The 43,335-nt window shown below is 63.8% G+C and carries 39 protein-coding genes and 1 pseudogene (1 of these 40 only partly in view); 17 read left to right on the top strand and 23 right to left on the bottom strand.

Going from position 1 to position 43,335, the window contains the following annotated elements:
• Positions 1–467: 467 nt before the first annotated feature.
• Positions 468–1,547, bottom strand: coding sequence for a glycosyltransferase family 4 protein (locus B0G57_RS26500; RefSeq protein WP_018441698.1), 1,080 nt, complete (start codon positions 1,545–1,547; stop codon positions 468–470).
• A gap of 182 nt (positions 1,548–1,729) precedes the next feature.
• Here B0G57_RS26500 and B0G57_RS26495 point away from each other — a divergent pair, with 182 nt between their 5' ends.
• Complete coding sequence (locus B0G57_RS26495) at positions 1,730–2,056, top strand: YciI-like protein (RefSeq protein ID WP_018441697.1); 327 nt, start codon at positions 1,730–1,732, stop codon at positions 2,054–2,056.
• A 68-nt stretch (positions 2,057–2,124) separates the two neighbouring features.
• On the opposite strand, the gene B0G57_RS26490 is transcribed toward B0G57_RS26495, so the two are convergent.
• Positions 2,125–2,670, bottom strand: coding sequence for a cupin domain-containing protein (locus B0G57_RS26490; RefSeq protein WP_018441696.1), 546 nt, complete (start codon positions 2,668–2,670; stop codon positions 2,125–2,127).
• A gap of 65 nt (positions 2,671–2,735) precedes the next feature.
• Here B0G57_RS26490 and B0G57_RS26485 point away from each other — a divergent pair, with 65 nt between their 5' ends.
• Positions 2,736–3,323 (top strand): AAA family ATPase, encoded by a 588-nt coding sequence (locus B0G57_RS26485; RefSeq protein WP_018441695.1) that lies wholly within the window; start codon positions 2,736–2,738, stop codon positions 3,321–3,323.
• A 23-nt stretch (positions 3,324–3,346) separates the two neighbouring features.
• Here B0G57_RS26485 and B0G57_RS26480 read toward each other — a convergent pair whose 3' ends face one another.
• The gene (locus B0G57_RS26480; protein WP_018441694.1) at positions 3,347–4,450 is read right to left on the bottom strand and encodes a saccharopine dehydrogenase family protein; all 1,104 of its coding nucleotides are present in this window, start codon (positions 4,448–4,450) and stop codon (positions 3,347–3,349) included.
• Between the two features lie 221 nt (positions 4,451–4,671).
• On the bottom strand, positions 4,672–5,136 hold the full coding sequence (locus B0G57_RS26475) for an Lrp/AsnC family transcriptional regulator (RefSeq protein ID WP_018441693.1): 465 nt from the start codon (positions 5,134–5,136) through the stop codon (positions 4,672–4,674).
• A gap of 179 nt (positions 5,137–5,315) precedes the next feature.
• Here B0G57_RS26475 and B0G57_RS26470 point away from each other — a divergent pair, with 179 nt between their 5' ends.
• Together B0G57_RS26470 and B0G57_RS26465 are read left to right on the top strand one after the other, a co-directional pair.
• On the top strand, positions 5,316–5,780 hold the full coding sequence (locus B0G57_RS26470; RefSeq protein WP_018441692.1) for a Spy/CpxP family protein refolding chaperone: 465 nt from the start codon (positions 5,316–5,318) through the stop codon (positions 5,778–5,780).
• Positions 5,777–6,211 (top strand): PGDYG domain-containing protein, encoded by a 435-nt coding sequence (locus tag B0G57_RS26465; RefSeq protein ID WP_018441691.1) that lies wholly within the window; start codon positions 5,777–5,779, stop codon positions 6,209–6,211. The genes B0G57_RS26470 and B0G57_RS26465 overlap by 4 nt, the downstream gene beginning before the upstream one ends.
• A 79-nt stretch (positions 6,212–6,290) precedes the next feature.
• On the opposite strand, the gene B0G57_RS26460 is transcribed toward B0G57_RS26465, so the two are convergent.
• From B0G57_RS26460 to B0G57_RS26430, 7 genes are all read right to left on the bottom strand, one after another.
• Positions 6,291–6,656, bottom strand: coding sequence for a DUF3022 domain-containing protein (locus B0G57_RS26460; RefSeq protein ID WP_018441690.1), 366 nt, complete (start codon positions 6,654–6,656; stop codon positions 6,291–6,293).
• A 140-nt stretch (positions 6,657–6,796) separates the two neighbouring features.
• Positions 6,797–7,870: a LacI family DNA-binding transcriptional regulator gene (locus B0G57_RS26455; RefSeq protein WP_018441689.1), complete on the bottom strand. Its 1,074-nt coding sequence runs from the start codon at positions 7,868–7,870 to the stop codon at positions 6,797–6,799.
• 328 nt (positions 7,871–8,198) lie between these two features.
• On the bottom strand, positions 8,199–9,188 hold the full coding sequence (locus B0G57_RS26450; protein WP_020566304.1) for a 2-hydroxyacid dehydrogenase: 990 nt from the start codon (positions 9,186–9,188) through the stop codon (positions 8,199–8,201).
• A gap of 4 nt (positions 9,189–9,192) precedes the next feature.
• The gene (locus B0G57_RS26445; RefSeq protein ID WP_223258743.1) at positions 9,193–10,440 is read right to left on the bottom strand and encodes an MFS transporter; all 1,248 of its coding nucleotides are present in this window, start codon (positions 10,438–10,440) and stop codon (positions 9,193–9,195) included.
• A 237-nt stretch (positions 10,441–10,677) separates the two neighbouring features.
• A complete protein-coding gene (locus B0G57_RS26440; RefSeq protein WP_018441686.1) occupies positions 10,678–11,658 on the bottom strand; it encodes a sugar kinase in 981 nt (326 codons plus the stop codon).
• Positions 11,659–11,818: 160 nt separating this feature from the next.
• The gene (locus tag B0G57_RS26435; protein ID WP_018441685.1) at positions 11,819–12,583 is read right to left on the bottom strand and encodes a sugar phosphate isomerase/epimerase family protein; all 765 of its coding nucleotides are present in this window, start codon (positions 12,581–12,583) and stop codon (positions 11,819–11,821) included.
• Between the two features lie 195 nt (positions 12,584–12,778).
• Positions 12,779–13,756: a LysR substrate-binding domain-containing protein gene (locus B0G57_RS26430; protein ID WP_018441684.1), complete on the bottom strand. Its 978-nt coding sequence runs from the start codon at positions 13,754–13,756 to the stop codon at positions 12,779–12,781.
• 125 nt (positions 13,757–13,881) lie between these two features.
• Here B0G57_RS26430 and B0G57_RS26425 point away from each other — a divergent pair, with 125 nt between their 5' ends.
• The 6 genes from B0G57_RS26425 to B0G57_RS26400 all read left to right on the top strand — a co-directional run bounded on the left by B0G57_RS26425 (position 13,882) and on the right by B0G57_RS26400 (position 19,640).
• Positions 13,882–14,955, top strand: coding sequence for a YeiH family protein (locus B0G57_RS26425; RefSeq protein WP_026229849.1), 1,074 nt, complete (start codon positions 13,882–13,884; stop codon positions 14,953–14,955).
• 20 nt (positions 14,956–14,975) lie between these two features.
• Positions 14,976–15,716: a glutathione S-transferase gene (locus tag B0G57_RS26420; protein WP_018441682.1), complete on the top strand. Its 741-nt coding sequence runs from the start codon at positions 14,976–14,978 to the stop codon at positions 15,714–15,716.
• 50 nt (positions 15,717–15,766) lie between these two features.
• On the top strand, positions 15,767–17,500 hold the full coding sequence (locus tag B0G57_RS26415) for a ClcB-like voltage-gated chloride channel protein (protein WP_020566303.1): 1,734 nt from the start codon (positions 15,767–15,769) through the stop codon (positions 17,498–17,500).
• Positions 17,501–17,663: 163 nt separating this feature from the next.
• On the top strand, positions 17,664–19,001 hold the full coding sequence (locus B0G57_RS26410; RefSeq protein ID WP_018441680.1) for a C45 family autoproteolytic acyltransferase/hydolase: 1,338 nt from the start codon (positions 17,664–17,666) through the stop codon (positions 18,999–19,001).
• 98 nt (positions 19,002–19,099) lie between these two features.
• Positions 19,100–19,363, top strand: coding sequence for a hypothetical protein (locus B0G57_RS26405; protein WP_083925672.1), 264 nt, complete (start codon positions 19,100–19,102; stop codon positions 19,361–19,363).
• Positions 19,364–19,412: 49 nt separating this feature from the next.
• Positions 19,413–19,640 (top strand): DUF2795 domain-containing protein, encoded by a 228-nt coding sequence (locus B0G57_RS26400; protein ID WP_018441678.1) that lies wholly within the window; start codon positions 19,413–19,415, stop codon positions 19,638–19,640.
• Positions 19,641–19,745: 105 nt separating this feature from the next.
• Here B0G57_RS26400 and B0G57_RS26395 read toward each other — a convergent pair whose 3' ends face one another.
• Positions 19,746–20,354, bottom strand: a complete 609-nt coding sequence (locus B0G57_RS26395) for a TetR/AcrR family transcriptional regulator (RefSeq protein ID WP_026229848.1) — start codon at positions 20,352–20,354, stop codon at positions 19,746–19,748.
• 290 nt (positions 20,355–20,644) lie between these two features.
• Here B0G57_RS26395 and B0G57_RS26390 point away from each other — a divergent pair, with 290 nt between their 5' ends.
• From B0G57_RS26390 to B0G57_RS26380, 3 genes are read left to right on the top strand one after another with little or no spacing between them, the layout of a single operon-like run.
• Positions 20,645–21,727, top strand: coding sequence for an efflux RND transporter periplasmic adaptor subunit (locus B0G57_RS26390; protein ID WP_018441675.1), 1,083 nt, complete (start codon positions 20,645–20,647; stop codon positions 21,725–21,727).
• Complete coding sequence (locus tag B0G57_RS26385) at positions 21,724–24,936, top strand: efflux RND transporter permease subunit (protein ID WP_018441674.1); 3,213 nt, start codon at positions 21,724–21,726, stop codon at positions 24,934–24,936. The genes B0G57_RS26390 and B0G57_RS26385 overlap by 4 nt, the downstream gene beginning before the upstream one ends.
• Positions 24,937–24,938: 2 nt before the next feature.
• Entirely contained in the window at positions 24,939–26,387 is a 1,449-nt protein-coding gene (locus tag B0G57_RS26380; RefSeq protein WP_018441673.1) for an efflux transporter outer membrane subunit, read from the top strand.
• 1,162 nt (positions 26,388–27,549) lie between these two features.
• Here the strand turns inward: B0G57_RS26380 and B0G57_RS26375 are convergent.
• The 5 genes and pseudogenes from B0G57_RS26375 to B0G57_RS26355 form a co-directional block, all read right to left on the bottom strand.
• A pseudogene (locus tag B0G57_RS26375) lies at positions 27,550–27,660 on the bottom strand (putrescine ABC transporter permease PotI); the annotation flags it as partial.
• 471 nt (positions 27,661–28,131) lie between these two features.
• Positions 28,132–28,950, bottom strand: coding sequence for an ABC transporter permease subunit (locus tag B0G57_RS26370; RefSeq protein WP_026229847.1), 819 nt, complete (start codon positions 28,948–28,950; stop codon positions 28,132–28,134).
• Positions 28,950–29,879, bottom strand: a complete 930-nt coding sequence (locus tag B0G57_RS26365; protein WP_018441670.1) for an ABC transporter permease subunit — start codon at positions 29,877–29,879, stop codon at positions 28,950–28,952. The genes B0G57_RS26370 and B0G57_RS26365 overlap by 1 nt, the downstream gene beginning before the upstream one ends.
• Entirely contained in the window at positions 29,876–31,039 is a 1,164-nt protein-coding gene (locus B0G57_RS26360; protein WP_018441669.1) for an ABC transporter ATP-binding protein, read from the bottom strand. Before B0G57_RS26360 ends, B0G57_RS26365 begins: the two co-directional genes overlap by 4 nt.
• Positions 31,040–31,160: 121 nt before the next feature.
• Entirely contained in the window at positions 31,161–32,255 is a 1,095-nt protein-coding gene (locus B0G57_RS26355) for a polyamine ABC transporter substrate-binding protein (protein WP_026229846.1), read from the bottom strand.
• 441 nt (positions 32,256–32,696) lie between these two features.
• On the opposite strand from B0G57_RS26355, the gene B0G57_RS26350 reads away from it, so the two are divergent.
• Positions 32,697–32,900 (top strand): DUF1289 domain-containing protein, encoded by a 204-nt coding sequence (locus B0G57_RS26350; RefSeq protein WP_026229845.1) that lies wholly within the window; start codon positions 32,697–32,699, stop codon positions 32,898–32,900.
• A 131-nt stretch (positions 32,901–33,031) separates the two neighbouring features.
• On the opposite strand, the gene B0G57_RS26345 is transcribed toward B0G57_RS26350, so the two are convergent.
• From B0G57_RS26345 to B0G57_RS26335, 3 genes are all read right to left on the bottom strand, one after another.
• Positions 33,032–34,474: an aldehyde dehydrogenase family protein gene (locus B0G57_RS26345; RefSeq protein WP_018441666.1), complete on the bottom strand. Its 1,443-nt coding sequence runs from the start codon at positions 34,472–34,474 to the stop codon at positions 33,032–33,034.
• Between the two features lie 64 nt (positions 34,475–34,538).
• Positions 34,539–36,131: an ABC-F family ATPase gene (locus tag B0G57_RS26340; RefSeq protein WP_026229844.1), complete on the bottom strand. Its 1,593-nt coding sequence runs from the start codon at positions 36,129–36,131 to the stop codon at positions 34,539–34,541.
• A 63-nt stretch (positions 36,132–36,194) separates the two neighbouring features.
• On the bottom strand, positions 36,195–38,576 hold the full coding sequence (locus B0G57_RS26335; protein WP_018441664.1) for an AsmA family protein: 2,382 nt from the start codon (positions 38,574–38,576) through the stop codon (positions 36,195–36,197).
• 110 nt (positions 38,577–38,686) lie between these two features.
• Here B0G57_RS26335 and B0G57_RS26330 point away from each other — a divergent pair, with 110 nt between their 5' ends.
• Both B0G57_RS26330 and B0G57_RS26325 read left to right on the top strand, forming a co-directional pair.
• Entirely contained in the window at positions 38,687–39,418 is a 732-nt protein-coding gene (locus tag B0G57_RS26330) for an ABC transporter ATP-binding protein (protein ID WP_051090067.1), read from the top strand.
• Positions 39,415–40,224: an ABC transporter permease gene (locus tag B0G57_RS26325; protein WP_018441662.1), complete on the top strand. Its 810-nt coding sequence runs from the start codon at positions 39,415–39,417 to the stop codon at positions 40,222–40,224. Before B0G57_RS26330 ends, B0G57_RS26325 begins: the two co-directional genes overlap by 4 nt.
• Positions 40,225–40,278: 54 nt before the next feature.
• Here B0G57_RS26325 and B0G57_RS26320 read toward each other — a convergent pair whose 3' ends face one another.
• Positions 40,279–40,851, bottom strand: a complete 573-nt coding sequence (locus tag B0G57_RS26320) for a DUF6013 family protein (RefSeq protein WP_018441661.1) — start codon at positions 40,849–40,851, stop codon at positions 40,279–40,281.
• A gap of 276 nt (positions 40,852–41,127) precedes the next feature.
• Between B0G57_RS26320 and serB the strand changes: the two genes are divergently transcribed.
• A complete protein-coding gene (gene serB / locus B0G57_RS26315) occupies positions 41,128–41,967 on the top strand; it encodes a phosphoserine phosphatase SerB (protein WP_018441660.1) in 840 nt (279 codons plus the stop codon).
• A 22-nt stretch (positions 41,968–41,989) separates the two neighbouring features.
• On the opposite strand, the gene B0G57_RS26310 is transcribed toward serB, so the two are convergent.
• Positions 41,990–43,180 carry a cystathionine beta-lyase gene (locus tag B0G57_RS26310; protein ID WP_020566301.1) on the bottom strand — a complete coding sequence of 397 codons (1,191 nt, stop codon included), beginning with the start codon at positions 43,178–43,180 and terminating at the stop codon, positions 41,990–41,992.
• Positions 43,177–43,335 carry the 3' portion of a beta-ketothiolase BktB gene (bktB, locus tag B0G57_RS26305; protein ID WP_018441658.1) on the bottom strand. 1,032 nt of this gene lie beyond the right edge of the window, so 159 of the gene's 1,191 nt are visible here — the last part of the coding sequence; its start codon lies off the right edge, out of view; the stop codon is at positions 43,177–43,179. The genes B0G57_RS26310 and bktB overlap by 4 nt, the downstream gene beginning before the upstream one ends.

Below are 43,335 nucleotides of genomic sequence, written 5' to 3'. Positions count from 1 at the left end.
CACGTCAGCGTCTCGCGCGCGAGCTTCGCCCAGAATCCCTCGTAATCGCGCTCCGCTTGCGCGACGAGCGCGCGGTAGGCGTCCATGCCAGGAATGGCGGCGTTGGCAACCGTCTCGGCGGACGGTTCGAAGACGCGGCCTTCCCGCAAAACCGACTCGATGGTGCTCACTTGTGTCTCCTCCAGTATTTCACGATGCACGTTGCCGAATAGGGCTCGCCCCGACTACCCACCATTGCCTTTGCTCCGCGTTAGTCTGCGGCAACGGCTGCGAGCGCTGGTGCGACGGCATATGCGCCAAACTACCGCGCCTCTCTTACCCAGAACTTACTAGCGTGCGATGTGCGGGCAATCCCCGATAATCCCCGCTGTCGCATCGCGCGCCCCCCTCATGGCCGCTGCTCGACGGCGGCGCACGGCAGCCGCGGCGTTCAGCCACATGTGCCGAGGAATAGAGATCACTGCCCGTCATCGATGACGGCGCCGCGGCAGCTCGCGAATCTGATCGTTCGCGGCGCGCGGCGCCAGCAATCGTTCGTAGACCGAAAGATAGTCCGCGGCCATGCGCGCGGATGTGAAGCGAGATTCGAACCGCTCGCGGCAACGAACACGGCTCAATTCGTCGATCCGATCGATCGCCCGCACGGCGCCATCGACATCGTCGACAATGAAACCCGTCACGCCGTCCTCGACGATCTCAGGTATCGCGCCGCACCGGAATGCGATCGTCGGCGTTCCGGAGGCCATCGCCTCGATGATCACCATTCCGAACGGCTCGGGCCACTGCACGGGAAACAACAAGGCGCGCGCATTGGCGAGGAGTTCGATCCGTTGCGTCCCGCCCACCTCACCGAGGTAATCGACGAAATGCTCGCTTGCTTCGAGCAGCGGCAAGATCTGCTCGCGGAAGTAGCCTGTTTCTCCCGGATGAACCTTAGTGGCCATCTTCAACGGTAAGCGCGCGCGACGCGCTATTTCGATCGCGAGGTCCGGCCGTTTTTGCGGCATCAGCCGCCCGAGAAACAACAAGTAGTCGTCCGGCGATTCGTTGAGTGCGAGCGCATCAGGCCTGAGCCCGTGATGAATCGTCGCCTGCCAGTTCGCCTCCGGCACGGGCCGGCGCTGATCGTCCGAAATGGAGATGAGCGGCGCTTCCGAAAACTCTCGAAAAAGCGGACCGTGATCGACGGGCAGCAACTGACCATGCATCGTCGTGACGTGCGCGCAGTTGAGCCGGCGCGCGAGCGGAAAATGCAACGGGTCGCCATGAAAATGGATCACGTCGAAACGCGCCGCGCGTTGCGCCACTGCTTCGAGTTCGCGCACGTGATGCGTCAGCGTATCCCAGACGTTGGCGTCGCGCCAAAGACCTCGAGGACAGAGTGGAACCAGCTCGGCAGAGGTCGATGAATCGGCCGTCGCGAAAAGCGTGACGTGATGTCCGAGCCGAACGAGCTGCTCCGTCAGATAGTGGATGACGCGCTCGGTCGCGCCGTAGGCGTGCGGCGGGATCGCTTCGTATAACGGGGCGACTTGTGCAATGCGCATCTTCTGTCTCCTGCTCGCTCGGCGGAGCGCTGTCCATGCGGGGCTGCGCTCGCATGCCTCCCTCATCGGAAGCACGGTCTATGCCCGCCGCTCAGCGACACGTCACTATCTTCCTAGACGCTGGCCTGCCCGCTGCTAATATCGCAATTGGGTTCCCATTGGCACATTCCGGAGCAACTGACATGCACTACCTGTTGTTTTATGAAACAGCACCCGACTATCTCGAGCGTCGCTCTCAGTTTCGCGCTCAGCATCTGGCCCACGGGTGGCTAGCCGCCGATCGCGGTGAATTGCTGCTGGGCGGAGCGCTCGCGGACCCTGTCGACGGCGCGATCCTTCTCTTTCAATGCGACGATCCGGCGATCGTCGAAGACTTCGCCCGCAACGATCCGTACGTCGCGGCGGGCATCGTAACCAGTTGGAAGGTCAGGCCGTGGACCACCGTCGTTGGCGAGCGCGCGGCCACGCCGATCAGGCAGACCACGGGAGGGATGGAGGCACAGGAGTAGAAGCCTCGACGGCCGATCGCGTGTTGCCGTTGAGGGGCGTCCGCCCCCCGACCGGAACACGAATCGTCTTACGACGTCGACGTGGTCGGCCCTCGCGGCGCAAGGCGACTCAGCAACGTCGCATGCGCTGGGTAGCGCGTAATGAGCGCCGGGATATCGGCGAGCTCGAACGCGGAAAACTCGAAGCCCGGCGCGACGGTACAGCCGACGAGGGCGAATGGTTCGTCGCCCGCCGGCGCGGCGGCGCATTCGGCCGCAAACCAATAGCCGGCAGGCACGACCACCTGAAATTGAGCTTCCGCATACGCGAGCGCATCGCCTAGCCGACAGGTCGACAATTGGCCGGCCTCGTCGAGCATATGAATATCGAGCGGGCCACCCCCATAGAAGTGCCAGACCTCGTCCGCATCGATCCGATGCCAAGCCGAATAGGCGCCATCGCAAAGCAGGTAGTAGATGGCGGTCGACGCAGCGCGCGCAGCCGCAGCCGTGAGACCATCGCCGGGCGCCAGACGCGCGACGCGAGCCGAATCGCGATGCGTCTCGCGGTAATAACCGCCTTCCGGATGCGGTATCAAGCCGAGACGCTCGACGAGTTCGTTGGCTCTGGGCATATGCGGTATCCTGGGATCGACTTTGAATCGTTCGAAGTTTAGCGAAGCTCCAGGGACAACGGTTCGTGACGCACCTCGTTTTTTTCTGCGGCCATGCCGGCACGGGCAAGACGACGGTCGGCAAGCGCCTGATCGGCCCCCTCATGCGGGCGACAGGCGAAGCGTTTTGTCTGCTCGACAAGGACACGCTCTACGGCCACTACAGCGCAGCCGCGATGGGGGCGCTGACCGGAGACCCGAACGATCGCGACAGTCCGCTCTATCTGCAGCATTTGCGCGAGCCCGAGTACCGCGGCCTCATCGATACCGCACGGGAGAATCTGCAGCTCGGCATCAGCGTCGTCATCGTCGGCCCGCTTTCTCGCGAAGTGCGCGATCGCCGGCTCTTCGACCGAGCATGGCTCGGCGTGGCCGACGACGTCGTCATCCGCATCGTCTGGGTGTACACGTCGGAAGAGACGGCGCACGCGCGCATCGTTGCGCGCGACAACCCGAACGATGCGTACAAGCTCGCGCATTGGGACGAATATCGGCAGCGGCGTTTCGTACCAACGGGCGCCGCGCGCGAGGGGCTGTTGATGTTCGACAATACCGCGCCGACCGCGGACGACTTCGACGCCCTGCTGCGGGCCATCGTGAGCGATCCGTTGTGAGCGCGGTGGCTATCGGATGAAGTTCAGACCATCGTGGCCGCTTGCGCGTCGAGCACCGCCCCTTCGTAAAGCTGACCGAATCGATTCGCGAGAAAATCGCGGAGCGATACCTGCTCCTGCCGCACAAAGCCGCTTTGCGGCAACCTGCCCTCGCGAAACAGATCGAGCACGGCGCACATGGCGCCCGCCGTCGTGATTTGAATCGCGCTCATCGGCATGCCGCAAACGGTCTTGGCAAACACCTTGCGCGTAAAGACGTCCTGCACGAGGAGACCGTCGCGCATCCCGGTCACGGTCACGAAAATCAACACCACGTCCTGCGTCGTCGACGGCACGGCGCGGCGCAGGATCGACTTCAATGTGTCGCGGTCGCTCGCGAGACGCAGATCCTCGAGCAGGAATTGCATCAGATCGCGATGGCCCGGATAACGGACGGACTTGTAATCGAGCGTCTCGACGCGCTCCGCCAACGTTTCGCATAGCGTTCCGAGGCCGCCAGACGTATTGAATGCTTCGTACTCGATGCCGTCGAGCGAGAAATGCTCGAGCCCCTCGAGCGGCTGAACCCATAGCCTGTGCGAATCACGAATCGCCTCGCAAGGTTGGCAGTACTCGTTGATGAGCCCGTCGACGCTCCAAGTCAGGTTGTACTTCAAGGCGTTCGTCGGAAATGCCGGCAGCGCGCCGACGCGCATCTTCACTTCGCGCACGTGCGAAAAGCGATTCGCGAGCTCGTGAGCCGCGATGCCGATGAAGCCCGGCGCGAGGCCGCATTGCGGCATGAACGCGCGCGAGGCGCCCTCGGCCAGGCTACGGATGGCCTGCGTCGCCCGCACGTCCTCCGTCAGATCGAAGTAGTGCACACCCGCGCCGCTCGCGGCCGCTGCCACGTTGACGGCGAGGTAATATGGCAAGGCGTTGACGAGCGCGTCGAAGCCTTTCAACGCTGCCTTGACCGCGTTCGCGTCGGCCGAGTCGACCCGCTCCGTCGCGATGCCCTGACTCGCAAGCTTTTCGAGCGCATGCGCATCGCGGTCGAAGGCGACGACCTCGTAGTCGCCCGTATCACGCAGCATATGGGCGATGGTATGGCCGATCAGCCCGGCTCCAGCGACGGCTACTTTCATGCGGTTCTCCTTTTTTTCCGTTGTCAGAGTCGGTTGATGCGCCTTCTCCTCGCGATGAAGATGGAGACAAAGATGGGAAATAAGGCGCGCGCCGACGTCGAAAACAGTCTAGAGAGGCACCGAAACGGAAAAAAGGTAGAGATCGACGTTAAGACGCGCGGGTTTCGTCGAAATGACGAGAAGAAGTGTCGTTTCGTCAAAACGACACCGACTTGGCCGCTTCACCCGGCAATCGTGCCGCGATCGATCTTGCGCGCGAGGATGATCGAGGTGGTGGTTCGCTCGACGCCCTCCAGGCCGCCGATCTGGTCCAGCAGCTCGTTGAGCCGCTCGGGAGAATCGGCACGCAGCCAGGCAACATAGTCGAACTCGCCGCTTACTGCGCAAAGCAGTTGAACCTCAGGCATCTTGCCGAGCCGTTTTTGTACGTCGGGACCGTATTTCGGGGCGAGGATGATGCCGACGTACGCATTGATACTCGCATCGAGGACGTCCTGGCCGAGACGCACGCCATAACCGGCGATCACCTGGTTTCGTTCGAGGCGCTCAAGACGCGCCAGCACCGTCGTGCGAGCGACGCCGAGCCGGCGCGCGAGATTGGCGACGCTTTCGCGCGCATTGGCTTGCAGTAGCGCGATGAGGTTACGGTCGAGTTCGTCCAGTTGATCGAGGCGCGGCGGTCTCATGAGCAAAAAAGAATACGGTCAGGTTTCATTTGTAAGCGCGTATCTCAATGCTAACGGGTCGTCACGCATTGGTGGTACAAATAGTGCCGGCACGCCTCGCGCGTCCCGGAGCAGGACTCGCCTGGTCGAGCCCGGCGCCCGCGCCCGGCTTTCTTCCACACGACAGGAGTTCTTTGAAGATGAAAAAAACACTCGTCATTCTGGCATGCGCATTTGCGGCGAACGGCGTCTTCGCGCAGGCTTCGGCTCCGGCCGCGGCACCGACGCCCGCCTCTCCTGCCGCGAAACACGAAGCGCGGATCGAGGACCGAATCAGCTATCTGCACAAGCAGCTCAAGATCACGCCTGCGCAGGAAGATCAATGGAAGACGTTCGCCGACGCGATGCGCGACGACGGCGAAACGATGGGTCAGCTCTACGAGCAGCGCATCAAGAACGCGTCCACGCAGTCGGCCATCGACAATATGCAGGACTACGCGAATCTGACCCAGGCGCACGCCGACGGCATCAAGAAGATTCTTGCCGCATTCCAGCCGCTCTACAACAGTTTCACGCCGGAGCAAAAGAAGCTCGCTGACGACACATTCCGCGAGCGGATGGGCCCGCGCGAGCACCGTGGCGCCCACGCGAAATCGCAAAAATGATCGAACTGAAAGACGTCGACCTGCGCACTGACCCGGCGGCGGCCCGCTACGTCAAAGACGAGACTGTGGCGGTCGAATTTGCGATAAACCACGGCGAATTGATGAGCCTCGAAGGCCCGAATCGCTACTCGCCGGGCGATGCGCTCGTGACCGGCACGGGCGGCGCCCGATGGGTCGTCGCGCGCGATCGTTTCGACGCGAAGTACGTGCCGGCCGTCACGAGTCTGCCGCATGGCGAGGCCGGCCCCTATCGCAATCGGCCCAACGTCGTGCTCGCCAAGCGCATGGACGGGCCGTTTTCGATTGCGCGTTCCGCGATGGGCGACGTGCTTCACGGCGAGGCCGGCGACTGGCTCATGCAGTATGCGCCCGGCGACTACGGTGTCGTCCAGGCGCGGCGATTCGCAGCTGTCTATCGCCCGGCGGACTGAGCGTCGAATTGCTCTACGGTGGCAGCGAAGCGGACCGCGCGAACGGCGCCGCTTGCTGCGCTTTTGCCAAGCCGGGCTCTCAGGCGAACTCGTCGGCGAGGTCGACGTCGATCTCGCGCGGCACCGCGTCACCGTTCGCATATTGCTCTTCCAGCGAACCGAGCGCGGCCTCCACATACGCACGCAGCACCGCGAAGCTGCGGCCCCGTACCCTGGGCGGCTGCGCCAGATAGCGGGCAAACGCGGACCGGGCGAAGCGCACGGTCAATGTGATGCGGCGCGCAGTGGCGCCGAAGCGCATCGCCACCCACTGCACCGCGAGTTCCGGGGAACCGTCGTCCGCCGCGCGTTGCACGAATAGTGTCTGTTCTGGAAAGAGATCGCTGATGACGCGCGCGAGCGCTTCCAAATCGGCGTCGGCGAATTCATATCGGTACGGCTCCATCGTCGTCTTCTCTTCTCTTCTCTTCTCTTCTCTTCTCTTTCCGGCCGGCCCGCCTGCCGCTAAGCGTGCGGCAGGCCAGCCGACATCAGGCCCCTGACCGATCGATGCCGTGATACCGGATAGCGCTTACGCTTGCTGCGCTATGCGGCGCTCGTCGACGCCCGAGCCACGAGTTCGCCAGGCAGGCACGCTTCGCTGAGCGGCGCATTCGCACCCTCGATGCGCTCGTGCAGAAACTCGACGGCCCGGTAGCCAATCGCATACGTCGGTTGACGGATCGCCGTGATGCCGATCAACTCGGCCCATTCGGGATCGTCGATTGCCATCAAGGCAACGCGCGCCTGCCAGTTCGCACCCAATCGCGCATGCAAATGCAGCGCGAGCGACAGCGCGACGGGGCCGTTCGCCGCGAAGCATGCGACACGTCTCGCGCCTGCCGCCCGTTTCGCGTCCAGATAGGCGTCGAGATCGGCGTACGCGCGCGCAAGCGCGTCGGCGTCCGCAAGATCGAGCACGACCGTCCGGCCTTCGAGCGGCGGCGCCGCTTGCGCCCTTGACCGGCGCGCATCGTCGAGTGCGTGACGGAATGCCATTTCGCGCAGACGCCGCGAGCTGACCTGCTCGAACGGCTGGACGACGAAGAGAATATCTTCGAAGCCCCTTTCGATCAGATGCCGCATCCCGAGCTGCACGGCAGCGGTATTGTCGAGCCCGACCATGTCGGCCTCGAGCCCGTCGACCTTGCGATCGACGAGGACAGCCGGCGTGCCGCCCTCGCCGAGCCGCCGCAGCGCCTCCTCCTCCACGCCGAGCGCGTTGACGATCACGCCCTCGACGCGGTACGTCGTCATGAGCTGCAGATAGCGGCGCTCCATCTCGAGCTCGTTCGCCGCATTGCAAACGAGCGGCATGAGCCCGAGCGCGTGGCACGCCGCTTCGACGCCGCGCAGCACTTCGACCGTGTACGGATTCGTCAGGTCGGCGACGAGCATGCCGACGAGCCGGTTGCGTCCGCGCTTCAAGCCGCGCGCCATTTGGTTCGGCCGATAGTCGAGGCGCTGGATGGCCGCCTCGATTCGCGCGCGCAGGTCCGACGACAACACATTCGTCTCGCCGTTCAGATAGCGCGACACGCTCGTCTTGCCGGTACCCGCCTCACGGGCGACGTCGCTGATGGTGGCGCGACGCGGCGCGCCCGGTTGTCCGATATTCATGACCGAGCCCCCCGTTTCACGATGTCTCCAGGTTTTCTGCATGCTTTGCGAAATGCTTGAGCCAACGCAAATCTCCTCGTGGGAAAAGTCGAAAGTGAGCCCAAGACAAGCAGGAGCAATTGAAAAAAGCGCGCCCGCGGCGCGCTTCCCAACTTGTACGGTGGCGCGATGATAGCGCAGCGTCGCTCGCCGCACCACTCGTGCAAGCCTTCTAACACCTATCTGAACTGACAGGGAGCCCGGTGGCGCGCATGAGTTGCGCCTCCGAATCGCGGCATCGAGCGCGGCTGATTGTACCGGCGCGAACGGAGGCCGAAACGCAAGTTCGTCAGGACTTCAGGACGTCTGGGTTCGCTACGTTGCGCGAAAGCCGGTTTGCGAGCGCATCGACGAGGTTTTCAGCCGCGCAGCGCGCCATCGCATGCCGCGTTTCGTGCGTGGCCGAGCCGATGTGCGGCAGCGCCACGACGTTCTTCATTCGCAGCAACGGCGAATCGACGGGCAATGGCTCCTCCTCGAAGACGTCGAGGCCGGCGCCGGCGATCGTGCCGTCGGACAGCGCCGCGATGATGGCCGCCTCGTCGACGGTCGCTCCGCGTGACGCGTTGATGAGAATTGCGCTCCTTTTCATCGAGCGCAGCTCGCGGGCGCCGATCAGATGACGCGTCTCGTCGGTGAGCGGCACCTGCAGGCAGACGAAGTCCGACTCACCGAGCAAGCGCGCGAGCTCGACACGACGCGCGCCGTATGCGCGCTCGGCCGCCTCGTTCCGGCTGCGATTCGTGTAGAGCACGCGCATGTTGAAGCCGAGCGCGGCCCGCCGCGCGAGGGCGCCGCCGATGCGGCCAAGGCCGACGATGCCGAGGGTCTTGCCCTGCACCTCGACGCCATATTGCGCCTCGCCGATGCTGCCCTTCCAATGCCCCGCCTTCACCCAGTCGGCCAACTCGACGACGCGCCGGGCCGTCGCGAGAATCAGCGCGAACACCGTGTCGGCCGTCGATTCGGTCAATACGTCGGGCGTGTGCGTGAGCACGATGCCGCGCCTCGTCAAGTCCGGCACGTCGAAATTGTCGATGCCGACTGAAACCGTCGACAGCACACGCAACCGCTTCGCGGACTCGAGCATGGAAGGCGGGATCTTCACGCTCGCGCCGATCGCACCATCGGCCTGCGTGAGCGATTCGGCGAGCGCGGCGACAAACGCCTCGCGCGAATCGAACTGCTCCGGATAGACGGTATCGACGTGCGTGTGCTCGCGCAGATAGGCGAGCACGTCTGCGGGCAGCGATTTATAGACGACGATTCGAGGTTGCATGGATTCACTTTCCAGGTGCGTGAGCATGCGCGGCGAGCGCTTGCGGACGATCGGGTTGCGCCTTCACCGCAAGCGTCAACAAGACGGCGCCCAGGAGCGCGGCGCTCATAAAGGCATAGGAGGCGGCAGGCGAGCCGGTCGCGCCGTTGAGGTAGCCGACCACGTAGGAACCGACGAACGATCCCAGCGCGCCCATGCTGTTGATGAGCGCCATTGCGCCACCCGCCACGTTCCTCGGCAACAGCTCCGGCACGATCGCGAAGAACGGTCCATACGGCGCGTACATCGCGGCGCCCGCCACGACCAGCAGCGCATAGGATAGCCAGAAGTGCGTCGTGCCCAGCATGAACGACGCCGCAAAGGCCACCGCGCCAATGAGCAGAAACGGCCAGACGAACACCTTGCGCGCGCGGAGCTTGTCTGACGCCCACGACGCGCCGAGCATCGCGATCGTCGCGCAGAGGTACGGCAGCGCGGAGAGCCACCCTGTCGCTACCATGCCGAGCGTCGAGCCGTGCTTGAGGATGGACGGCAGCCAGAGAACGAAGCCATATACGCCAATGCTCCAGCAGAAATACTGCGCGCAGAGCTTGACCACGGCCGGCGAGCGAAATGCTTCCGCGTAGTTGCGCACCGGCTTGATGGTGGCCTGCTCGGCCGCGAGCGCGGCTTCGAGATCGCGCTTTTCGTCAGCGGCGAGCCAGTTCGCATCGTGCGGCTTATCCTTGACGAGACTCCACCAGCAGAAGGCCCAGACGACGGCCGGCAACCCTTCGGCGATGAACATCTCGCGCCACCCGAAAGCGTGCACGAGGTAGCCCGAGACGACGGACATCCAGAGCACGGTCACAGGATTGCCGAGTATCAGGAACGTATTGGCGCGCGATCGCTCGGCCTTAGTGAACCAATTGCTGAGCAGGATCAACATCGACGGGAAGACCGCCGCCTCCACGACGCCGAGCAGGAAGCGGATCGCGATGAGCGAAGGAATGTTGGAAACGACGCCCGTCAGCGCGGCGCAAGCGCCCCATAGCAAAAGGCTGACGAAGACCAGCTTGCGTACGCTGCGGCGCTCCGCGTAGACGGCGCCGGGAATCTGAAAGAAAAAGTAGCCGAGAAAGAAAAGCGCGCCGATCAGCGAAGAAAGCGCGGCGCTGATGCCGAGATCGTGGCTGATGCCGGCGGCCGAGGCGAAGCCGAAGTTCGCCCGGTCCAGGTAAGCGAGGCTGTACGTGATGAAGACGACCGGCATGATCGCCCACCAGCGGCGCGGCGCAAGTGTCGCTGTCGCCGGCGCAAGGTTGCCGGTGGAAGTATCGGAGTGATGCGGATGCGCTCGAGATTGGGGATGGTTCATGCCTGTCTCCTGTTTGGGAACGGCGGCGCGGGCTCGCCTTGCCGGGCAGCCGGCCGTTCTCGTCGTTTAGCGGCCGTTCGTGGCGGCCGCCGAATGATTTCGTGCAGTTCATCAATGAGCCGCCTTCAATCCTCAGGCGGGCGTGGCTGTCTGCTCGATGCGGTCGAGCTCGGCCCGCGTCGGAAAACCCTCCGAATCGCCGATGACCTGCACCGCCAGCGCACCGATGCGATTGCCGCGAACGACGGCGTCGGCCAGCCCGCGGCCCTCGAGCAGCGCGCTGACGACACCGACGGCAAATCCATCGCCCGCGCCGACCGTATCGACCACCTGCGCCACCGGTTGCGCGGCCACGTAGCCCGAGCCGTCGGCCGTGCGGAAGTAGGCTCCGCGCGCGCCCAGCTTGACCACCACGCCGCGGGCCCCCGCATCGAGGTAGAAGCGGGCGATCTCTTCCGGGGTGTCGAATCCCGTCAGAATCGCGCCCTCCCCGATGCCCGGCAGAACCCAATCGGCCAACGCGGCCAGGCTGTTCAGCGAAGCCACCATGGCCTCGCGCGACGGCCATAGCGTCGGCCGCAGATTCGGATCGAACGAAATCGTCTTGCCTGCGGCGCGCATTTCGCGCGCCAGGTGAAAGGCGAGGTCGTGCGACGAAGCGGAAATCGCCGGCGCGACGCCAGTCAGATGCAGATGGCGCGCGGCGAGCGCGTAGTCGGCCGAGTAGTCGTCGATCGACAGATGGCTCGCGGCCGAGCCTCTTCGAAAGTATTCGATGCTCGGGTCCAGCCCGCCGATCTCTTTCGACTTGAGCTGAAAGCCCGTCGGGTACCGCTCGTCGACCGTTACGCGCTGCGCGTCGATATGCTCCTTCGCAAGCGTGTCGAGCACATAGCGGCCGAAAGAATCGTTCCCCACGCGGCTCATCCAGCCGACCTTGAAGCAGAGACGCGCGAGCCCGATCGCTACGTTCAGGTCCGCGCCGGCAATGCGTTTCGTGAACCGGTTCACCTGCGCGAGCGGCCCCGGATCGTCGGCGACGAAAAGCGTCATCGCTTCGCCGTAGGTCAGGACGTCCAGTCCAACAGCATGAGGGTCGTTGGGTTGTTTCATCGTAAAACTAGCCTCGGTTTTAAACCCCGCCCTTCAGGGCGTCCGAGCCGGCACCCCGGCTGAATGCCTGGGTTTCGGCGACTCTTTGCGAGGGGTGCAAGCCCCTTCCAAAAGTGTTCAGCCAAACCGGCCTGAAGACTGTTCCGGACAGTTGCTCGCGTCATGCAGCGGTAAGCCAGGCGACGCGCCGCTTCGCGTCGTCGGCAAGATCGCTCTGATCGAGCGGAAATTCGATGCCGCGCGGGACGTCGCGCGGCAGCACGGCAAAGAGCGCGGCGATGAACGGATCGTCCGCGGACGGCGCCGTGGCGAAGCGGCGCATGCCGCTGCCGGCAACGCCCTTGCAATGGATATACTCGACGCGCGGCGCGAGCACGCGAGCCGCCGCGAGAGGCAGCTCGCCCGTCCAATGCCAGTTGCCGATATCGAACGTCATTCCGACAGCCTGTCCCGCCCCCTCCTGATCCAGCGCGGCGAAGAAAGCGACGAACCTCGCCAGCGATCCGTCCGCGGCACGCTGCCCATTCTCGACGACGATGCGCGCGCGACCGCCCGCCGTCGCTCGGCTGATGTTCACCGCATCAGCATAGCTCGCGAACGCGCCGAGCTGCATCTTGACGAAGCGGGCGCCGAGCGCATCGGCCTCGGCCTGAGCCGACGTGAGCGCGTCGGCGTCGAATACGCCGCGTTCGTCGTAAAGCGTGGCCGGCGTCGAATAAACGGTCCAAAGCCCGAGTTCCCCGATCTCGGCACCGAGCCGCGCGAGCGCGTCGAGCGACGCGTCGCTTTCGCCGGCAATCAGTTCGCGGCGTACTTCGAAGCCGGCTGCGCCGGCATCGGCCGCAACCTTCAGCCATGTGCGATGGCCCGAACGGCGAACGGCCTCGATGCCGAACGCACTGGCGACTATGACGATGTCGGCCATTTCAAAAATTCTCCACTTCTCCGGTTGGCGCCAGTCGTTGGAACGACAATCAGTTGGAACCGGTTCCAAATCAATCTGCAAAAAACCGAGCGACGATGCTCGGTGCAGTGGATGATGCCTCCGGAGGGCCGATTGTCGCCATAGTGGAAAGCCCTAGCGTCATCGTAAAACCAGCTTCGGTTCGAAACCCGCCCTTCAGGGTGTCGAGCCAGGCCCCCGGCTTGAAGGCCGGTTCTGCGCAGTCGCTCGCCCATTCGCTGTCTTTCCTGTCTCGGCCATCTGAGCCAGACAAAGTTCGAGAAAGGACGCCGCCGCGCGCGACGGCGCGCCCTCGTGCGGTACGAGAATCGAGAAGCGCCGGGTAAGCGGCCGAGGCGCGAGCGACAACCGCAGCAGCGCGCTGTCCTCGTGCCGCATCGTCATTTCGGAGACGAACCCGACGCCCATGCCGGCGCGCACGGCCTCCTTGACCCCTTCGACGCCCGCCACGGCAAGTGCCACATGCATTGCGACGCCGGCCTCCTCGAACGCTTGCTCGACGTCCTGCCGCACGCCGGAGCCCTCCTCGCGCAGCACAATGGGATAGGCGCCGACCTCGGCGATCGTGGCGCTCTTGCTCTTGCCCTGACCGTCGGCATGGATCGCAAGCGGGTGACCGCTGCGGACGATGGCGACGATTTCGTCTTCGTGCCACGCATGAACGCCCGTGCCGTGCGGCAAGTCCGCTCCGACGGGCCCCTCGATCATCCCAATGTCGAGACTGTCGAGCGAGCCGACGATTTCGCTCGTGTTGCCGCTGAACGTCTCGACCGAGACGTTTGGGAAACGCTGCTGGAATGCCGCGATGAGGTAAGGCAACAGGTAGCTCGCGGGCGTCGTGCTCGCGCCGACTCGCAGCGTGCCATGTGCAAAACCGCGCAGCGCGTCCCGGTAGGCCAGCGCCTGCCTGTGCGTATCGCGCAGGCGCAGCGCGTATTCGGCAAGTTGTCGGCCGCTTGGCGTCAGCCGTATTCCACGGCCGTCGCGCCGATAAAGCGGCTCGCCGAATTCGTCTTGCAGCAGCCGCAACTGGCCGGAGACGGCCGGTTGCGACAAATGTAGCGCCGTTGCGGCCCGGCTGATGTTCAGGTGCTCGGCTACCGCGGCGAAAGTTATAAGCTGATCGGCTGTCATAGGCTTCGAACTATCGGCTATACCAATATCTTACTTCGCAAATGACGATTTTTCATAACGATATGAGCGATTTAGGATAAGGACCATCGCAGTCCTGGAAACACGCTTTCGCTTTGAGGCCACCCATGTCCACACCATCGATGCACCCGGCCGCGCATGCGCACAGCGCAGCCGCCGCGCACGGCCCGCTCAACGGCATACTTTTCGTCGCCCTTTTCGCCGCGGCGGTCACGCGGCTTGCCGCCATGCCGGTCATCGCCGGCCTCGGCGTGAGCCCGCTCATCGTCGGGATCGTCGCGGGTGCGGTGTACGGCAATACGCTGCGCGCGGGCATGCCCGCCCACTGGGCCGCCGGCGTCAACTTCTCGGCGCGGCGGCTCCTGCGCATCGCCGTCGCGTTCTTCGGCTTGCGCGTGAGCCTGCAGGAGATCGCCCAGGTCGGTCTCCCGGGGCTGACCGTCTCGCTGCTCGTCGTCGTCAGCACGCTCGCGATCGGCATCTGGGTCGGCACCAAGCTGCTCAAGCTCGATCGCGACACGGCCATTCTCACGGCCGCCGGCAGCGCGATTTGCGGGGCCGCGGCCGTGCTCGCGTTCGAATCGACGCTGAACTCGAAGCCCGAAAAGAGTGCCGTCGCGGTGGGGAGCGTCGTCCTGTTCGGCACGCTGTCGATGTTCGTCTACCCGCTCGCGTATCGCGCGGGCTGGCTCCACCTTGACACCGCCGGCATCGGGCTCTTTTTCGGCGGTACGATTCACGAAGTCGCCCAAGTCGTGGGCGCGGCGAGCAACGTGAGCTCGGAGGCGACGCACGTCGCGACGATCGTCAAGATGACGCGCGTGATGCTGCTCGTGCCGGTCCTGCTCGTGCTCGGCGTGTGGCTCGCGCGGACGGCGGCCCGTGGCACGGGGAATGCGCGGGCGCCCCGCAAGGTAACCGTTCCCTGGTTCGCGCTCGGGTTTCTCGCCTGCGTCATCGCGAACTCGCTGCATGTGCTGCCGAGCGCCGCGACGCAGGCCGTCAACGCGCTCGATACGTTCGCGTTGACGATGGCGATGACGGCGCTCGGCATCGAGACGCAGCTCTCGCAAGTGCGCAAGGCCGGCCCGCGCGCGCTGGCGACAGGGTTCATTCTTTACGTCTGGCTCGCGGTAGGCGGCCTTGCGATCACGTGGGGGGTCGAGCGCGTGCTGGGCTGACCAATCGAGGAGGGCAAGCGATGGCGTACGAGTTGTACTACTGGGATGGGCTGCAAGGCCGAGGCGAGTTCGTGCGGCTCGCGCTCGAAGAAGCGCGCGCCCCGTATGTCGAGGTGGCCCGCGGGCGTCCCGAGGATGGGCTTGGCGAGGGTGCGATGCTGGCGCTGATGGACAGCAAGGACGAGCCCCACCCCCCCTTTGCGCCGCCGTTCCTGAGAGATGGCGACCTCATCATCCCGCAGAGCGCGAATATTCTCTTTTACCTCGGAGAGAAGCTCGGACTCGCCCCGCGAGACGACCTGCGCTACGTGGTGCACGGCCTGCAGTTGACCATCGCCGATGTGGTGACGGAAGTGCACGACACGCATCATCCGATCGGCAGCGGGCTTTACTACGAGGACCAAAAGGAAGCGGCCAAAGCGCGCGCGACCGACTTCATCGATCACCGCATGCCGAAGTTCATGGGCTATTTCGAGCGCGTGCTGAAGCAGAACCCGAAGGGCGACGCCCACCTGGTCGGCGATTCGCTGACCTATGCCGACCTCTCGATGTTCCAGCTCATCGAAGGTCTCCATTACGCGTTTCCGCGCGCGACGAAGCGCTTCCGCCAGCGTTACCGCAGGCTTGCGGCGCTGCGCGACGCCGTGGCCGCGCGGCCGAACATCGCCGCCTACCTCGCGTCGGAGCGGCGCATCCCGCTCAACGAAACGGGGATATTCCGGCACTATCCGGAGCTCGATCGTAGCCCGGGGTCGGACTGAGCGCGGCTCGATGCTATTCTTGCGCTCGACCGATCTCAGCCAAGGCCGCCGTGCTCTCATTCCTGCTTCGCCTGCGTACCCGCGCCCAAGCGTTGTTCAGCCTCTCCGAGGCGCACACGATGCTGCTTTGGGCCGTCGTCACAGGCGTGCTGGGCGCGTTCGCGACGGCCGCGTTCCGCCGCTGCATCGACTTCTTTCAATGGGTTTTCACCGGCCGATCGGGTAGCTTCGTCGAGATGGCGCGCGCGCTGCCGTGGACCACGCGCATCTTTCTGCCGGCCATCGGCGGCCTCATCGCCGGGTGCTTCCTCCTCTTGGCCGCGCGCCACGCCGATAAGCGCGCGAACACCGACTACATGGAAGCGATCGCGATTGGCGACGGCGTGGTTCCCATCTGGCAAAGCCTCTGGCGCAGCGTCTCCTCGCTCTTCACGATCGGCTTCGGCGGCTCGATCGGCCGTGAGGGCCCGATGGTCCAGCTTGCCGCGCTTGCCGGCTCAGCCATCGGCCGACTCGTGCATTTCGACCCTGATCGGTTGCGCCTGCTCGTCGCCTGCGGCGCCGCGGCCGGCATCACATCGGCCTACAGCGCGCCGATCGCCGGTGCGTTCTTCGTCACCGAAATCGTGCTCGGCTCTATCGCGATGGAGAGCTTCGGCCCCGTCGTCGTGGCGTCCGTCGTCGCCAATATCACGATGCGCGAATTCGCCGGCTACAAGCCGCCGTACGAGATGCCCGAGTTTCCGGCGATCGCGGGAGTGGAAGTGCTCCTCTTCGTCGCGCTGGGATTCCTGTGCGGCGCCGCGGCGCCGCAGTTCCTGCGTCTGATCGACTTTTCGCGGGCGAGCTTCAGGCGTCTGCCCGTTCCGTTGCCGGTGCGGCTCGCCGCGGGCGGCCTCATCGTCGGCATCATCTCGGTCTGGGTACCGGACGTCTGGGGCAACGGCTACAGCGTCGTCAACTCGATACTCCATTCGCCGTGGACCTGGGTGTCGCTCGTCGCCGTCTTGATCTGCAAGATCGTCGCGACGGCCGCCACGGTCGGCTCGGGTGCCGTCGGCGGGGTGTTCACGCCGACGCTGTTCGTCGGAGCGACGCTCGGCTCCCTCTTCGGGCTTGCCGCGCATTCGATCTGGCCGCACGGCACCTCGGGTGCCTTCGCCTATGCGATGGTCGGCATGGGCGCGTTCCTCGCCGGCGCGACGCAGGCGCCGCTCATGGCAATCCTGATGATCTTCGAGATGACGCTCAGTTATCAGGTCGTGTTGCCGCTGATGCTCTCATGCGTGGTCGCGTACTTCGTGGCGCGCGCCATGGGCAAAACGTCGATGTACGAGATCACGCTGCGGCGGCACGCCGACGAGGAAGAGCGCATGCGACTGCGTGCGACTCAGATGCGCGAGCTGATCAGGCCGGCCGAGACGATCGTCCCGCTGACGGCGAGCGTGCAGGAAATGACGCGGATCTTCCTCGAGTACCCGGTAAAGTACCTGTATGTGACCGACGACGACGGCTGCTTTCGCGGCGTGGTGGCGCTCAAGGACATCACGTCGGACCTGCTGGAAAAGCGCGACACGTCGTCTTGCACGGCGGCCGACTATCTGCAGCCCGAGTTCGCGATTCTTACGCCGGACATGCCGATCAGCGTGGCCTTGCAGCACTTCCTCGCATTCCGGGGCGAACGCTTGCCCGTCGTCGCCAGCATCGATGCGCCGAAACTGATGGGCGCCGTCTACAAGACCGCCCTGCTCGACGCCTACCGTCGGATGAATCCGACGCCGTAGTCGCGGCGCCGAGATTGGCAAGTCCCACTCCTTCCTCACCCCATCGGATGCGAAAGCGCGGCGTTTTTTCTACAATGAAGTAACGACCGCAAAAATGCGCAGGTTCCGCGCAAAACGAAGCCTGACGAGCGCTTAGCGGCCGATTCGTCGATTCGGAGCGAAGATGAGCGAACCGTCCCTCGATGCCGTGCGGCGCGACCATGCCGGCTGGATTTTCGTCCACATCGAAGGTGAGCCGTACGACCGCGGCGAGCAACACGGGCAACTGCTCGCAACCGAGATCCAGAATGCCATTCGGACTGCGAAATATCTCGCGCGCTGGGATACGGGCGAGGACTTCGAGACGTTCACGGCGGCGGCGCTCGAGCAGTTCGGGCCGCGGCTCGACACCGAGTTCAGAGACGAGATCCAGGGCATCGCGGCGGGCGCGAAGCTGCCGTTCGCCGAGGTGCTCGCCTGGAACGGCTACATGGACTTGCTGCAAAGCTGGTGGCCGACGAAAGTCGCGGCGCGCGAGCCTCGACTCGGCATGAAGCCATGGCGCGGGCGCCGCGGCCATCATTGCAGCGCGTTCATCGCGACGGGCAGCGCCACGCGCGACGGCGGCATCGTCATGGCGCACAACTCATGGGACCGCTATGCGGCAGGCGACGCGTTCAACGTCGTCTTCGACATCGTTCCGGATTCGGGCCATCGAATCATCATGCAGGGTCTGCCCGGGTGCATCTCGAGCCTGACCGACTTCTGGATCACGTCGGCCGGTCTCATGGTCACGGAGACGACGATCTCGAATTTCGCCGGCTACAACCCGGCCGGGGCGCCGGAGTTCTATCGCTCGCGGCGCGCCACGCAGTACGCGAATTCGATCGGCGAATGGTGCGAGATGTTTGCCGTGGCGAACAACGGCGGCTATGCGAACAGCTGGCTCCTCGGCGATCTGAAGACGGGCGAAATCGCGCGTTACGAGCTCGGCCTTCACTATTCGGGATTCGAGAGCACGAAAGACGGGTTTTACAGCGGCTACAACACCGCAACGGACCTGAAAATCCGCAACCAGGAGTGCATCGGAGAAGGAGAGGACTACACCGACGTCCGCAAGAACGGCGCGCGGAGGCTGCGCTTCATGCAGCTCGCCGACCAGCACCATGGCAAGATCGACATCGAACTCGCAAAGCAGATGATCGCCGATCACCACGATGTCTATCTCGACCGCGGCGACAACCCATGCTCGCGCACCATCTGCGGGCATCTGGAGCTCGACGATGCGCGCTTCGGCGGCTCCGACCAAGGGCCGTTCAACCCCTGGGGCGCCAACGACGGTAAGGTCGTCGACAGCAAGATGGCGCGCGAGCTCGCCTTCTGGGCGCGGTGGGGACATCCTTGCGGCAGGCCGTTCGACGCGCAGGCGTTTATGAAGCGCCATCCGCAATGGAACTGGCTCAACGGATACATGCGCGACCGGCCATCCTGGCCGTGGACGCGCTTCGAAGTGCTGCGTTAAGGGGGCTCACAACTGTCCTTGGCACGAGGCATGCTGCTTGTTGGCCGACCGCTGACAGAGTCAATCAGCGACATGCCGTATCGAGAAGGAGGTCGAGCATGAAAGTCTCGACAGTGACGAGTATGGCCTTGCTTTCGGCATCGTGCTTCGCGGCACCGATACAAACCACGGCGCTCGACAGTCTCACCGCGCGCGCCGCAATCGCGGCGGCGCGCGCAGATGCCGCGCCCGTCGCTCCGCCCGCGCCCGACGTCGCCGCGGACGCCAACTTCGCGAAACAACACTGGGCGCGCATCAAACTCCCGAAATCCCACAGTCTGGCCAGCCACTTCGCGCCGCACGAGCGACAGTCACGGACTTGAAGTTCGAAGCGCGCAACGGAATTGAACGGTCGACGGAGAAAAGATACCCATGACGACATCGGCAATCCCCGAAGAACCCATCGATTTGCAGATCGCGGACGTGCTGCATGCCGTCCGATATCCGGCCAACAAGGATGAGATCGTCGAAGTGGCGCGCGCTGCCGGCGCGAGCAACGAGCTCATTTCGATTTTCGATGGACTGCCCGAACAGGATTACGCGAACGTCGATTCGGTCACGCGGCTGATCGGCAGCAATTATGGGCCGGGGGTGTTCTAGTCGTGCACGCACTAGCTCTCTGACTCCGCTCGAGCCCGTTCATTCCGGCAGCGAGCCGCATCGCATCACATTGCTCTCGGCGAAACCGCCCCGCCGGCGTTTCAGTCAGGTCAACAGCAAGCGAGCGAAGAACCCCGCAAGCACCGTTTTACTGACTTCGTCGGTCACCGTCTGCGGATCGGTCATCCGAAAGAATTGCATGCCTTCACAGAGGCTCACGAGCCCGAGTGCCAGTGTCTCCGGCGGCAGCGGCAGGGGCGTGCCGGCGCGCTCCGAGAACGATTTGATGTAGGCCGCGACCCACTCGAGTTTTTCATTTCTGAAAGCATTGAACCGCACTCGGAATCGCGCGTCGCGGCTCGCCAACAGCTTTGCCTCGACCCAGAGCGGGAAGAAATCGTCTTCGAGTGGCAGCTGGCTGTAGTACTCGACGGCGCGCGCTTCCATCTGCTGGCGCGTGCCGCCCTCTTCCATGATCGACTGAAAGCTTGCCTGCAGGTCGTCGCGCTCGCGCCGCAAGAGCTCGATCAGCAGTTCCGATTTGCTGTCGAAGTTCGAGTAGAACGCACCGCGCGTGTAGCCGGCGGTCTCGGCGATGTCCTCCACGCTCGTGGCGACGAACCCCTTCTTCATGAACATCGCACGCGCGGCCTCGAGCAGACGCTCGCGCGTCTGGTCCCGGCTCTCTTCGCGTGTCAGGCGTTTTCGCTTCATGTCGAAAATTTTAGCATCGCGGCGCGCTGACATTCATCTTTGCACTCAAATACAACTATGTATTAGAATGCACCCGTAAATATGAGACGACGACTCCGCTATGTTGGTCGCGTACGAGCGGTGCGCCGCGTCTCGCGGTGTCCTCGGCGCCGTTTCCTACCTCCCTACGATCGTCACTTCACAAGGCAGGCATCGTGAGTCGTGTCAGAACCCATCCGTCGAATGCGCCGCGCAGGCGCGCTTGCGTCGCTGCTTCGGCGAGCGAACGCAAGCGGCTTAGAGCCGGCACCATGCTCGCCGTCTGCGCGGCTTTGACGTTGAGCGCCTGTCATCCGCGCGAAGCCGCCGCGCCGGCGCCGAAACCCGTCGTCGCGCTCGCCGTGCACCCCGACGGCCGCCCGCCCGCCGCGTCGCTGCCGTGCCAGATCGAGGCGCGCTATAGCAACGTGCTTTCATTCCGCGTCGCGGGCAAGATCGTCGATCGGCTCGTGCGGCTCGGCGATAGCGTGAAGGCAGGCCAGGTCGTTGCGCGGCTCGATGCAGCCGACGCTCGCAAGAACGTCGCAAGCGCACAGGCACAACTCGATGCCGCCGAACACCGCCTCGTCTACGCAAAGCAGCAGCTCGACCGCGACCGCGCGCAGGCGCAGGAAAACCTGATCGCGCCGACGCAGTGGGAGCAAACTCAGGACGCCTACGCATCGGCGCTTGCGCAGCGCGATTCGGCGCGGGCGCAACTCGCCCTGGCCGCCGACCAGCTCGCCTACACGACGCTGACGGCGGATCATGCCGGCGTCGTCACCGAGGAAAACGCAGACACCGGCCAGAACGTCACGGCAGGTCAAGCCGTCTATAACCTCGCTTGGAGCGGCGATGTCGACGCCGTTTGCGACGCACCGGAACGCATCCTTTCGGCGCTGGCGGTCGGCCGCCCCGCCAAGGTCGCACTGCCCGCGCTACCGGGAAAGACGTTCCCCGCGCGCGTACGCGAGGTATCGCCCTTAGCCGACCCGCAAAGCCGCACCTATCGGGTCAAACTCACGTTGCAGGCGGCCGATGCCGCCCTGCGTCTCGGGATGACGGCCGTCGTTGCGTTCGATTCCGTCGATGAAGCGTCAGAACACGTCTTCACATTGCCGGCGACGGCGCTCTTCCACGACGGACAGCGGCCGGCCGTGTGGGTCGTGGGCGCAGGCGCCGACAGGCTGGAGCTGCGCCCCGTCACCGTTGTGCGCTACGACGAGCGCACGATCTCGATCTCGGGCGGCTTGCACGACGGCGAACGCGTGGTGCTTCAAGGCGTGCACACGGTCAGTGCCGGCGAGCACGTGCGCGCGGTCGCGCCGCTTCATCCCGAGGACATCGGATCATGAGCGCGGCGGAGCACGGCCACGCGCACGATGAGAATGCCGGGCGGCGCGGCGCCTCGTTGAAGCCGGCCGCTCAAAGCGAGGACCGTTTCAACCTTTCCGCATGGGCGCTGCGACATCAGGCACTCGTCGTCTTTCTGATCGCGCTCGCCACATTGGCCGGCATCCTCGCTTACACGCGGCTAGGCCAATCCGAGGATCCACCCTTCACATTCCGCGTGATGGTGGTCCGCACTCTGTGGCCCGGCGCGACGGCGCGACAAGTCCAGGAGCAGATCACCGACCGGATCGGCCGAAAGCTGCAGGAAACGCCGCATATCGACTTCCTGCGCAGCTACTCGCGGCCCGGCGAATCGATGATCTTCTTCAACATGAAAGATTCGGCGCCCGTAGCCGATGTGCAGGAGACGTGGTATCAGGTGCGAAAAAAGGTCGGCGATATCGCTTCGGCGCTGCCACCGGGCACGATCGGGCCGTTTTTCAACGACGAATTCGGCGATGTCTACACCAATATCTACACGCTCGAAGGCGATGGCTTTTCGCCCGCTCAGCTTCACGACTACGCCGATCAGTTGCGCACGGTGCTGTTGCGCGTGCCCGGCGTCGCCAAGGTCGACTATTTCGGCGATCCCGACCAGCACGTCTACATCGAAATCTCGAACGCAGAGCTGACGCGGCTTTCCATATCGCCAACCGAGCTGGCTCAGGCGATCAACGCGCAAAACGCCGTCGCCTCGGCCGGCACCGTGACGACAGCCGACGATCGCGTGTTCGTCCGGCCGAGCGGTCAGTTCGGCGACGTGCGCGCGCTCGCCGACATGCTGATCAGCATCAACCATCGGACGTTCCGGCTCGGCGATATCGCGACGATCAAGCGCGGCTACGATGACCCGCTCGTGACGCAAATGCGTGCCGATGGCCAGGCCGTGCTCGGCATCGGCGTGACGATGCAGCCGGGCGGCGACGTAATCCGGCTCGGCCGGGCGCTCGACGCGCAGTGTGTGGAGCTGCGCGCGCATCTGCCGGCCGGTCTCAAGCTGACCGAGGTGTCGAGCATGCCGCACGCCGTCGCGCACTCGGTCGACGACTTTCTCGAAGCCGTCGGCGAAGCGGTCGCAATCGTGCTCGTCGTGAGCCTCATCTCGCTCGGGGTGCGGACGGGGATGGTCGTCGTCATCTCGATTCCGATCGTGCTCGCCGTCACTGCGCTTTGCATGTACCTGTTTGGCATCGGGTTGCACAAGGTATCGCTCGGCACGCTCGTGCTCGCGCTCGGGCTACTCGTCGACGATGCGATCATCGCCGTCGAGATGATGGCAGTGAAGCTCGAACAGGGCTGGAAACGCACCCGCGCCGCCGCTTTCGCCTATACGAGCACGGCGTTTCCGATGCTGACCGGCACGCTCGTGACCGTCTCCGGCTTCCTGCCGATTGCGCTCGCGAAATCGAGCACCGGAGAGTACACGCGCTCGATCTTCGAGGTATCGGCGATCGCGTTGATCGCTTCGTGGTTCGCCGCCGTCGTGCTGATCCCGCTGCTCGGCTATCACTTGTTGCCCGAGCACAAGCACGCGAAGCAGCGCGCTACGGGCTCGACACAACCGCACCAGCACGATGCGGAACACGAGGTGGACATTTACGACACTCGGTTTTATCGGCGGTTGTCGACGTGGATCTCCTGGTGCGTCGAGCGTCGATGGATCGTGCTCGCCATCACGGCCGCGCTCTTCATCGTGGCCTTGGCGGGCTTCGCGCTCGTGCCCCAGCAGTTCTTCCCGAGCTCCGACCGGCCCGAGTTGCTCATCGACGTGCGACTGCCCGAGGGCGCCTCTTTCGACGCGACGTTGCGCGAAGCCAAGCGCCTCGAAAAGACGCTCGACGGCCGGCCCGAAATCGACCATTTCGTCGACTTCGTCGGCACCGGCGCGCCTCGCTTCTATTTGCCGCTCGACCAGCAGTTGCAGCAACCCAACTTTGCGCAGTTTGTCGTCACGGCAAAAACCGTCGAAGACCGCGACAAGCTGGCGCGCTGGCTCGATACCACCCTGGAGAACGATTTCCCGACCGTGCGGACACGGCTGTCGCGGCTCGAAAACGGCCCGCCCGTCGGTTTTCCGGTCCAGTTTCGGGTAAGCGGTGACGATATCGGCACCGTGCGCGCGATCGCCGAGAAGGTTGCGGCGACGATGCGCGCCGATACGCGCACGCGCAACGTTCAGTTCGATTGGGACGAGCCGGCCGAGCGCTCGCTATCGTTCGAGATCGATCAGGTGAACGCGCGCCAGCTCGGCGTGACCTCCCAAGATGTCGCAAGCTTCATCGCAATGACGCTGTCGGGGTACACGGTCACGCAATATCGCGAGCGTGACAAACTGATCAATGTCGATCTGCGCGCGCCCGAACGCGAGCGCGCCGACCCGGCGCGTCTCATGAACCTGGCAATGCCAACTCCGAACGGGCCGGTGCCGCTCGGCGCGCTCGGGCATCTGCGCAACGGTCTCGAGTACGGCGTGGTCTGGGAGCGCGACCGTCAGCCGACGATTACCGTGCAGGCCGACGTACGGGGCAACGCGCAAGGCATCGACGTGACGCACGACCTCGATCGCACGCTCGCTTCAGAGCGAGCGCAACTGCCGCTCGGCTATCGGATCGAAGTCGGCGGCTCCGTCGAAGAAAGCGCAAAGGGGCAGACGTCGATCAACGCGCAAATGCCGCTCATGCTGATCGCGGTCTTCACGCTGCTGATGATCCAACTGCAAAGCTTCTCGCGGGTGCTGATGGTCGTGCTGACCGCGCCGCTCGGGCTGATCGGCGTCGTCGCTACGCTTTTGCTCTTCGGCAAGCCGTTCGGCTTCGTCGCGATGCTCGGCGTGATCTCCATGTTCGGCATCATCATGCGCAACTCGGTGATTCTCGTCGATCAGATCGAGCAGGACATCGCGGCGGGCCAGAAGCGCTTCAGCGCAATCGTCGGTGCGACGGCCCGGCGTTTTCGGCCGATCACGCTGACAGCCGCCGCCGCGGTGCTCGCGCTGATTCCGCTCTTGCGCTCGAACTTCTTCGGTCCGATGGCCACTGCCCTGATGGGCGGCATCACGAGCGCCACCGTGCTGACACTTTTCTATCTGCCGGCGCTCTATGCAGCTTCCTTCAAGGTACGGCGCGACGAGCGCGATGCGCTGCCGGCTGAGCCAGAGCACGCGGAGAATTGATCATGAGGCTCGTGCACTCTACGTTCACCCTTACGGCCAGCGCGGCATTCGTTGTCGCCGCCTGTTCGTTCGGCCCGAGCGGCGATCCGCCGGCCATGCCCTCGCCCGCGCACTATGGCGCTGGGCCTCAACCGGCGCGGACAGCCACGGCGGGAGGTGTCGCGCAACAGTTCGACATCGGCGCCGAGCCCGTGCCGCAATGGTGGCGCCTTTATCGCTCGGAGGCCCTCGATGCGCTCGTTGAGGAGGGTTTGCGCTCGAGCCCGACGTTGGCCGCAACCGAGAAGTCGCTGGCCGCAGCGCATGAGCAATTGCGAGCGCAGATCGGCTCGTCGCTGCTGCCCACGATCGACGCCGCCGGACAAGCCACGCGCGAGCGCTACCTCGGCATACCCGCGGCGGGCCCCAACACGGTGACCTACGACGTATTCGTCGGTCAGATCGAGGCGCACTACACGTTCGACCTGTTCGGTGCCGTGCGCTACGCCAATGCGGCGCTCGGCGCGCGTATCGACCAACAGGCGTTCCAACTCGAGGCGGCACGGCGAGCGCTGGCCGCCAATATCGTCGGCGCGGTGATCAATGCGGCGACGCTCAACCGACAGATCGCGATTACCGAGCGACTGGTTGCGCTGGCGAACGAAACCGCCAATGAGGACGAGCGACGCTACACACTAGGCGCCGCGGCCCACGCGCAGGCACTGGCGTCCCGGCAAAACGCGTATGCCATCGCGGCAACGCTCGCCGGCTTGCGGCAGCAGCGTGCGACGGCCGTCCATGCCCTTGCGGTGCTGATCGGACGCACGCCCGACGCGGCTCCTGCGGTTCCCGACTTGGCAAGCCTGGCGCTTCCGGAGCACTTGCCCGTCGTCATCCCTTCCGAACTCTTGCGCACGCGCCCTGACATTCGCGCAGCGGAGGCCCTTGTGAAGGAGACTGCCGCGGAGGTGGGCGCAGCTACGGCGCAGCTGTTCCCGAGTCTTTCGCTGACGGCCTCGATGGGCCAGGCCGGGTTCAACTGGCCGGCTGCCGTTTCCGGGGCGGGCGCAATATGGAGCCTCGGCGCGGGGCTCTCACAGCCCATTTTTCATGGTGGCGCGTTGCGAGCGCAACGGCGAGCTGCAATCGATAGCTACGACGCTGCAGCGTCAGAGTACAAGGCAACGGTCCTGTCGGCATTCGAGAATGTCGCTGATACCCTAGCAGCGCTCGAACACAACGCCGACGCGCTCGCGTCCTTGGACGCGGCGGCACGAACCGCTCGCACAGCGTCCTACGAGGCGGCGGCACGCCGGCGGGTAGGCGCTTTGCCACCATCTGCGGTGCGGTCCAGCGAACAGGCTTACCTGAGCGCCCAACTCGACACAGTCCGCGCTAGGGGTGTCCAATTCGCCAATACGGCGGCGCTTTTTCAGGCCATGGGAGGGATGCCGGCCCAAAAAAATCCCTGACTGGGAATATCGCAAAGCCAGCGATTAGGAAGCCCGCCGGCCCTGCCGCGACATTTGTGCGGGCTTGTTGTCACTGCACGGAAGTCGTCCTGCTATCGCAGCAGCATATCGCCAAAAGAATCGTTTCGTTTTCTCAAAAATTGGAAAATCTGCGCACAAAGCGTGAAATTTTAACGACTTGCGTATTGGATGACCGCCTATAATGGTCTAAATGAGCACCTTGCTAACGCTGCCGCTTCTGGACAGGTAGAACCATGACGCACACATTTCGTCGCAAAAGCATCGCTGCAGTCCGAAGGGGTATTGATGGAGCCGGCGTAGTCGGAGATACCGCAAGCCTTTTGCTGCAATTGAGGGAGCTCGAGTACCTCAACCTCCATTACCCGCCTCGTTTGGCCAGTTTTCCTCTGCAGCGCTTAGGCAACGAAGAGGTAGGGCCCGCTTCTCCCGTAGCAGACCGTCGGAGGCCTGAGGCTGATAGTTCGGAATCCGCAACTCCAGCTAAACGGCCTAAGAGAGGCTTGTCCGCTCCCCGACAGCCTCGCGTTCGCAATGTCCATAAAGAGTCAAGTGGATACTCGGATAATGAAGAACCCGAGTACGTATACAGAGCACTTAGACCCGACGGATCCGATCGTTTAATCTCAGATCTTGTCAGATATAATGAAATAAGAACTGGATTGTACGCGCGCAACCCTGGTGTAAGAGCCAACCCCGCAGCTCATGTTAGGAATGGAAGCAAACCAAACTTTCAGACCGACTGGGTTTCAACGTCTCGAAGCAAAAAGGTGGCCGCTTGGCTTCTCCGCGAGAAGTCGGATGATTCCGCCGGCTTGCTAGTGAAGATTTCGAAGCCGACAGGACAGGAAAACTTTGACCTTACAACCCCCGAAGGCCGGATGGAAGTATTTCGCGAGAAACAGGGACAGCCGGCCGTAAACTTTGCAAAGGGATCGCAGGAAGTGATTATTAGGGACCGCATTCCTCCAGAAAATATTGTTGAAGTTTGGGGAGCATGGGGGCTCTCACCAGCGCGGTATAAAGAAGTGCCTGACAGGCGCACCCGTTATGAAAGAATTAGAGCACGGGCAAAAAAGGAAGACGACCCGATCCCCTTTCTCCTGGCAAAGTTATGGGACAAGGAATTAATCCGCCACGCGCCGACGCGCGGCGGCGTCGTCGACCCTGGCCCGGAAAGAAACGCGGACAGCAAGAGACCGTCGATCGACAGCGTGAACGATAGCAGCCACCCTGCCGTCAGAGCGTGACGGATTTCTAATATTTGGGAAGTCGGTCGATTATGATCGATAAACCGCGATTTTGCACAATAGACATCCTCCATGCAAGGTCTATACTCGCATGAGGCTTTCTTGCTTTATTCCAAAGCCGCATTTTCTGTTCACCGGCATCGGCTCAATTCCAATGCGTGTTCGCGTGTACGATTTTGCATCTGGGTGAGCGAAAGAACTGGCCTCGCGCTTCAACGTAGCCCTTGCAATCGACCTCATTTGCCGCCGCAGACGAATATGATGCGTAGTCTTAAAAGAGCGCCAAGCAAGAGAAGACATCATGGTATGGCGTCGAGGACGGCGTTTGACGAGACGTCCACCACGGCGACATATCAGCCGGCGCAGCGGTACGCCTTCAACGAAACACCATAATCCCCAAATGCCACGAAAGCGTAACCCGGATGACGAGTTGACCCCAGAGGTCGAATATCGCAATCTGATTCCTTCGGTCGGCCTCAAGCCACGCCCGCCAACCTCCTCTTCTCCGCCCTAAGCATGAAGTAGTTGATCACGACGACACCGACCGTCACAACGGCGATGAAAAGCGTCGCGAGCGCATTCATCTCGGGATTGAGCCCGAGCCTCACGCGCGAGAAAACCACGAGCGGCAGCGTCGTCGACCCTGGCCCGGAAAGAAACGCGGAGAGCACAAGATCGTCGATCGACAGCGTGAACGACAGCAGCCACCCCGCCATCAGCGCTTGAGAGATGAGCGGCAACGTGATCGCAAAGAAGACCTTCAACGGCGTCGCCCCGAGATCGAGCGCCGCTTCTTCGAGCGACGGATTCAGATCGCGCACGCGCGACTGAACGATGATGGCCACGTACGACATGCAAAGCATGACGTGCCCGATCCAGATCGTCGTGAATCCCCTTCCCTCCGGCCAGCCGAGCCATTTGCCCATCTCGATGAAGAGCAGCAGCAACGAAATGCCCTGAATCACCTCGGGAATGACGAGCGGCGCGTTGATCATCCCTGTGAAAAGCGTGAATCCCCGGAAACGTCCCATGCGCGCGAGAACGAAACCGGCCCAGGTGCCGATGACCACCGAAGCGAACGCCGTCGCGAGCGCGATACGCAGCGACAGCCAGAAGGACGTGATGAGCTCGTCGTCCTGAGCAAGCGCGGCGTACCAGCGCGTCGAAAAGCGCGTCCAAACCGTGACGAGCTGCGACTCGTTGAACGAGTAGACGACGAGGCTCAGGATCGGAATGTAGAGAAACGCGAAGCCGATGCCGAGCGCGATCAGCTGCAACGTGCGGTTCGGTTTGATCATCGGCGCGCTTCGAGTTGTTTGGCTTGTTGGTGCTGAAAGAGCGCCATCGGCACGAGCAGCAGTATCACCATCGCGCAGGTCACGGCGGACGCCATCGGCCAGTCGGCGTTGTTGAAGAACTCGTTCCACATGACGCGGCCGATCATCAGCGTATTCGCACCGCCGAGCAGCTCAGGAATCACGTACTCGCCGACAGCGGGAATGAACACGAGCAGACACCCCGCGATAATGCCGTTCCTCGAAAGCGGCAGCGTAATCTGCACGAAAGCCTTCCACGGCTTCGCGCCGAGATCGTAGGCGGCCTCCAGCAACGTCAAGTCCATCTTCACGAGGTGCGCGTAAAGCGGCATGACGAGAAACGGCAAATACGAATAGACCATCCCGATATAGACCGCGGTGTTCGTGCGATAGAGCTCGATCGGCGCGTGAATGAGGCCGATCGCCATCAGGAAATTGTTGAGCAGCCCGTTGTTCTTCAAAATCCCGATCCACGCGTACACGCGAATCAGGAACGAAGTCCAGAACGGCAGCATCACGGCCATCATCAAAATGTTCCGCGAACCGGGGCTCGAGCGCGCGATATAGTAGGCCATCGGATAGCCGAGCAGCAGGCAGAGCAGCGTCGTCACGGCCGCGACGATGAGCGAGTTGACGTAGGTCGCGAAGTAAAGGCTGTCGCTCAGCAAGAACGCATAGTGCGCGAGATTGAGCGAAATCTGGACTACGCCCTCCTTGATGCTGACGAGCTCGGTATAAGGCGGGATGCCGAGCTGCAACTCCGCGAAACTGATCTTGACGACGAGCAGGAACGGCACGAAGAAGAACAGGAGCAACCAGATGAACGGGCCGGCGATGACGGCCGTATTGCCTGTCAGCCTGAAGCGCCGCGCGGGCCACGCGGCGAACGAGATCATCATCTGTTTCATGCGGTCAGCACCACGCCGGCGGATGCGCTCCAGCGCACATAGATCTCATCGTTCAATTGCGGCGATTCGATTTCGGAAAGCGCAAGGCTCGAGACGTTCGCGATCACGGTCTTACCCGAATCGAGCCTCACGTGATAGAGCGAATAGCCGCCCAGATACGCGATGTTGGCGACTGTGCCGCGCCCCCAGTTGTAAGCACCCTCGGGCGGTTTGCGCGTGAGCGCGATGCGTTCTGGCCGCACGGAAATCGTGACCGGCATCCCGAGCGGCCCCGTGATGCCGTGGTTGACGTAGAGCCTGCAGGGCAGCTCGTCCGTTTCGACGAAAATATGATCGGGTTCATCCTCGACGACATGGCCGTCGAAAAGGTTCGTCGAGCCGATGAACTCGGCCGAGAATCGCGTGTTCGGATATTCGTAGACTTGGTTAGGCGTGCCGAGCTGGATGATTTGCCCCTCACTCATGACGGCGAGCCGGCTCGCCATCGTCATCGCCTCTTCCTGATCGTGCGTAACCATGATGCAGGTGACGCCGACGCGATCGAGAATATTGACGAGCTCGATTTGCGTGCGCTGGCGAATCTGCTTGTCGAGCGCGGACATCGGCTCGTCGAGCAGGAGCAGCTTCGGCCGCTTGACGAGCGAGCGGGCGAGCGCGACACGCTGCTGTTGCCCGCCCGAAAGCTGATGCGGCTTGCGCTTGGCGAAACGCGTCATCTGAACGAGTTCGAGCGCATCCTGTACGCGCTCCTTGAGCTCGGCCTTCGCCACGCCCTCCTGCTTCAGCCCGAATGCGACGTTCGCCTCGACGGTCATATGCGGGAAAAGCGCGTAGGACTGGAACATCATATTGACCGGGCGCCGGTACGGCGGCATCTGGGCCAGGTCCTCGCCGTCGATCAGGATTTTGCCCGACGTAATCGCCTCCAATCCGGCGAGCATGCGCAGCAAGGTGGACTTGCCGCAGCCAGAGCTGCCCAGAAGCGCGAAGAGCTCGCCCTTCGCCACCGATAAGCTGACGTTGCGGACGGCGACCGTTTCGCCGAATTTCTTCACCACGTCCACGATCTGGACGAAGTTCTCGGCCGACGCCGGAACTGTCGACGTGGGACGCGCGGCGGTCGCCGCCTGCCGGACCGACTGATCGCTCATCTCCTGCATGACTCCATCGTTTGACGTACAAAGCCCCCGGCTGGGTTCCGGGGGCTCAATTACGAGGGCTGCCGACTCCGATAGGGTGTCGTGTCGGCGTTCGCTCGTTCCATCGCGTGCTATCGGCTAATCAGCGACCCGTCTTGAATTCGGTCCAGAGCCGCGTTTGCAGCCGCTGGATATCGACCGGCAGCGGCTTCAGCAGGAACAGCGTCTTGACGACGTCCGGCGGCGGGTAGACGGCGGGATCCTTCGCGATGTCCGGCTTCACGTATTTCTTGGCCTCGGCATTCGCCGTCGGGTAATAGACGGCATCGGTGATCGCGGCGTTGACTTGCGGCGTCTCAATGTAGTTGATCCACTCGTGCGCGGCGTCCTTATGCGCCGCGTCCTTCGGTATCGCCATCACGTCGAACCAGACAGGCGCCCCGCCCTTCGGGATGTAGTACTCGATCTCGTACGCTTTCTTCGCTTCCATTGCGCGATGCTTGGCGATCACGACGTCGCCGGACCAGCCGTAGGCGAAGCAGATGTCGCCGCCGACCATATCGTTGATATAGCCCGACGAATTGAACTGCGTGATATAGGGGCGGATCTTCTTCAACATCGCGAGCGCGGCCTGGTAATCGGCCGGGTTCGTCGTGTACGGATCCTTCCCGATGTAATGGAGCGCCGCCGCGAACATCTGGTCCGGCGCGTCGAGCACCGAGACGCCGCAGGCTTTCAACTTCGAGATGTTTTCCGGCTTGAAGAGAATGTCCCAGCTATCGAGCGCGGCTTTCGGGCCGAGGATCTGCTTGACCTTCGTCACGTTGTAGCCGAGGCCCGTCGTGCCCCATGCCCAAGGCACGACATACTTGTTGCCTGGATCGGCACCGGCAACGAGCGCCATCAGTTGCGGATCGAGATACTTGAGGTTCGGCAGCTTCGATTTGTCGAGCGGCGAGAAAATGCCGGCCTGGATCTGCTTGCCCGCGTAGTTGCTCGTCGGCACGACGATGTCGTACCCCGAGTTGCCCGTCAGCAGCTTCGCTTGCAGCGTATCGTCGCTGTCGTAGTTGTCGTACTTGACCTGAATGCCCGTCTCTTTCGTGAAGTTCGGAATCGTGTCCTTGGCAATGTAGTCGGACCAGTTATAAACGTTCAGCTGCGTGTCCTTCGCCATCGCCCACGGCGCCGCCAACAGCGCGAGCGCCGCGAGCCCGCTCATTACCCGTTTTCCCATTCCGTTCTCCGATCCGCCGGCCGGTACCGGCCGTCTGCCCGCTCGACACCGCAGCGCCACGCGCGCGGCCCCTTCCGAAAACTTCGAAACCTATCACCAATTGTGGCTGGCGAACGAAAAAACGCCAGCAGGCCAGCCCGGCTGTCGCGCAAACCGCACAGCGGTCGCCATGCCCGGCACGCTTCGCTCCCTCAAATCGCGCGCAATTTTAGCCGGTTATGCGCCGGTGTCTAGCTGAAAAAATAGCTTTTTGGCCTTTCGGCCAGTTTGTCGCGACGAAATCCGGAGGGGAAGCGTTGGCGAGGCGCAACCGGGCAGCAACGTCGATTCCCGTTGCACCAATAGAGGGCCTGTCGACGCGCCGCACGATTGAGCGCCGAAGGGGAGCCGACGGCGGGATCGGTTAACATGACGGCTCCCACGCATGCCTCAGACCTTTCAATGCCTTCAGACCTCCACGATCGCCCGGACAGCCCCTGCATCGGCGTGTGCTCCACGCTCTTCGACGACGTCTGCAAAGGCTGCGGGCGGACCGCGATGGAAGTCTCGAACTGGGTCTTCATGTCGGACGACGAAAAGCGCGCGGTCTGGTCGCGGATCGAACGCGAAGGCACGGCCGTGCGGTTCAAGTACGACAAGCTTTAAATACGCCGCTCGGGCCCGCGGCAGACGACGGCGGCTGGTTCGAATCGTGTGGTCGATGTATCTCCGAGCCGTGCGGCCGGCAGCTTTGCCCGATGCATCGAGCGAGCGCTGCAGGCCGCGTAAGGCGCCCGCTATCGGCCGCCCGGCTTCACGAGCTTGAACTGCATCGACTTGTATTCGAGATACTCCTCGAGGCCGTACTTACCGTTCTCGCGGCCATATCCCGATTGTTTGAAGCCACCGAACGGTGCTTCCATGTTCCAGGTCCCGCCGTTGATCTCGACTTGGCCAGTCCGGATGCGGCGCGCTATGCGCAGCGCTTGCTCGTCGTCCCCGGCCCAGACCGCGCCGGAGAGCCCGTAGGGCGAATCGTTGGCGATACGAACGGCCTCCCCCTCGTCTTCATACGTCAAGATCGACAGGACAGGGCCGAAGATCTCCTCTTGAGCGATCGTCGCCTTGGGATGAACGCCGCCAAACACTGTCGGCTTCACGAAGAAACCTTTCGAAATGCCATCGGGCATACCCGTGCCGCCGGTAATGAGCTCGGCGCCTTCCGCGATGCCGCGTTCGATATAGCCATACACCCGCTGAAGTTGCGCGGCCGATGCCAGCGGGCCCAGCCGCGTTCGTTCGTCGCGGGGGTCTCCCGCCACATAGTCTTCGGCCGCGGCTTTCGCCAGCGCGCAGGCCTCGTCGTATCGCGATTCCGGCACGAGCATCCGGGTGTGCGCGGAGCAGGTCTGCCCCGAGTTCAGATAGCAGGCCGCAACCGTGCTTTTGATGGCGATCGGGAAATCGGCATCATCGAGAATGAGCGAGGCCGACTTACCGCCGAGCTCGAGCGCGACGCGCTTGACCGTGGCCGCGGCCAGCTCCGCGACACGCTTACCTGCGCGCGTCGAGCCCGTGAACGAAACCATATCGACGAACGGATGGCTCGCCATGATCTCACCGACGACGGGGCCATAGCCGCTGACGATATTGAAGACGCCCGCAGGCAACCCGGCATCCTCGATGGCTTCCGCGAGGACGAATGCATTGAGCGGGGCGACTTCGGAAGGTTTGAGCACGACGGTGCAGCCGGCAGCCAGCGCGGGGGCCACTTTCAGCGTGATCTGATTGAGCGGATAGTTCCACGGCGTGATAGCCGCGACCACACCGACGGGCTCGCGCACGACGAGTGAATTGTCGGCGCGCTCGTCGAATGGAAACTCGCGCGCGAGCCGGGCGTAGGCCTTCCAGTTGTAGACGGCGGAACCGACCTGTATGGCGCGCGTGAGCTTGATCGGCATGCCGACTTCGCCGCAGATGAGCTGAGTCAGCTCTTCGGTTCGCGCCTTGACGGCTTCGGCGATCTTCTGCAGATACTCAGCGCGCGTCTCGGGCGGCGTGACGGACCAGCCATCGAAAGCGAGCTTGGCCGCTTCGACGGCGGCTTCGGCATCGGCCGCCGTCCCTTCGGGAATGCGGCCCATGACCTCCTCGGTGGCCGAATCGATCACATCGATCGTGCCGCTTCCGGCGGGCTCGAGCCATTTTCCGCCGACGTAAAGGTGCGCGTACGTTTTCATCGCGGCCCCGCCTCTTCGGTTGGATCCGCTTATTCTACTCACCTGGCTCGGATTGGCTCCGGGCTTACTGCAACCCTTGACTCGCGAGGAAATCCTCGTAATTCCCGCCGAAGTCGACGAGCGTCCCGTCCGTGCGGACCTCGATGATGCGATTCGCCAGGCCGCTGACGAACTCGCGGTCATGCGAAACGAAGATCAGCGTGCCTTCATACTTGTCGAGCGCGATCTGCAGCGATTCGATCGACTCCATGTCCATATGGTTAGTCGGCTCGTCCATCAGCAGCACGTTGTGGCGGCCGAGCATCAGCTTGCCCCAGATCATGCGGCCCTTCTCGCCGCCCGACAGCACCTTCACCGACTTCTTGATGTCGTCGCCGCTGAACAGCAGGCGGCCGAGCGTGCCGCGCACCATCTGATCGTCATCGCCCTCCTTGCGGTAATCATCGATCCAGTCGGTCAGCGTGACGTCGTCGGGAAACTCCTCGTAGGTGTCTTGCGGCATATAGCCGACGTTCGCATTCTCGGCCCACTTCACCGTACCGCGATCGACGGCGAGGTTGCCGAACAACGACCGCAAAAGCGTCGTCTTGCCCGCGCCGTTTTCGCCGATGATCGCGATCCGCTCGCCCGGCTGCACGGAGAGGTTGAAATTCTCGAAAATCGTGCGGTCGTAGCGCTTCGTGATGCCGTCGGCCACCACGGCGATGTTATGGAGCTTCTTCTCGTACTCGAAGCGAATGAACGGGTTCTGCCGCGACGACGGCTTGAATTCCTCGATCTTGATCTTATCGATCTGCTTCAAGCGGCTCGTCGCCTGGCGTGCCTTCGACTTGTTCGCCGAGAAGCGGCGCACGAAGTCCTGCAGATCGGCAATACGCTCCTTCGCCTTCGCATTCGCCGCGGCCTGGCGCTCACGGGCCTGCGTCGATGCGAGCATGTAGTCGTCGTAGTTGCCCGGGTAGACCTTCAGCGTGCCGTAATCCATGTCCGCCATGTGCGTGCAGACCTGGTTCAGGAAGTGACGATCGTGCGAGATGATGATCATCGTCGAGTTGTACTCGTTCAGCACGTTCTCGAGCCAGCGGATCGAATTGATGTCGAGGTTGTTGGTCGGCTCGTCGAGCAGCAGCACGTCAGGCTTGGAGAAAAGCGCCTGCGCGAGCAGCACGCGCAGCTTCCAGCCCGGCGCGATGTTGCTCATTGGGCCGTTGTGGTCGTCGATGTGGATGCCGATGCCGAGCAGCAGTTCACCCGCGCGCGCCTCGGCCGTGTAGCCGCCGTACTCGGCGAACTTGGCCTCGAGCTCGGCGGCGTGCATGTAATCGTCGTCCGTCGCCTCGGGATTCGCATAGATCGCGTCGCGCTCGGTCATCGCGGCCCACATCTCCGTGTGCCCCATCATGACGACATCGAGCACGCGCACGTCCTCGTAAGCGAACTGGTCCTGCCGCAGCTTGCCGAGACGCACGTTCGGCTCGAGCATGACCGTGCCCGCGCTCGGCTCGAGATCGCCGCCGAGAATCTTCATGAACGTCGATTTCCCGCAGCCGTTCGCGCCGATGAGGCCGTACCGGTTCCCTTCCCCGAACTTGACCGAGATGTTCTCGAAAAGGGGCTTCGGCCCGAATTGCATGGTGATGTTGGCGGTAGACAGCACGGCGCGAGTCCTCGGAATGACGTTCGACGAAAAACCTGGAATTTTACCAAGCTTTCGTGAAGCTCACCGGTGTTTACTCGCGTTCGCCCCCGCGTTCTCGGCCGGCGCCGCCGCGCTTGCCGGCACGGACGGGCGGTCGGATTGCGTCGCTGCCGCCGGATGCTCGCTCGGCGCCTCGCGCATGCGGGCGATCAGCTCGTCGCAAGGCGCAGGGTTGCTATGACTCGGCGCGATGAGCGGAATCAGCGCCGCGAACGGATTGATGAGGCCGAGGGCGACGGCCGCGCCGGCCCTCAGGGCAAGCGCACCTTTGCTGACGCCGACGTCCGGATGCTTGAACGTGCCCTTGACGTAGAGCGGCGAGCGCAGCGAAAAGACGCGCAGTCCTTTCGTCTGAGGATGAATCGACAGTTTCATCGATTCGTTGCGCAGATCGATGTTGCCATTCATTGCGATGAGCGCATCGTCGGTGTCGAGCGCGAACGTCCGTGTATCGAGCACGCCGTGCGTTGCCACGAAATCGGCCGCGCCGCAGTGGATATTGATGTTCTGGTCGCCGAAGAGCTTCCGATACACGACATTCGCCACGTTCAGTCCCGCCGCTTCCATCAACAGCAAGCTCAGCTTGCCCTGCGTGACGAGTGCTTTCGTCTCGCCATCGAGCGTCGCCGCCATCGCTGCCGGCGAGTTGCCCGTCGCCGATAGTGCGGCGTCGCCGTTCAGCTCGCCGAGGGCCGATTGCATCGTCTTTTGCGTAGGGAACAACTGCTTCAGCTTCAGATGCCGCGCGGACAACGAAATGCGCGCCTTGAGCGGCACCGCCCCGCCGTCGAGGTGGATGTCCGAGGCCAGCGATCCGCCCGCGAAGCCGAAACGCAGCGGCACGAGCGCCAGGTTGCCATTCTTCATCACGACGTGCGTGTAGAGGTCCGTGAACGGCAACTGCGGGTTCTTGATGATGCGCTTGCCCGTGAACGTCACATCGGCATCGACCGCACGCCAGCGATCGGTTCGGAAAGGCTCGACGGGCAATGCCTTGTCGGCCGGCTGTTTGATCGCCTCGCCGCGATGGGCCTTGCTCGCATTGGTGTCGGCTCCGATGATCGGCGCCAGGTCCTCGAAGCGCAGCAGCTTCGAAACGACATTGCCCTTCAGCAGCGGACGCGCGCCTCGATTGTCGTAGGTCAACGTGCCTTCGAGGTCGCTGCCGCCCACGCGGCCCGTGAAGCCGCTGTAGGTCAGAACGGTGTCTTTCGTGCCGAGATTGCCGGCCAGGTGCCCGTCAGTCGCATAGGGCGGGGTCTCCGGCAGCGGCACGCCGAGGATCGGATAAAGATGAGCGGCGCTTGCGCCTTGCAGCCAGAGCCGGATGTCGAGCGCCGCCAGATGCAGTGGGTCCGTGAGCGTGCCGACCAGCGCCAGTCGCGTGTCTCCAATCTTGACGTCGGCCTGCAGCGGAAACGGGCGGGTCGTGTCGCGCAGTTCGAGCACGCTGCCGATCTTGCCCGTACCCGACACTGCCGTCGACCGATAGGTGCCGTTTGCCGTGAAGCCCAGCGCGTACTGATCGCGAGGGTTCGAGGCGGCGGACGGCGAGCTGGCGGCGGCTCCGGAAGCGGTGGAGGCGTTCGGGATTCCCGCCGAACTGGATGCGCCGGATGCGCCGGATGCGCCAGATACCGATGGCGCAACCGCCGCGCCGGCCCCCGCGGATGCCGCCGAGCCCGCTCTCGTGCCCGAGGCTGCCTTTTCCTGCTTGCTGAGCTTGCGCGCGCCGCGCTTGCCCACGACGTTCGCGGCCGTTTGCCGCGACGCCGATTCCTGCTGCTTGAGCACCTCCCCAATCGGGATCGGCTGTCCAAGCGTATCGACGCCGATCCGCATGTCGATCTTTTTGAGCGCGTCCGCAAGCGTGATGGTGCCCTTCGCGAAACCCAGGGTGCCGAGTTCCACGGACCAATGCATCGGCTGCTGCGACTGCTTGAATTGGAACGTCCAGTTATCGCGCCCGTCCGCGAGGCGCTCGAGATCGATCGACGGATTGACGAAGTCGATCGTCGGCACCGCGATCGTATGCGCGATGAGCGGTAGAACCTTCGTGTCGAAGGTGATCTCGTCGAAAGTCGCGAACTGCGGCGCCTTGGCCCATGATGGATTGCCGATCGTCACACGATAGGCGGAAAATCGCGGCCACGGCACCCAGGCGCGCCAGCCGCTCTCGCCGACCGGGCGCTCCCAGCCGATGCGCAGATCGCCGTTGATCGCGAACGGCCGCCCGAGCGCCTGCGATACCTTGTCGTCGATCCACGGCCGGGCCCGGTTCCAGTCGAACGTCAGGACGAAAACGGCCAGCGCCGCGACGAGGATGACGTCGATGCCGATGACCCAGGCGAGAATTTTGCCGATCGTGCCGAGAACGGACCGGCGAGTGCGTTCAACGGGCATAAATGCTCCGCGGATTGGCCGCGCGCGCCGATCGCTCTACCGCATCGATCCCGAGCGCGATCGTCATAGTTGCGCTGGAGCAAGCACTATGCCGCCGATCTCCCTCTATCATGACGAACCGCGTGCCACGATCATCAAAGAGCCGCCGATTGAACTCCCCACTTCTCGTTGAAGCGCAGGGCATCGTCCGACGCGATCCGCGTACCGGTACCACCCTGCTCGCCGCGACCGACTTCGCGCTGGCCGCCGGCGACCGCCTGGCCGTCACGGGCCCATCGGGCGCCGGCAAAAGCGTCTTCTTGCGCGCGCTCGCGCTGCTGGACCCGCTCGACGCGGGGCGCATAGCATGGCATGGGCGGCCCGTCGAACGCCGGACGATTCCGCGCTATCGCAAGAACGTCGCGTACGTCCGGCAGCGCCCGGCCCTGCTCGACGGCACGGTCGAGGACAATTTGCGCTATCCGTTCTCGCTTCATGCCTATCGCGGCACGCGCTTCAACCGCACTCGCGCGACGCGGCTCGCCGAGCGCGCCGGCCGCGCAAGCGATTTTCTCGACAAACGCGCGAGCGAGCTCTCGGGCGGCGAAGCGCAGATCACCGCGCTGATCCGAGTCCTTCAGCTCGATCCCGAGGTGCTGCTCCTCGACGAGCCGACCGCCTCGCTCGATCCGCAATCCGCGCAAGCCATCGAAGCGCTCGTCGCCGATTGGTTCGACGCCCGTGCCGCCGAGCGCGGCTTGATCTGGGTATCGCACGACCCGGCGCAGGCCGCGCGCGTCGCCGCGCGGCAGTTGACGATGCGCGCCGGCCAGCTCGGATTGGCCGAGGAGCCTGTGCAATGAATGCCGTTCTGCAAAATCTCAGCCTCGTAGACGTCGCCATTGCAGCACTGCTCATCGTCGTCAACGGAGCCGTCTCGATGGCGCTCTCGCTCGGTCTCGGCCGCAAGCTCGCGCTCGCCGCCGTGCGCACCGTCGTTCAGTTGCTCGCCATCGGCTATGTGCTCGGCTGGGTGTTCGCGAATGCCCATTGGTACGTGGTCCTGCCCGTCATCGCGGTCATGACGATCGTCGCCGGGCTGGCCGGCGCGGCGCGCGGCGCGCATACCTACGCGGGCCAACGCGCCGACAGCATCGTTTCGATCTGGATCAGCGCATGGCTCGTGGCGGCCATCGGCCTTTTCGCCGTGATCCGCATTCATCCCTGGTACGAGCCGCAGTACGCGATACCGATCCTCGGGATGATCCTCGGCAACACACTGACGGGCGTCTCGCTCGCCATCGAGCGAATGGCCGAGGAGCTGACCGCGCGGCGCGACCGCGTCGACATGGCGCTCGCGCTCGGCGCGACGCGCTGGGAGGCCGCGCAAGGCCCCGCGCGGCAAGCCGTGCGCGCGGGCATGATTCCGACGTTGAATCAGATGACCGTGGTCGGCGTCGTCAGCCTTCCGGGGATGATGACCGGGCAGGTGCTGGCAGGACAATCGCCGCTGCAGGCCGTCCGCTACCAGATCGTGATCATGTTCCTCATCGCGGCATCGTCGGCGCTCGGCACAGTAGGCGCCGTTCTGCTGACCTATCGGCGGCTCTTCTCGGCCGACCATCGGTTTCTGGCCTCGCGGCTGCTGGAGCGCCGCGAAGCCCGGTGATGCGGAACGGACTCGAGCCGTCACCGGCGCAAATTGCCGCGCGAAACGGAGGTCTCAGCGCTTGGCCGAGACGGTCACGCGCGTGCCGTCGTTGAGCGCGACTGTCTTCGCCGCTCCGGTCGTCGGCATCGTGAAGCGCACTACCTGACTCATCGCCGTCACCTGCGGACATTGCAGCGTCTTGCCGCCCGTCTTGACGGTCGTCGCTCGGCCCTTGGGCACGCTCGCCTGCACGCTCATCTGCACCGTGGCGGTGCCGTCGTCGGCGACGATCGGCGCGAGGCGCACGCTGATCTGGCGAGCGAGCGCGCCGTTCGCATCGAGCGCGAGAGACATATAGCCGGGACACTGCTCGGGAACGGGTGTCGCGCCAGCCGTCGACGCCGTTTTCCAGTTGAAGTCGTCGGTCTGCCCCGAGCTGATCGTTCGCGTCTCCTGCAGATTGCCGAACGCCTTCGAGGCGACTTTCACGGTGTACTTGATCGGACCGGAAGTCGGCGTCTTGGATGTGACCGTGATCGGCGGAGCGGCATGCGTGGCGGGTGCGATCGCAACGCCGGCGAAGGCAGCCGCGCAGGCGCAAGCCGCGAGCAGCGAACGGGTTGAGCGCAGAGGTCGTCTCATCATGTTTCGTCATCCTAGGTTGGTGCGGCACACGACGATGCCGGCAGCACCGGAGCCGATCTCGCGACCGGACGGATGGCCCGCGCTCCCAGTCTAACGCTACCGGCGACGAGCGGCTCGCCGGCCGCGATCGGGAGTTGCACCGCTTGCATTCGTGCGGCGAATGCGGTTGCGGATACGGCCCCGATAGGCCGGCCGGTGGCGAACCGTTACAATGGGCGGATTTCCCGCGGCGGCAGCCGCGCCGATACCAGAACGAACGACTTCCCCGCCTCACCGATGAATCTCGTCATTCAAAGCCCCGAGCCGTTAGCGGCTGCTCATGTCAAACCGCTTATCGCACTCGCACGGGGCTCGCATGCGCAGCCCGTCGATCCCTATGCGGTCCGAATCGCCGATGCCGATCCGGCCCAGCGCGGCGACGTGGAAGCCTATTGCGCGACTCACGCGCTCGACTACGCGTTCGTGCGCCCCGGGCTTTCGCTGCGGGACTTTGGCCTCGTGACCATGGACATGGACTCGACGCTGATCACGATCGAATGCATCGACGAAATCGCGGACTTTTGCGGGCTGAAGGCGGAAGTCTCGGCGATCACCGAGGCCGCCATGCGCGGCGAGATCAAGAACTTCGATGAAAGCCTCACGGCGCGTGTCGCGCTGCTCGAAGGGCTCGATGCGACTGCGCTCGAACACGTCTTCCGCGAACGGCTGCGACTCTCGCCGGGCGCGGAGACCCTACTTGCCGCCGTGCAGGCTGCCGGGATGCGCACGCTGCTCGTCTCGGGCGGCTTCACGTTCTTCACGGACCGGCTCAAAGCGAAGCTCAACCTCGATTTCGCGCGCGCCAATACGCTCGAAATCGTCGACGGCAAGCTGACAGGAAAGGTGCTCGGCGAGATCGTCGACGCGAGCGTGAAGGCGCATACGTTGCGCAAGGCCTGCGAGGCGTCGGGCATTCCGACGTCGCAGGCCATCGTCTTCGGCGATGGCTCGAACGACCTCGAGATGATGGCCGAGGCGGGACTCTCGGTCGCTTTCCGCGCGAAGCCTGTCGTGCGCGCCGCTGCCGACGTGGCATTCAATTACGTCGGCCTCGACGGCCTGCTGCGGCTATTCTGAGCGCCGGAGCGCGGCTAAGGAATCAACCGAGCGCCGACTTCATCGCGCGTTCGATATCGGCACGCAGATCGGCCTCGTCTTCCAGACCGGTATAGAACCGGACCAGGATACCCCGATGCGGCCAGCGCGATGCCGTGCGCATCGACACCACGTCGTACGGCATGGCGAGACTGTACGCGCCGCCCCAGCTCCAACCGATGGCGAAGAGCTCGAGCGCCTCGACAAACGCATCGATCTGCGCGTGGCTGTAGCGCTCATCGAAGATCACCGAAAAGAGTCCGCCCGCGCCCGTGAAATCGCGCATGAACTCGGCGTGACCCGGACAATCGGGCAGCGCCGGATGCAGCACCGCCGCGATTTCCGGACGCGCCTTCAGCCAACGTGCGAGGCCCAGCGCGGTACGATCGTGCGCCTCGAAGCGAGCTTTCATGCTCGGCAGACTGCGCAGCACAAGTGAGCAATCGTCGACCGAGACACCGATCCCCATGCGCATGCGCGCGCGTTTGAGCTTCAGGTGCAGCTCGTGATCGATCGTGATCGTCGCACCCATCAGAACGTCGCTGCCGCCCGATTGGTATTTCGTCATCGCCTGCACCGAGATGTCGACGCCAAGCTCGAGCGGCCGGAATGCCAGGCCCGCCGAATAGGTATTGTCGATCGCGGTCACGACATGGCGCTCGCGTGCCGCCGCCACGATCGCGCGGACGTCGGGCACTTCCATCGTGACCGAGCCCGGCGACTCGATCCAGATGAGACGCGTATTCGGCCGAATCAGGTCGGCGATGCCGCCGCCGACGAGCGGATCGTAGTAGCGGACGGAAATGCCGAAATCGTGCGCAAGCCACTCGCCATGCTCGCGGTTCGGCGAGTAGACGTTATCGGGAATCAGCACGTCGTCGCCTGTTTTGACGATGCCGAAATAGACGTTCGAGATCGCCGAAAGTCCCGATGGCTGCAACAGCGCTTGCTTGCCGCCCTCGATCGCCGCGATGCGCTGCGCGAGTGCGGCGGAAGTCGGCGTCGCGTGCAGGCCGTAGCGCCATTGCGAATCGTCGCGCCAATCCCCCGCTCGCACGGTTGCGAGATCGGGGAAGACGACGGTGGAGGCACGCATGACCGGCGTCACGAACGACTCGAAACCCGGCTCGAGATGCGGGTCAGCATGGACAATCCGTGTTTGCCGGGCCCGCGAGGAGGAAGTGGAGTCTGTCATGGTTGGTAAGTTTCGAATATGACGGCGATGCCTTGCCCTCCGCCGATGCACATCGTGGCGAGCGCATAGCGCCCGTCACGGCGTTGCAGCTCGTAGAGCGCCTTGATCGCGATGATCGCGCCCGTTGCGCCGATCGGATGACCGAGCGAGATACC

It is taken from the genome of Trinickia symbiotica (assembly GCF_002934455.1).
Classification (GTDB): Bacteria; Pseudomonadota; Gammaproteobacteria; order Burkholderiales; family Burkholderiaceae; genus Trinickia; species Trinickia symbiotica.
The sequence above is the reverse complement of the archived record's forward strand: the minus strand, read 5'-3'. Positions and strand labels throughout refer to the sequence as shown.

Coding starts and splice junctions, on each gene's coding strand:
- B0G57_RS26435 (WP_018441685.1), bottom strand. CDS start 12,583: ATGGCCGACATCGTCATAGTCGCCAGTGCGTTCGGCATCGAGGCCGTT.
- B0G57_RS26380 (WP_018441673.1), top strand. CDS start 24,939: ATGAGGCTCGTGCACTCTACGTTCACCCTTACGGCCAGCGCGGCATTC.
- B0G57_RS26350 (WP_026229845.1), top strand. CDS start 32,697: ATGCCTTCAGACCTCCACGATCGCCCGGACAGCCCCTGCATCGGCGTG.
- B0G57_RS26450 (WP_020566304.1), bottom strand. CDS start 9,188: ATGCAACCTCGAATCGTCGTCTATAAATCGCTGCCCGCAGACGTGCTC.
- B0G57_RS26335 (WP_018441664.1), bottom strand. CDS start 38,576: ATGCCCGTTGAACGCACTCGCCGGTCCGTTCTCGGCACGATCGGCAAA.
- B0G57_RS26475 (WP_018441693.1), bottom strand. CDS start 5,136: ATGAGACCGCCGCGCCTCGATCAACTGGACGAACTCGACCGTAACCTC.
- B0G57_RS26410 (WP_018441680.1), top strand. CDS start 17,664: ATGAGCGAACCGTCCCTCGATGCCGTGCGGCGCGACCATGCCGGCTGG.
- B0G57_RS26310 (WP_020566301.1), bottom strand. CDS start 43,180: ATGACAGACTCCACTTCCTCCTCGCGGGCCCGGCAAACACGGATTGTC.
- serB (WP_018441660.1), top strand. CDS start 41,128: ATGAATCTCGTCATTCAAAGCCCCGAGCCGTTAGCGGCTGCTCATGTC.
- B0G57_RS26445 (WP_223258743.1), bottom strand. CDS start 10,440: ATGCCGGTCGTCTTCATCACGTACAGCCTCGCTTACCTGGACCGGGCG.
- B0G57_RS26330 (WP_051090067.1), top strand. CDS start 38,687: ATGACGAACCGCGTGCCACGATCATCAAAGAGCCGCCGATTGAACTCC.
- B0G57_RS26470 (WP_018441692.1), top strand. CDS start 5,316: ATGAAAAAAACACTCGTCATTCTGGCATGCGCATTTGCGGCGAACGGC.
- B0G57_RS26440 (WP_018441686.1), bottom strand. CDS start 11,658: ATGAAACAACCCAACGACCCTCATGCTGTTGGACTGGACGTCCTGACC.
- B0G57_RS26495 (WP_018441697.1), top strand. CDS start 1,730: ATGCACTACCTGTTGTTTTATGAAACAGCACCCGACTATCTCGAGCGT.
- B0G57_RS26500 (WP_018441698.1), bottom strand. CDS start 1,547: ATGCGCATTGCACAAGTCGCCCCGTTATACGAAGCGATCCCGCCGCAC.
- B0G57_RS26360 (WP_018441669.1), bottom strand. CDS start 31,039: ATGCAGGAGATGAGCGATCAGTCGGTCCGGCAGGCGGCGACCGCCGCG.
- B0G57_RS26345 (WP_018441666.1), bottom strand. CDS start 34,474: ATGAAAACGTACGCGCACCTTTACGTCGGCGGAAAATGGCTCGAGCCC.
- B0G57_RS26400 (WP_018441678.1), top strand. CDS start 19,413: ATGACGACATCGGCAATCCCCGAAGAACCCATCGATTTGCAGATCGCG.
- B0G57_RS26390 (WP_018441675.1), top strand. CDS start 20,645: ATGCTCGCCGTCTGCGCGGCTTTGACGTTGAGCGCCTGTCATCCGCGC.
- B0G57_RS26320 (WP_018441661.1), bottom strand. CDS start 40,851: ATGATGAGACGACCTCTGCGCTCAACCCGTTCGCTGCTCGCGGCTTGC.
- B0G57_RS26490 (WP_018441696.1), bottom strand. CDS start 2,670: ATGCCCAGAGCCAACGAACTCGTCGAGCGTCTCGGCTTGATACCGCAT.
- B0G57_RS26365 (WP_018441670.1), bottom strand. CDS start 29,879: ATGAAACAGATGATGATCTCGTTCGCCGCGTGGCCCGCGCGGCGCTTC.
- B0G57_RS26355 (WP_026229846.1), bottom strand. CDS start 32,255: ATGGGAAAACGGGTAATGAGCGGGCTCGCGGCGCTCGCGCTGTTGGCG.
- B0G57_RS26395 (WP_026229848.1), bottom strand. CDS start 20,354: ATGAAGCGAAAACGCCTGACACGCGAAGAGAGCCGGGACCAGACGCGC.
- B0G57_RS26420 (WP_018441682.1), top strand. CDS start 14,976: ATGGCGTACGAGTTGTACTACTGGGATGGGCTGCAAGGCCGAGGCGAG.
- B0G57_RS26480 (WP_018441694.1), bottom strand. CDS start 4,450: ATGAAAGTAGCCGTCGCTGGAGCCGGGCTGATCGGCCATACCATCGCC.
- B0G57_RS26325 (WP_018441662.1), top strand. CDS start 39,415: ATGAATGCCGTTCTGCAAAATCTCAGCCTCGTAGACGTCGCCATTGCA.
- B0G57_RS26465 (WP_018441691.1), top strand. CDS start 5,777: ATGATCGAACTGAAAGACGTCGACCTGCGCACTGACCCGGCGGCGGCC.
- B0G57_RS26460 (WP_018441690.1), bottom strand. CDS start 6,656: ATGGAGCCGTACCGATATGAATTCGCCGACGCCGATTTGGAAGCGCTC.
- B0G57_RS26405 (WP_083925672.1), top strand. CDS start 19,100: ATGAAAGTCTCGACAGTGACGAGTATGGCCTTGCTTTCGGCATCGTGC.
- B0G57_RS26455 (WP_018441689.1), bottom strand. CDS start 7,870: ATGAATATCGGACAACCGGGCGCGCCGCGTCGCGCCACCATCAGCGAC.
- B0G57_RS26430 (WP_018441684.1), bottom strand. CDS start 13,756: ATGACAGCCGATCAGCTTATAACTTTCGCCGCGGTAGCCGAGCACCTG.
- B0G57_RS26385 (WP_018441674.1), top strand. CDS start 21,724: ATGAGCGCGGCGGAGCACGGCCACGCGCACGATGAGAATGCCGGGCGG.
- B0G57_RS26425 (WP_026229849.1), top strand. CDS start 13,882: ATGTCCACACCATCGATGCACCCGGCCGCGCATGCGCACAGCGCAGCC.